Origin of the sequence: Nocardiopsis sp. EMB25 (assembly GCF_026797795.1) — a bacterium.
Lineage (GTDB): Bacteria > Actinomycetota > Actinomycetes > Streptosporangiales > Streptosporangiaceae > Nocardiopsis > Nocardiopsis lucentensis.
In genome coordinates, this window is sequence record NZ_JAMTDN010000001.1 from 2185691 (window position 1) to 2242814 (window position 57124).

Here is a 57124-nt window from a genome sequence, read left to right on the forward strand (position 1 = left end):
AGCAGAGCATCGCGCTGGTGCTGCCCCTCCACCCCGTACAGGTCCATCAGGGCGACCAGTTCAGGCTGGGGAATCGGCTGAATCCCCGCCTCGATGCGGCTCAGCGTGCTGAAATCACGTCGTATGTGCTCGCCGACCTCCTTGAGCGTCATCTCGTTCTCCTGACGAAGCTCCTTCAGGAGCTTGCCAAGCCACTGAGCCCGCAGGGTCACCTTGCGCTTGCGTGGCATCCAGACCCCTTATGCCAAATTTGGGAGATTACTTGACTCCATCTTAGGCATCAGTCAGCATTGCAGCAAGTGAGCAGATCTCACCCAGAGCAACCGGGGCGCGGTGGTGCCTCGTGCTCGCTCCCGAAGACCACTGCCCGGAGCGGTCAGCTGAGATTAGGGCCTCTCTGGCGCTCCGGGCAGTGCCTCACAGGAAGAGGGGACTCCCATGACCGAAGTCCGCGCACTCCCGACCCCCATTCTCCCGAAGGCGGCGGACGGCGTCGACACCTCCATCGACGCCGAAACCCCCGAACTGCTCTCCGACGACCGGTTCGACCGCCGTGTCGAGACCGTGTCCGCTCTCCTGGCCGCCGCAGGCCTGGAGGTCAGCCGCTCCGACTCCGACCCCGGCCACCTGAACGTGGACCACCCCGGCACCGGCTTCACCGTCGAACTCGACCTGCGTGAGGATCGCGGCTTCGAATGGGCTCTGCGCGGCGACGACGAGATCGAGCCCGGCACGACCGCCCTCCGGACGGCCTCGTTCGTCGCCCGGCTCCTCTCCCCCGAAGCGCGCTCCTAGCCGGACCCGCCCGCCCGGGGCCGAAAGCCGCATCGGCCCCGGGACCACCGTGCCGTCAAGGTGTGGGTGCGGCCCCTGAGAGATCACGGTCTGGCTATGCTCACCCACCAGAGGTGACGAACCCCGTGTTCCGCGTCGCCTCGTGCCCCCCTTTCCCCGACCACACGGAGAACCGTTGAGCTACGACGTCGTGGCGTTGGTGGCCCAGGAGCCCGACGCCCCCGCTCTCACCCGGGTCCTGACCGACCTCGCCCCCGCCCTGCTCCTCGGCCGCTACCAGGAGACCGGCGTCCTCCAGGTCCGTGACACGGACGGACGCCTCCTGGTGACGGTCGAACCGGGGCAGCGTGTGGAGGCGCGCGACGAGGTTCGGCGACTGCTCGGAGACGAGGTGACGACGGGGCTCCCCGACCCGTGCTGGTGGGTGGAGCTGCGCGCACGTCCCGACGCATCCGGCCGCGAGACCGCGCACCGGATCGCCGACGCCCTCGCGCTGCGCCTCGGCGGGATCGTGTGGACCTCGCCGGAGACGGGAACGGCCAGCGTCGCCGACCTGTGGGAGGAGACCGCGCACCCGACCGTCGAGCGCACCGCTCGGCACGCGGTGGTCGTCGCCCAGGACCGCGAGATGGTGGGGTTCTCGTCGTGGCTCAACGACGCGGTGGGGGTCCACGGCGCACAGCGCGCGATCCAGGTCCTCACCCCGGCGACCTCCCGGCTCACCTACGCGCTGCGCACCTTCCTGGCCGGACCGCTCGGCCGCTGGGTGGTGCGCGGGGAGGACGGCACCCGCTTCGACGGCCTGACCGGTCTCGCGCTGCGCTGGGACGACGCGTACGGTTTCGTTCCGGAACGGGCGGACCTGGACGGCCTGGAGGAGGACCTGCGCGACGCCCGGGAACGCGGGGAACACGCGTCGGCGCCCCGGCCCGCCACGGGGTCGACCGAGGAGTCCGCTGAGCCCGAGGCCGTCCCGGGGTTCCTTTCCACCGATCCGATGCAGACACAGCTCATCATCGAACTGTCGGTGCTGCACCGCGACGCCTCGGCGGCTCGCGTGGGTCGGGCGGTCGAGATCCTCACCGAGCGCCTGACCGGTGCGGTGCCCTCCGGATGGGGTCCGCACGAACCGGCCCTCGCCGCCTGGGACCGGGAGCGGATCGCGGGGTTCGTGCGCGACCGGTCGCGCCGAAGCACCCTCGTGCACCTCAGCGGACCGTACGGCGTCGGCCACCCGTTCACGGGATCGCTGCGCGTGGAGAGACGAGGCGATCGGGTCGGGGAACAGGTGTCGCTGGCGATCGGTTTCGCGCAGGAGGGTGAGGTGCCGTTCGGCGCCCTGCCGGACCTGGTCGAGTCGCTGGCCGCCGAAAGGCTGCTGGAGGGGCTCCAGGTGCGACGCGTGCGCGGACGCAGCGACCTGACCTATGAGCCGCGTTGGGCGGGCCTGGCGGTACCGATCGGTCTGGCGATCGGCCCGGAGCGGGTGGAGGGGATCGGGCTGCGCCGTGCCCGTTCCGGACCCATCAGGGGCACGGTCCTCGGCGCGGACAGCCGGAAGTCGCTGTGGTTCCCGGTGCTGGGCACGGCAGAGTCACCCGCACGGGCGGTGAACCTGGTCCGCGCGCAACTGCGGCACCTGGCAGCGGTCGGTCAGGCGTGACCCGTCGTCGTTGGGCGCGGTGGGACTGCCCGCGCCCAACAAAACTCCAGTCGCCCTACGGGACAGGAGACTACGAATTCATGCCAGCGGGAGGCCACCCGGACTTGCGAGCGGCCTCTTTCAACTCCTCGGCACCATTTTCCTATTGACATCAATAATTCAGAATCGACCTCGCGTCAAGCAGGAAAACCCGCCGGACCATAAACTCTCGGAATCAGGAATCTGTCAACCGCCTCAGTTCACTGAGACCGCTGATTCGCTCAAGCGAAACACCTTTCGGAATATGCCCCGCGCGTTCGTCCTCAGTCGAACCAACCCACGCCTCAAGAGCCTGAACTGACGTCAATCCACGCCCCTTGGATTCAAGAAGTCGCCGCACCCAAGCACCTTTGGCATTTCTTCCTTCAGCACCCACAGAATCACGGTTCAGGAAGTTTGCAGCCGTTCCATCTTCAGACGCCCAGAGATAACCGAGCAAAATCTCCTTCTTGTATACTGGGGCATAAATCAGGACACCATCCGACCACCGATCGAACCTGGGTCCGGAATCAAGCCTTTCCAACTGAAGGTCGTCCCAGGCATCCCCTCGAGACATAGCATGAGCAGGGTCCGGTTCGCGATCGCTCATTTCACACCCATCTCCTGTACATCCATCCTAGATTTACGCACTTTCCACCCTGACAGTGATGTCCCAGACTCCCGTAGTCGGGTTCTCAACGGCATCTGTGAACACGAGTCGCGTACCCCTGGATAGAATGATCTCCCTCTGATTGGGATACAGGCTGTTTCTACCCATCCAAAGAGCATCATATCCCCGCGGGACATCAATGTGCAGCTGATACCGATGGCTTGGAGGGCCGAACGCGGCTTCCACCCCAAGTGATCCCGACATGTACCCCCGCTCTATAAAATCCTCCCCAATCAGGTCAGACGGGTCATGGATCCCTCGAACTGGATCTAGCATAAAATCTATGTCGCGAAGACCCCGATGAATCTGAACCGCTTCGGGAAGAGGGTTTCTCGTAGCAGCATCAAAAGCATCCAGGTTCTCTTCGAGCACCCTCCTGACTTCGGCGGCGTTTGCAGGCGTGGGATCTGGTCCGCCAAACCATTCATGAAGCCAGTCCCGAAAATACGGAGGAGGCAATCCTATCAGATAATCCACTGCAGCATCCTTGTCACTCATTCGCGAGAAGGTATTGTAGTAGTATGACTTTTGCGTGTAGCTCCTAGAGGCAAGCTGCTGCTCGGAGGTTAGATTGTCGAACTGGTAACCAAGGACCCTGTCTCCGTAGTCTTGACCTTCGCCATTCGAAGAGAATCGACGAATACCGTCGGAATCGACATGACCAGGATAGGTGGCTGTCGGGTCCGGCAGAAGTGAAGGGACGGAATCCACTGTCGTAGTTCCATCGACGCCCTGGATTCCATCGCCACCTTTTCCGGTCGCATCGGGGGAACCGGAACCTTGCCCATTATCGTTCCCCTGACCCTGGTCATCAGGTGCAACAGGACCTCCGTCATCTCTGCCATCGCCGCCATCACCGCTGCCATCGGAAGATGGTTCCGTGTCCGCCGACTCCTCACGCGGTCGGACGGGCTCGGATTCCCTCTTGTTCTCATCGCGGCGCCCGAGGCCGTCATCGACCTGATCGTCAAAGGTGTCGTCATCGTCACGAGCTTGGGACTGCTGCTCCGAGGTCCGCTCGGTACGAGGCTGACCCGTGTCGCCGCCCTGTGGGTCCCTGTCCGGGGTCGCGGGTGTGTCAGGGTCTCCGGATTCGCGTACCGGCGCGTTCGGCTCGTCGGCATCGTGCTGTGGTTGCGATTCGCGGTCCGGGCGGGTGCCGTCCTGGCGGGGTTCGTCCACGGACGGACGGGGGTTCGGGCTCGGTGTCGGGTCCGGGATGGGGTCAGGATCAGGGTTTGGGGTCGGAAGCCGTGGCGTCGGACCTCCAACGGAACCCGTGTCCAGATCGGGCATGAGGTCCTCGACCCGGCCGTCCGGGATCGGATCCTCGTCCAGGTTCTCCAGCAGCTCGTCCACGGACTCGAACTGACCATCGGGCCCGCCCTCCGGGTCCAGCGACGCGAACCCGTCGGCGTCGCTGTCCACGTCCTCACGGCCCCCGTCGGGCCCGTCGGCTCCGCCGCGCCGCCCACCGCCGAGCAGCGTGCGCACCGCACGGAGCGTGCCCGAGACCGGCAGCAGCGCGATGTTGGTGGTCGTGACCCCCGCCGCGTACTCGTTGTTCTCGCCCCACTCCGACCAGGCGAAGAACGCCTCGCGCTGCTCCGACCACGCGGCCCCGGCGTTGTCGCGCTGCGCGTCCCAGTCATAGCCCCAGTACGGCTCACCGCCGAACGGGTTGATCAGCCACCCGTCCTCACCGTGCAGACCGACCAGCGCGGCGGTGCCCTCGACCGCGCCCTGTCCGAACTCGACCTTGTTCTGCATGATCTCGTTCGGCTTGAGCGTCCACCCGGTGTTGGGCCCCCAGAGCCCGGACAGGGAGACGACGGTGACGCCCGTCTCCCACCCCACGTCGACGACGACGGTTTCGAGTGCGCCCAGCTGGAACCCCAGATACCAGTCCACAGGCCAGGGCGCGTCGTCGCCCTCGCGCATCCACTCGTAGGAGTCGCCGAAGTACCGGCCCGCGAAGTCGGTGAAGCCTCTGTCCTGTTCCCCGGCGTCGGTGGCCAGCCCGTAGGGGATCTCCTCCGGCGCCCCGGTGTACTCGTCGGGCGCGACGTAGGTGGGCCCGTCGGACAGGCCCGAGATCGTGTTGGCGCACTCGATCTCGGCGTCGTTGTAGGTCTGCCAGGCGCGGTTGACCGCGTCCTTGAGGTCCATGTTCTCGGTGATCGCGCTGGGTTTCTTCAGCCACCAGATCGCCGAGTCCGCGTCGACCTCCGAGCGCAGCTCCTCGGCCTGGGCCCGCAGCGAGTTCAGGGAGTTCTTCGCGGTGCGGATCGCCGCGGCGAAGTCGTCGAGCGCGTCGGCGACCGTGGTCAGGTCGGACTCGACGCCCTCGGCCTTCTCCACGGTCGGGTCCATCGCCGCCAGGAGCTCCCCCGACTCCGGCGCCTCGTAGTGCGCGTCGAGCCCCGACCACGTCGACCCCGCGCCCTCGGCGAGCTCCAGGATCTCCTCACCGCCCGACCGCAGATCCGCCGCGGCCTGCTCGAGGGACTCGGCGTCACCGCCGGGGGTCGGGATCTCCGCGGGGTCGATGAGGCGGAGGATGTTTCCGTCGACGCCGGTCTGGGCCTCGGTCAGCTGGAAGTCGCTCACCGCGGGCCTCCCGGCTCGTCCCCGCCGAGATCGAGGTTCTCCATGGTCCCCGCGTTGTTCTGCGCCTCCAGGGCCATCTCCTCGTTGCCGTCCATGTAGGCGCGGGTCGCCTCTCCGGCGCCGATCACGCACGACAGCCCGCGCAGCAGCATCTCCCCGGTCGCGCCGTTGTAGGCACCGGTGAAGCGCAACAACTCCGATTCGACGGGGCCGCTCCCGGCCGCCTCCAACGCGCTTTCGATCTTCTGCGACGTCCGGTCGACGCATTCGGAAAGGCCGCCGCCCGCCTCGTCGACGCCCAACTCAGCGCTGACATTGGTCAGGACCGTCGACACACCGGGGACGTAGAGGTTCCACTGGCTCATCAGGCGTTCTCCCCGGATCCGGAGGCGGTGGCGCCACCCTTCTCCGATTCCGCCCGCCCGGTTCTCCTCTCCTCGCGGGCACGAAAGAGAAGCGGCCGGAAATCGTCGGCGGGTTCGACCGCGTCCGCGTGGTCCGTCCGAACCTCAGCCATACTCTGCGCGGCGGCGCGCGCACGCAGGTCCTCAACCACGGCACGCACCTGTTCGACCGCCCGGTTCAGGCGCGCACGGCCCAGATCACCCTGGATCGGGCCGACGTGCGGGACGGCGCCGCCTCCGGCGGGGCTCCGGCGACCGGCGAGAGGCCGGACGACCTCCGACTCGGGAGCACCGGGCGCCGCGTCCTCGGGGGGATCCACCAGCTCGAACTTCATCCATCGACTCCCGTCGGGCAGCAGGGGGTGAGAACTGTCGTTTCGGGTTTCGCATGGATTATCCACAGCGGGCCGACATCGAATGACGCGCGAGAGGACGGACGGATTCGTGATCCGCGCAGCTCAGAGCGCACACATGACGGAGATGGAAAGGCATTCCGCCCATATGTGACATGGAACACAGGAAGATCGGGCCCTGCTCCAGGAGAATCGAGAACAACCGCCGTGATCAGGCGTTACGGCATGTGTTCCCGATCGGCCGCGTCCGGAAGCGGCCACTGTCCCCAGCCACCCGCACGGAGGGCGCCGGACCCGGTACGGCCGCCCGCCAAGGCGTCGGACCCCTCACGATCGAAGGCGGCGGACGGCTCCTGGCGGCGCCGTTGGAATACACCCGACGCGACAGACGTGTCGCAGGCGCGGGGCCCGCCTGGCCGCACCGAGCCCAGAGATCACTCCGCTGATCCGGGTGCTCTTCGCTGTTTGGCGTTGAAGCGCGCCTTCTTCTGACGGTTCCCGCACGTGTTCATGTCGCACCATCTGCGGGTGCGGCTCTGGCTGGTGTCGAAGAAGGCGGCCCGGCAGGTCGGTGACGCGCACAAGGCCAGCTTTCCGTCTCGTTCCCCCGCGATGACGCCGATCGCGTCGGCGGCGATCACGCCGAGGGCGTCTTCCACGCGGGAGGCCGAACTGAGCCGCCACCGCCGCCTGCCCTCGGGGGTCAGGATCGCCGCGGCCCGCCCCTGGGAGCTGCGGTCATTGATGACTCGGACAGCGGATGCGGGGAGGGCGTCCTGGATCGCGGCCGCCGTCGCGGCGGCGTGGATCGCCTCCCTCAGTTCCCGGGCGAGGTCGAGCTGGGCAGTGGTGCAGGAGTCCACGGCCAGGCCGTTCACCGCCAGCCAGTCGACGAGTCGCTGCGGCGTGGGAATGCGCTCCACAGCGTTGCCCTGACGCTCGGTCAGAGTCGCCGTGAAGCTGGTCGCCAGCACGTTGCCGAGGCGGAAGTCAGGGAAGCCAGCACGCATGGAACCACCTTAGCCGGTTGCACGCGGACATGGACACATGTTAGAACCGCCTTAGCCGGTTCCGCGATGGCCAGGAGGTCTCATGACCCGTCCAACCAGCGACGTGCAAGCGTTCGAAACCCACGCGACCGACGCCGACCTCGACGATCTGCGAGCGCGACTGGCCGCGGCGCGGCTGCCGGAGGCCGAGACGGTCGATCGCGCCGCGCCCGGCCCCCGCCGATGGGGGCAGGGCGTTCCCCTCGCCGACCTCGTCGAGGTCGTGAACTACTGGCGTACCGGGTACGACTGGCGGTCGTTCGAAGCGCGCCTCAACCGGCTCGGCCAGTTCCGCACGACCATCGATGACCTGGGAATCCACTTCCTGCACCGCCGATCCGCGCGCGCGGACGCCACTCCTTTGGTCCTGACGCACGGCTGGCCGGGCAGCGTCGCCGAGTTCATCGATGTGGTGGACGAGCTGGCGGATCCGAAGGACGCGGACGCGCCGGCGTTCCACGTCGTGGTCCCGTCGCTACCGGGCTTCGGCTACAGCGACAGGCCGACCGCCACCGGGTGGGGAACCGAAAGGATCGCGGCCGCGTGGGTGGAACTGATGGGAAGGCTCGGCTACAGCGGGTTCCTGGCCCACGGCGGCGACTGGGGAGGCAATATCACCACGGTTCTCGGCGGCAGGTTCCCGGCGCACGTTCTCGGCATCCACACGACGTTCGCCGAGGCGCCGCCCGGGTTGACGACGGACGGGCTGACGGCGGTCGAGCGCGGGTGGACCGAGGAAACCCGCGATTTCTGGCGCCGCCGCGCGGCGTACGCGAAGCAGCAGGCGACCCGACCGCAGACCATCGGCTACTCGCTCGTCGACTCACCGGTCGGGCTCCTCGCCTGGATCCTCGACAAGTTCGCCGAGTGGTCGGACACCGAGGACAGCCCGTTCGAGACGATCTCCAGAGACAGAATCCTCGACGATGTCACCCTGTACTGGCTGACGCGGACCGGCGCATCGGCGGCCCGCATCTACTACGAAAGCCACAACTCGCTCGACCCCGAACTCCGGGTCGACGTCCCGTCAGCGATCACCATGTACCCCCGCGACATCGAGAAGTCTCCGCGCCCCTGGGCCCAGGAGCGGTACCGGAACATCGTCCGGTGGAGGTCGCCCGGGAGCGGGGGGCATTTCCCGTCGCTGGAGGTCCCCAAGTACTTCGTCGAAGATCTGCGGGAGGGCCTGGCGGCGGTGCTGGCCGCCCACCGGTGAACGCTGCTCGGCGACACGGCACACGATGACCGGCGGCCGGGGTCAAGAACGTCGCGTCAAGGCAGCTCTCGGGAGAGGCGGCGGTCTCTCCGCGGTGTCCTGGCAGGGGTGGGGTCGCCGCTCCGGAGCGGTGACGGGGGTCGGCCCGCGCGGGCCGACCCCCGTCACCGGAGCCGCGGACGGTCAGGCGGGCACCGTCCACCGCTGGTTCTGGGCCCCGTTGCAGGTCCAGATCTGCAACCGCGTGCCGTCGGCCAGGCTCCCGCCGCGTCCGTCCAGACACATCCCGGACTGCGGATTACGCAGCGCTCGTGTGGCCGAGGAGTACGTCCACGTCTGCGCGCCGGTGCCGTTGCAGTCCCACAACTGCACGTCCGTCCCCGCGGTGGTGCCGCCGCCCGCGACGTCCATGCACTTGCCGAAGGCGCGAACCGTGCCGTCAGCCGCCATGGTCCACTGCTGGGCCTGGTTGCCGTTGCAGTGCGCGACCTGGATCGGCGTCCCGTTGGCGGTGTCGGCTCCCGCCACGTCCACGCAGATGCCGGTGGGCGCGGTGATGGTGCCGGTCGGTTCCCCGGATCCGGTGCCGTTGTCGTAGACGCGGACGTAGTCCACGAGCATCTGCTGGGGGAACCGGGTGGTGCCGTCGGGGTAGCCGGGCCAGGTGCCGCCGACCGCGACGTTGAGGATCATGAAGAACGGGTGGTCGAAGACCCAGGGGTCGCCGCCCAGGTCGGCGGGGGTGAGGGTCTGGAAGGCGACGCCGTCCACCGACCAGGTGATGGCGTCGGGGGTCCAGTCCACCGCGAAGACGTGGAAGTCGTCGGCGAACGCCCAGCCCTGGGGGTGGGCGTAGGGCGCCCCGATGCCCTCCGCACCCGAGTAGCCCGGTCCGTGCACCGTGCCGTGCACGAGGTGGGGTTCGCGGCCGATGTTCTCCATGATGTCGATCTCACCGGAGTCGGGCCAGGGGGTGTCGGGGAAGCTGTCCCCGAGCATCCAGAAGGCGGGCCAGATGCCCTGCCCCTCGGGGATGCGGATACGCGCCTCGAAACGGCCGTAGGCGCGCTCGAACCGGTCCTGGGTGGTCATCCGGGCGGAGGTGTAGGAGCCGTCGCTCTCCCTCCGCGCGGTGATGACGAGGTTGCCGTTCCCGTCGAGCGCGGAGTTGGCCCGGCTGGTGGTGTAGTTCTGGAGTTCGGCGTTGCCCCACCCGTGGTCGCCGGTCTCGTGCCGCCACCTGGCGGGGTCGGGAGCGCTCCCGGCGGGTCCGTCGAACTCGTCGGCCCAGACCAGGTCGCCGGGTGCGGCCCGCGACACCGGGGAGGACGGGGACGCGTGGACGAGCTGGGCGTCCACCGGGACCGCGCCCTGCTGCGCGGCCAGCCCCACGACCGCCAGGACGGCGACCGCGGCCGCCGAGAGGACGCCCGCGCCCGGGCGGCGCGGCGGGCGGTGTCGACGGGGCCGGAGGATTCCGGGGATGCGGGGGCTTCGGGGGACGGTGGTCGGGCTCATCCGACAGCTCCAAACTGCGTGCCCGGGCCTCGCGGTCGGCGTCCACCGCGTGGGGCCGTGCGCGGATCGGCCCGGCTCGGCTGGGGGTGGGGAAGTCGCGCGGCCCATCCACCTGACACCGTGCCACCACGGCGTCACGGAGTGAATGGGGCACAAGCCTTACAGATGCCCCCAGCTCACGACAAGGGGGTTTCGCGAGTTTTTGGAAGCGCTCCCATGCGCCGTGCCGAACACGTCCGGGTCCCCCGGTCGGGCGGTGAAGCCGACCCACGCCCGACCCGGGCACCTGGCAGCGGCCAGCCGGGCCTGACCCGCCGCGGAGGGCCCCGACCCCCACAGCCGCCGGGCAGCACACCTTTTCCACCACGGAACGCACCCCCCGACGAACCGTGCGCCCCTCCGCGCGCCCCCGGGCATGGGCGCGGTCAAGGATCCTGGCGGGCCGCGCCGGCGATCACCCGAAGGATGGGTGAGACTACACGGAGTGAAACAGTCGGACCCGGATCGGTGGTCGCGTCCCATGCCCCGCACCTGGCACCCCAGAACACCAGCGGTCCTCACGCGCATACGGCGGACCGCGCGCTCGACCCCGAAGCGCCGCGACCGCTACGTGGACCTGCTGCGCGCGCTGGCCATCGTGCTCGTGGTCCTGGGCCACTGGCTGGCCGTGGTGGTGACCACCGACGACGGGATCGCCGGAAGCAACGCCCTCGGTATCCTCGCCTGGACCCGCCCGTTGACGTGGCTGTTCCAGGTCATGCCGGTGTTCTTCCTGGTCGGCGGGTACGCCAACGCGGCCTCCCTGACCTCGCACCGGGACAAGGGCGGCGACGGGCTCGGCTGGGTGCTGGGGCGCACGGACCGCCTGCTCCGCCCGACCACCGCGTTCCTGGCCGCCGTGTGGGCGGTCGCGGTCGCCGCGCTGCTGCTGGGGACCCCGCCCGAGCTCGTCGGCCTGGCGCTGTGGGCCGCCGCCATCCCGCTGTGGTTCCTGGCCGCCTACCTGGGCGTCGTCGCCCTCGCCCCGCTGACACACGGGCTGCACCGCCGGTGGGGGGCCGCGGTACCACTGGTCCTCATCGGTCTCGTCCTGGCCTCGGACACCGCACGGCTGGGCTTTGACCTCCCCCTCGTCGGCGACGCCAACTACCTGCTGGTCTGGCTGGCCATGCACCAACTCGGCTTCCTGTGGCGGGACCGCTGGTCCCGGCCGCGTCCCCTCGTCACCGCCGCGGCCGCCCTGTGCGGGTTCGCTCTGCTGTTGGCACTGACCATGCCGGGCCCCTACCCGACCAGCATGGTGACCGTGCCGGGTCAGGAGCTGGGCAACACCACACCGCCGACGTTCGCGCTCCTGGTCCTCGGCCTGACCCAGACCGCCGCCGTGCTGTGGCTCGCGCCCCCCGCACGGCGGCTGCTGCGGCGCTCCGGCCCCTGGACGGCGGTCGTGGCGGTGAACTCGGTGGTGCTGACCGTGTTCCTGTGGCACATGAGCGCCGCGGTCATCACCGGCGCCGCCCTGTACGGCACCGGCCTCCTGGCGCAGTGGCCGGTGGGCTCGGCCGCGTGGCTGCTGCAACGGGTGCCCTGGCTGGTCGCGGTCACCCTGGTGCTGTCGGTTCTCGTGGTCGTCTTCGGCGGCGTCGAGGCGCGCACCGCCCCCTCCAGCGCCGGATGGCGGATCAGCGCGCGGACCTCGTCACCGGTCGGGAACGCGGCCTGGCGCGCCCTGATCGCGTTCGCCCTGGCCGCGATGCTGGCCGGGCTCACCGGAACCGCCACAGCCGGCGCGGGGCGAAGCGGGGTGGACACCCTCTCCGTGGTCGCCCTGGGGTCCTACGTGATGGGCGCGTCGATCCTGCGCCTGGCCCGCCGCCGCTGGTCCGGAAGCTGAACGCCGCGACCGGTGGCGAGGCCCCGCCCCGCCGGTTCAGAACCGGAAGTCGAACCGCGGGAAGCGCAGGCTACCGCCCTCGTCAGCGATCTCCAGGTCCTCGAACTCGAAGGCGGGCGTGGTGAAGCACGTGGCCAGGGTCTCCTGCGCGGTGAGCGTGCGCGCGGTCTGCCACGTCCCGGCGGGCACCAGCACCTGGAGCGACTGACCGGCCTCCGCGTAGGGGCCCAGCGTGTACCGCTCCTGCGGCACCGGTTCCGGCCCGGTCCCGCCCAGCTCGATCAGCGTCGGTCCGCCCCGGCAGAACGACCACATCTGCGCCGAGCGCAACTTGTGCCATCGGCACCGCTCGCCCGGGCACAGCAGGTACTGCAACGCCGACGCCGTCTCCCGCTCGGACTCATAGCCCTCCGGCCGCACGTACACGCCGCTGCGCCACGTGGCGCGGAACCACCCGCCCTCGGGGTGCGGGAACAGGTCCAGCGCCTCGGCCGTCGACCCGCGTTGGTCGACGGCCGTGAACACCCCCGGGGGCTCGCGTCTGAGATAGCGCACGCCCACGACCGCCTCGCGCGGGATCGCGCCGTAGATGTGGGGGAAGAGGACGCCGTCGTCGAGCGAGGAGCCGAACTCCTCGTCCAGCGGCAGGTGGGCGGAGGGGTCCTCCCAGCGCACCTCGCAGGACAGTCGCGCGGTGTCGACCACCAGGACGCAGAACGGCTCGCTCGCCGCCCGGTACAGGCTGTTGGCCACCGCGAGCATCGCGTGCTCGTTCGGGGAGGCGTGGACGAACCCGTCGGTACGCAGACTGTCCGGCGCCACGTCCCCGGTTCCGCCTCGCCAACGGGCCAGTTCGGTCATGTGCAGCACGTAGTTCATCGTGATCGACCCCGCCACGTACGCCCCCCGGGGATCAGGTGTCCCGCCGGTCCCTTGTGGGCCTTCTTCCCCCACCGCAGTCGACGCAATCCTGGAATCCGTGCCGGGGGCGGGAGATCACACGAGCGGGTCGACCGCCTCGTCCACGACCGCCTGCAACCGGCGGCGCAGGGCGGCGCTGTGGGACCGGTCGGTGCACACCTCGACCACGCGCAGCCCCTCCCCCATCAGCGCCTTGGGCAGGTCGGCCGCCCACTCCAGACGCGTGTAGGGCAGGTCGGCGACGGCCGCGACCCGTTCCATCGACACCCCGTGCGGAGTGCCGAAGACCCGCTCGAAGTCCGGGTGCCCCGCCTGCTCCAGGCCGGAGAAGATCCCGCCGCCGTCGTTGTTGACCACGACGACCGCCAGGTCCGGTCTGGGTTCACCGGGGCCGATGATCAGCCCGTTCTGGTCGTGCAGCACCGCCAGGTCACCGAGCAGGGCGTAGGAGCGCTCCCCGCCCTGCCGCTCGTGGGCCAGCGCGGCCCCCACGGCGGTGGACACCGTCCCGTCGATCCCGCTCACCCCGCGGTTGCCCACCAGCCGTACCCCGCACCGCGCCCGCATCGTTGCGTCCAGGTCGCGGATGGGCATGCTGGACCCGGCGAACAGCAGGGATCCCGCGGTCAGTTGCGAGGCCAGGTCGCGGGCCAGCCGCGGCTCGCTGATCAGTTCCTCGGCGTCCAGCGCCCGGTCCAGGGCCGTGCGGGCGGCCTCCTCGGCCCGCCACCAGGAGCGCGACCAGTCGGTGCGCCGGGGCTCGTCCCACGACAGTCCCTCGGGCGGTGCGACGGCGGCGACGACGTCGGTGGCGGTGCGCGCGGGGTCGGAGAAGGCGTTGGCCAGACCCGCGGCGGGGTCGCCGACGGCGGAGGCGGTCACCACGACGTGTCGCCCGGCGCGCCGCAGGTAGGCCTGGATCTGCCGCGAGAGGTTGGGCCGCCCCACACTGACCACCAGTTCCGGGGGGTGCGCGGCCGAGAAGCGCGGCGAGGCCAGGAGCTGGCGGTAGGTGGACAGCGCTCCGGTGCGGCGCGCGTTGGAGGTGGGTTCGGCCAGCAGCGGCCACCCGGTCAGCTCCGACAGGGCCAGGAACGGCACAGGGTCGTAGTCGCCGTCACCGCACACGATCACTCCGCGCTCGACCCGGGGCAGCACGTACGGCGCGGGCTCGGTCGAGGGACCGGGGCGGTTGATCCAGGGGCGGCCCTCCTCCCGGCCGTCCAGCGGTTCGGTCCACGGGACCGGGGAGGGGCCGTCGGGGGTCAGCGGGTCGCGGAAGGCCACGTTGAGGTGGACGGGTCCGGGGCGGCGGTCGACTGACGCGCTCCAGGCGCGGCAGGCCAGCGACCGCCAGTACGGCACCATGCCGGGAACCGGGTCCGGCGTGCCGACCTCGGCGAACATGCGCACGGCGCCGCCGTACAGACCGATCTGGTCGACCGTCTGGTTGGCACCGGTCCCACGCAGCTCGGGCGGCCTGTCGGCGGTCAGCACGAGCAGCGGCACCCCGCTCTCGTCGGCCTCCATGACCGCCGGGTGGAAGTTCGCGGCCGCGGTACCCGAGGTGCACACCACCGCCGTCGGGCGCCGCGAGGCCCGCGCCAGGCCGAGTGCCAGGAAGGACGCCGAGCGTTCGTCGACGCGCACGTGGACGCGGATGTCGGGGTGGGCGACCAGGGCGAGCGCGAGCGGCGTGGAGCGCGACCCCGGTGCGACCACGGCCTCCTCCAGGCCGCACCGGACCAGTTCGTCGACGAGGACCCGGGCCAGGGCGGTAGACGGATTCATCGGGTTCTCGGGGCCAGGTCCCGGGCCTTCGCGGACCGGGAGGAACGCCCCTGCCTCCTTGCGGGTGGTGTCACGGTTGCCGTCGGCCCGCTCGCGGGTGCGGGGGTACCGGTCGTGGATGCCCTGGTCGGTGCCGTGGGCTGCGGCGCTGCCGAGGCGATCGGGGACCGGAGGGCGGGGCGCGCGACCGGACGTCACCACCTCGGTCACCCCCCGCCCGCGTCCTCGCGCGCACTCGGTCGCTCTCGCTCGTTCTGGTCACGGGGCCGCCGCGCCACGGCCCGGTTCCCTCCTCGGCGGTTTCCTCCGCCCCGGCGCCCGGGGGCGCCGGTGTGCGCTGGTCACCGCCGTCTCCATCTTCGCGCGCTCCCGGAGCGGAGTGCGCCCGACCCCCGGAACCCGGAAGGGGACCCCGTCTTTCCAGTGAACCGTGTCCACCGGGGTGCGGTGGCGGGTCACGGCTGTGATCTGCGACCCTCAGCCCCTGGCGCGTACGCGCGGCGGCGCCCGCGCACGGGGGCGGCGCTCCCCCCGGTCCGAAGGACGCGCGGGACCGCCGCCCCGGACGGTTCAGGGGCCCGACGACCTCCCAGCCTCCCGGGCGGCCTCGGCGCGGGCGCGCCAGGCCGACGGGTCGGTCTCCACCGAACGCAGCCGCTCCTCGTCGACCGACACCGCGCGCACCGGCAGGTACCCGTCCTCGGGCAGCAGCGGGTCGGCGGTGACGTCGGCGGTCAGCATCTGCATGGTCGCCAGTCCGCACGCGTGGGGCAGTTCCGGCAGCGCGGCCGCCAGAGCCACCCCCGCGGCCAGGCCCACCGACGTCTCCACGGCGCTGGAGACCACCACCGGCAGACCGCACGCCTCGGCCACGCGCAGGGACGCGCGCACCCCGCCCAGCGGCTGCACCTTGAGCACGACGATGTCGGCCGCCCCGGCGGCCCGGACGCGCAGCGGGTCCTCGGCCCGGCGGACGGACTCGTCGGCGGCGACCGGCACGTCGACGCGCCGCCGTACCAGGGCGAGCTCGTCCAGGGTCGCGCAGGGCTGCTCCACGTACTCCAGACCGAACCGGTCCAGCTCCCGGACCATCCGCACGGCGGTGTCGACGTCCCAGGCGCCGTTGGCGTCCACGCGCACCCGACCCGAGGGGCCGATCGCCTCGCGCACGGCCTCGACGCGGGCCAGGTCCTCGCTCGGGGCCTGGCCCCGCTCGGCCACCTTCACCTTGGCGGTGGCGCACCCCCCGGCGCGGACGATCGCGGCGGCCCGCTCGGGGTCCACGGCGGGCACGGTGACGTTGACCGGTACCCGGTCGCGGACCGGGGCGGGCCAGCCCTGGTGGGCGGCCTCGTGACAGGCCGCCCACCAGCGCGACGACTCGCGCGGTCCGTACTCGGCGAAGGGGGAGAACTCACCCCATCCGGCCGGCCCGCGCACGAGCATGCCCTCGCGCACGGTGATGCCGCGGAACCGGTTGCGCAGTCCGATCGCGAACGCGCGCCCCCCGGTGAGCCCGTCCTCCGGGCCGGGGTCGGGGGCGGCGGTCACGGGCGGCGCGGGAACTTGTCGAACTCCGGACGGCGCTTCTCCTTGAACGCGTCCCGGCCCTCCTGGGCCTCCTCGCTCATGTAGTAGAGCATGGTGGCGTCCCCGGCGAACTGCTGCATGCCCGCGGCGCCGTCGCTGACGGCGTTGATCGCGCCCTTGACCATGCGCAGGGCCAGCGGCGACTTGTCGAGCATCTCACGCGCCCACTGCACGGTCTCCTTCTCCAGGTCCGCCAGCGGCACGACGGTGTTGACCATGCCCATGTCCAGCGCCTCCTGCGCGCTGTACTGACGGCACAGGTACCAGATCTCGCGCGCCTTCTTCAGGCCGACGGTCTGGGCCAGCAGCCAGGAGCCGTACCCGCCGTCGAAGGAGCCGACCTTGGGGCCGGTCTGCCCGAACTTGGCGTTGTCGGCGGCGATGGTCAGGTCGCAGCAGACCTGGAGGACGTTGCCGCCGCCGATGGACCACCCGGCGACCATGCAGATCACCGGCTTGGGCAGGCGGCGGATCTGCACCTGGAGGTCGAGGACGTTGAGGCGGCCGATGCCCTGCTTGGCCACGGCGTCGTCGCCCATGTAGCCGTCCTCGCCGCGGATCTTCTGGTCACCGCCGGAGCAGAACGCCTGGTCACCGGCACCGGTGAAGATGATCACACCGACCTCGGAGTCGTCCCGGGCGACGTTGAACGCGTCCTGGAGCTCGAACAGGGTCTGGGGCCGGAAGGCGTTGTGGACCTCTGGGCGGTTGATCGTGATCTTGGCGATACCCTCCGCGGTCTCGTAGATGATGTCGGAATACTCGCCCGACCGCTGCCAGTCGATCACGCTGCTCACGGCTTCTGCTTCTCCTCACGGGGACACTGGGACAGCGTGGACACGAGCGGCCGCGTCCACGCGTCGACCCTACGCATTGTGCCAGGCGGGCCGGGCCGTGCGGGCACGCCCCCGGCACGCCGCCCCACCGGGTCACCGACAGGCTACTCAGGCGTAGTCTGTCCCGCGTGGCACAGGAGACAGCAGAAGTATTCCCGGAATCGACGACGGCCTTCGAGGACGGCCGGCCGCTGCGTGCCGTCCGAGGCCTGGACCCGGGCCGCCTGGGAGACCTGGTGGCCCGTGCCCTGGAGGGGGACGGGCCCGCCCTGCTGCCCATCCCCGACGGGACCCCCGACACCCGCGCGGCCGAACTCCTGTCCGCGATGCGTCCCTCGTCCCTGCTGACACCGGACGGTCTCATCGGCCTCGACGGCGGTCCACCGGTCGCCCCCGACACGGCCCTGGTCATCACCACCTCCGGGTCGACCGGCCGCCCCAAGGGCGTGGAGCTGTCCGGCTCCGCGCTGCGCGCCTCGTCCCGGGCATCCGTCGAGCGCGTCGGAGCGGCGCCCGGTGACGCGTGGCTGTGCGTCCTGCCCGCCGGCCACGTCTCCGGCCTCCAGGTGATCCTGCGGGCCATGGCCACCGGCACCGAGGCGGTGCACGCGCCGTTCGACGTCGACACCGTCGCCGACCTGGCGGCCCGCCTGCGCCCGCACGTGTCCCTGGTCCCGACCCAGCTGCGCCGCCTGCTGTCGGCCGGGGTGGACCTGTCGGCGTTCGGCACGATCCTGCTGGGCGGCGCGGCCGCCGAGCCCACCCTCCTGGCGGCGGCCCGCGACTCCGGAGGCCGGGTGGTCACCACCTACGGCATGACCGAGACCTGCGGCGGCTGCGTCTACGACGGGCTCGCGCTGGACGGAGCCCGGGTGCGCGTGGACGGCGACGGGCCGGGCGCGCCCGGCCGGATCCTGCTGTCGGGTCCGATGCTGTTGACGGGCTACCGACTCGCTCCCGGTGTCGCGCCCGACCCCGGCACCCTGGTCACCGGCCCGGATGGGCGTCGGTGGCTGCGCACCAACGACCTGGGGCGGGTCGACGAGCGTGGCCGCCTGCGTGTGTTGGGCAGGGCGGACGAGGTGGTCAACACCGGCGGGCACAAGGTGGTTCCCGCCCAGGTCAACGACCTGCTCCTGGCGCATCCCGCGGTGGCCGAGTCGGTGGTCGTGGGCAGGCCCGACCCCGAGTGGGGCCAGCGCGTGTGCGCGGTCGTGGTCCCCGCCGACCCGGCCGACCCGCCGACGCTGGAGGAGCTGCGGTCGTGGGTGCGCGAACGCCTGCCCTCCTACGCGGCGCCCCGTGAGCTGGAGGTGCGCGACGCGCTGCCGTTGCTGGCCTCGGGCAAGCCCGACCTGGTCGCGCTGCGCACACCCGCGCCCGGCGCCTGAGGACGGGGCCCGCCCGGTCCGGCCGCCGACCGCGGCCGGGTCTCGGATCGCTCCCGGACCGGGGTGGGACCACCGCGTCCGGACGGATGTCGGGCGGACGCGTCAGCCGTTCGGTTCCCCTCCCCCCTTCCCGCGCGCCGCCGTGCCATGGGGGCGGTCCAGGACCAGGTCTCCGGCGCGGGACAGGACCTGGAGCCGGGTCCGGCCGCCGTGGTCGGCGGCGAGGAAGTGCGCGCCGATCGCCAGGCAGAAGGCGAGCAGGCCGCGGGCCTCGACCTCGTCGGGGTCGGGGCAGAAGGTGCCGATCGTCTCGCGCAGCAGCGCCATCCGCTGGTTGTCCACCCGCCGCAGCCGTTCGGCGACGGCCTCGTCGCGCCGGGACCAGTCACGGACCGCCAGGTCGATGGGCAGCAGGCGGTCGTCGGAGAAGGTGAGCATGCCCGCGAGCTGGGCCTTGTCCCTGGGGTCGCCGCCCTCGCGCTCGACCCGGTCGAGCACCTCGTCGACGCTTTCGCGCTCCCAGGCGTCCAGCATCGCCTCCAACAATGCGTCGCGGTCCGCGAAGTGCCCGTAGAAACCGCCTTTGGTGACGCCGATCCGCTTGGCCAGCGCCTCGACGCGGACGGCGTCCGGACCGCCGTCGGCCAGAGCTCGCAGCCCTTCCTCGATCCACCTCTCACGCGGTGTGCGGACAGTACCCACGATGTGCGCCACCTCACTGTTCCAGTTCATATACGCGACCGTATACAAGGTCTAGTCTCGTTCTATACGCAAGCGTATACGCGGCGGGGGCGGTCGGCGCGGATCCGAGCCGCACCAGGTCCCCGCCCTTCCCGGAGGCAGGAAAGGCGGCAGCAGCCATGAGACTCCCCCACACCGCCCACACCGCTCGGCCGTGGCGGATCCACGAACTCACCCGCGACTTCCGGCTGGAGGACGTGTGGGCGTTTCGCACCCCCGGAGCCGGACCGGACGACTTCCCCGCGATGCTCGCCGCGCTGCGGGAGGCGGGTGGGCCCGAGCGGCAGTCCGCACCGGTCCGGTTCCTGTTCGCCCTGCGCTGGAAGCTCGGAGCCCTGTTCGGTTGGGACCGGCCGACGAGCGGGGTCGGGGCCCGTGTCCGCTCGCTGCGCGACCGCCTGCCCGCCGACCTTCGACGAGCCCCGAACACCCCGGGCTCCGGCAAAGACCCGTTCACACCGGTCTACGAACTCGGCGACGAGTGCGCCAGCGAACTGGCGAACACGACCGTCCACACCGTCATGCACCTGGGGTGGGTGCCGACCGATCGGGGCGAGTACGAGCTGCGCATGGCCGCCCTCGTCAAACCCAACGGCCTGTTCGGCAGGGTGTACATGGCCGCCATCGCTCCGTTTCGCCACCTGATCGTCTACCCGGCGTTGACCCGGCAGTGGGAGGCCGCCTGGCGCGACCGCGACCGCCCGCGCCCGGCGGGCGGCACCCCGCAAACCGTCGACGGCGCCGTGGGCACGGGTGCGGTTCCCGCCTCCGTCCTCGCCCTCAGCTCGCTGTCCAGGGTGGACTACATCGACATGTTCACCCTCTCCACCGACGTGGACGCGACACCCGAGCAGTGGGCCCGGGCGATGTTCGGCGACGTCCCCGACCCCCTGGCGCGGCTGATCTGGCAGGGTCTGCTCGGCCTGCGGCTCAGCCGGGGGCCCTCCCCGGACACCGTGGCGGGATGGCGGATCACCGGACGCGGGGACGACTGGATCCGGTTGGCGACCGCCTCCCGGTCCACGTCCGACAACCTCGTCGTACGGGTGGCCGACGGGCGGGTGTCGCTGGTGACCTGCAGGCGTTACGGTCGCCCCCTCGACCGCCTCGTGTGGACCCCGCTGTCCGCCGTCCACCGCCGCCTGGCCCCCGGGGTGCTCCGCGGCGCCGTGACGGCGGTCCGGGCCCCCCGCTAGAGCACCTCGGCGAAGCGGGCGCGACAGATCCCCACCCGATACGGCGATCTGTCGCGCGGTCGCGGGTGCGCGAACGCCCGCCCCCTACACCACACCGCGCACGCCCGCACCCGGCGCCCGGGAGAACGGGGACCGGCGGAGCGGGGAGCGCCTGCGGTCGCGGGTGCGCAGCCGGAACGCGGTCGCGGCCACGAGGACGGCGCACACGAACCACAACGGTCCCAGGAACAGGTGGGACACCGGCACCGAGTCCTGGAAACCGGCGGCCACGCCGGTCTGCATGGTGCCGTAGGTGGGCAGGAGGGTGACGATGTCGCTGTCGGAGGCCGGGTTGGACACCGGGTTCTGCAGCCCCATGTCGATGATCGACAGCATGATGATGCAGAACATCCCCTCCAGCTCACCGCGGAGCAGCGACGCCAGCATCACGCCGATCCCGCCGAAGGCCAGCGCGGCGCCGAGCAGCGACAGCCACAGCATCACCGGCTGCTCCGGCGCCCAGTAGAGGCGGATCACCGCCACCGCGTACGCGCACACCAGCGCGGCCGCGACCAGCAGCGCGGTGAGCTTGGCCGCGAGCAGGTAGGTGCGCGGGTATCCGGCCATCGCCAGACGCGCGTCGAACTCGGCGGACCTGAAGGTCACGATGAACATCATGAACCCGACGATCAGTGTGACGGCGTTGACGGCGCCGGAGATCTTGCTGACGTGGTTGCCGTGCACGACCACCGTCTCCCCGGTGGCGCGCAGCAGGAAGGGCACGTCGGCGCCGTCGATCACCAGGTAGACGAGGGTGATCCAGGTCGGGATGAAGAACACCACGAGGACCAGCGCCAGCCGGTTGCGCAGATGCTCCAGGAGCGCGTAGCGGGCGGCCGTGGAGTAGCGGATCCAAGCGCGTCGCACGGTCACCCTCCCGCCACTGCGGCGGCGCCGGGAACGCTCGCGAGCCCGCCGCGGTCGTCCTCGACCAGGACACCGCCCTTCAGGCGCCACAGGACGTCGAAGCGGCCGGTGTCGAACGCGATGTGCGAGACGACCAGGACGGACCGGCCCCGGGCGCTCAGCTCGGCGGCCAGCGCCCAGAAGCGCTCGTAGGTGTCCCAGTCGAAGCCCTGGTAGGGCTCGTCCAACAGGAGCAGCGGAGGGTCGTGCATGAGGGCGAGGGTGAGGTTGAGTTTCTGTCGGGTGCCGCCGCTGAGCGTGGACACCCGGTGGTGGAGGTACTCGGTGAAGTTGAGGACCTCCATCAGTTCGCGGGCCCGGTCCAACGTGGGCAGGTCGTGGGCGACCTGGAAGAAGCGCAGGTGCTGGGCGACGGTGAAGGCCGGGTTGAGCACCGTGTGCTGGGGGCAGTAGCCCAGCCCTCCGGGGTGGTCGACGGCACCGTGGTCGGGTGAGAGGTGGCCGGAGAGGATGCGCAGCAGCGTGGTCTTGCCGGAACCGTTCTCCCCGACCACGCCCGCCAGGCAGCCGGGCGGGAGTTGCATGCGCACTCCTCGGAGCACGTGGTGGCGGCCGTAGGACTTGTGGACGTCCGTGACCGCGAGAGTGGGTGTGGAGCCGGGCACGTCGGGAACCTCCTGGGGGTCGGGGCTGGTCGTGCGGGAACGGGTGGTCACTCGGCCTCGCGCTGGGCGCAGTAGTGCCCGAGCGCGCGTATCCGGACCGAGTGCCAACTGGGTGCGACGAGGTCCTGGAGAGGTTTCCACGCGGTGTCGACCAGCCCGCGCGCCTCGTCGACGCAGGCCTCGACGGCGCCGTGGGCCTCCAGCTCCGCCACGGTGGAGGCGACGGTCGCGCGGTCGGCGTCACCGCCCCTGACGGCGTGCCAGATCTCGCGCACCCGCGGGTCCGGGAGGCGGCCCACGGCGTGCGCCAGGGGCATGGTGACCTTGCCCGCGTGCAGGTCCTCAGCGGTGTGCTTGGTGCGCACGCGTCCGCCCGAGGCCCCATGTGCGGTGACGCCACGCAGGTCCATGACGTCGTCACTGATCTGGTAGGCCAGCCCGACGTCCTCGAAGTAGTCGCCCACGGCCGTGATCAGCTCCTGGTCCGCACCCGCGATGAGGGCGCCCATCTCGGCCACACCGCGGACCGGAGCGGCGGTCTTGAGCCGGTGCGCGGTCCGCAGGCGGCGCAGGAGCCGGGACGCGTCCCCGGTGGCCACCGCCGCGTCCATCGCGGCGGTGTGGCCGGCGATGTCGAGCGCCTGCCCCGCGTGCCCGGCGCGCAGCACCCGCAGATAGATCTGGTAGGCGCGCAGCCGCAGCCGGTCGTCGTCGGGCAGGATCTCGCGCAGCACCCGGTCGAAGACGAAGTAGGCCGCGGTTCCCGCGTTGACCGCGGTGGGGACGCCGAAGACGGTGTGGGCGGAGGGCCGCCCCCGGCGGAGCGGTGACTCGTCCTGGACGTCGTCGACGACCAGACAGCCGGTGTGCATCAGCTCGGTGGCGGCCAGGAGGGGCCGGTACCGCTCGCTGTCTCCCCCGCACAGCTCGATGGCCGCGACGGCGACGTAGGAGCGCCAGCACTTGCCCAGGCCGTCGGTGGCGTGGCGCAGCGGCTCCACGAGGTGGTGGTGCAGGTCCTCGGCCACGAGGGCGTCCAGCCGCTCGGGGCGGTCCTCGGATCCGGCGACGCCGGGCAGCGATCCGTCGGGACGCGAGGGGTAGAGCCGCTCGATCTCGCGCAGGGTCACGTCGCGGACCCGGGTGACGTACCGCTCGAAGTCCCCGATCCGGTTGGAGGGCAGCACCTCGCACACCCCGTGTCCGCGGACGGGCCGACCGGCCATGGTCCCCTCCACCGAGACGTGCGCCTCCAGCATGCCCGGGAAGAGGAACAGCGAGCGGACCTCCTGGTGGGGGAACCAGGTCCGCACCTCCAGGCGCAACTCCAGTTCGGGGACCTCCACCTCCCAGGCGGTGTCGTAGGTGTTCAGGGTCGGCAGCGACGTCCACGACCGGGTCGCGGAGAGTCGAGCCGACGCCTCGGTCCGGCGGCCGTCGGGGGCGACCGCCACGGCGGTCGGCTCGTCCTCGTGGCTTCGCCCACTGGACAGCTCGGTTCGGCCGAGACGGTAGACGGCCACCTCCCAGCCGTTCTCCAGCCGCAGCCCCGCCCACGTCCACGTCGGATCGTCGGTGGGCGGCGGGGCGTCGAAACGGTACCTGGGGGATCCTGTCGCACGCTCGTACCAGGCGTCTCCTGTGACCGACTCCGTGCGTCCGCCATCGCGGACCGAGCCCGCCACGGCGAGCCGGGGGACGAAGTAGGTGCGCATGGCGCCGCGTCCGGGCCAGGTGGCCGAGTGCCGGAAGAGCTGATCGGTGACCGGTTTGAGGGGCGTGAGACGCAGTGAGAAGCCCGACTCGGCCCCGTCGGCGTCGACCAGGTAGTCGTCGCCGTCCCTGCGCAGACGCGCGATCCCGTAGTCGAGGTCGAGCCGACTCGGTTCGATGCGCACACGACCGGGCAGGCGGCGGTCGGGCAGGAAGCCGCGCCCCTGCTCCAAGGCTTCGGTGAGGGCGCGCCGCACACGCGGGTCGATGCTCCGGTCGTTGCCCGCCAGGGACTTGACGAGTTCCGCGCAGCTCTCGTTCATCCACGACTCACCGGTGTGGGTGGTCTCGGCGGGGTCGCTGCGGAACCAGACGACGGTGTGCGCGTCGAGGGTCGTGCCGTCGGGGGTCAGGGTCCGGTGCCGGACGAAGTAGAACACCAACCCGAACTCGCCGTCGTCGCCCTCCAGGTGCGCGTTGAACCACCACCACTCCATGCCGTCGGACCGACGTGGAAGTTCGAGGGAGGCCAGGTCGGGTGCCTCGCCCCGGACCGGCCGGTCACCGTGCCGTTCGGACCCCGGTCGGTTCGTCGGCGCCGTTTCCGTCCGCGTCTGGGTCATACGTTCGCTCTCCCTCGTGCGCGGCCCGGGCCGCGCGGATTCCGGATCAGGGCACAACGCGGCGGCGTCGACGCGGTGTACGGAGATTCCACTCGTTCCTTGCGACACCGACGCATGACCGGTTCGCAATGGATTGGGCGCGATCTGTCGAATTCTAGGGAAATCGACCGACCCGCATCCGGGATTCAGCGTAGCGACGGTTGGCATCGCGTTCAATTCGACGGCCACTCCGACAGTCCGCAATATCCCAAACGAGAACGATTTCACAGTATCTTTCGCGACCCCACACGACCACCCCATTCGCCCCACTCCCGCCGTTCGCCGACGTCCGCGACCGCAGCGACCACCATCGCCCCTGGCGGCCGGGGATCCGGGGGACACGAACCCGCCCGACCACCACCGATTCACAAAATTCCACAAAAAGGACGTTCCTTCCAGCCGCCGCCACCGGAACCCCGAACCACGCCAACCAGAACCACACGGAACCCCTTCCAGGGGCGGGCAGGATTCGGACTGAAAAAGCCGTTCGTTTTGACACCCGACCGACGCTCGTGGGCGACATCGAGGATCGACATACGGAAGCACCACCGAACACGATGGTGTTTTCATCCGCCTTGGCGATTAATTGAGAAAAACCCGGAAAACACACTTTCGCCGGAACGGCACCGACAACCACGCCCCCGCCCCGGGTCGCGACCATGGTCGTTCACCCACCCGGAGCCGACCTCCGGGCAGCCCCTACGCCGAACCGGCGTTACCGGTGCACTCCGAACACATGGGACCCTGACCTCAGCGGGTACGACGGTCGACGCCGCCGACACCCGCGCCAGGTGACCTGGGTACACGGACGCCCCACCGCCGACGGACCCGCCCGCACCCCTCGTGCGCGGTGTCCGCAAAGGGCGGGGAACTTCCGGAAGTCCCCCGACGTCTACCTGTGTATCCGGTCCCACGGCCCCTCTTTCCCAAGGAGGTCCGCAGTTGGCGAGAGCCATCGGTCCACTCGTTCCCGACCCTGCGCCCTCCCCTGTGCCCGCCGGCCCATGGGGGCCCTGTCGTATCACGCCGGAAGCGAGCTCCCTTACCCGCTCCCGGCCGGCCATGGCCACTGATCACACAGTGATCCATGCCACTCCGTCCGATATCCAATCGAGACAGGGAACATTTGACTCGCCGACACGTTGGACATATTGGCGCGTCCAGTCGGCGGGAACCCTCCGCCACGTGCCACCCGTCACGGAAGGGAGGGAGGTGCCCAGATGACGAGCACTGCCTCTGCCGCTTCGGTCTCCTTCGCCGAAGTCCCCGCAGAGACCGCTCCGAACCAGGAGGCCGCCGCCCGGGCGGCCCTGTCCGACCTGCTCACCCGCGGGCGCTCTCAGGGACACCTGTCCCTCTCCGAACTGCGTACCGCTTTCTCCGCGGCCGGGATCACCGCTCCCGACGGCCGCTCCATCCTGCGTGAACTCACCGAGAACGGAGTCCGTCTCGCCAACGGGGGCGACGACTCCGCGCCGGTGGCCGATCCTGACGCCGAGGACGACGTGCTGGAAGACACTCTCATCGCGACGGTGCCCGACACCGACGAGGCACCCAAGGCCGCATCCGGCAAGGTCGCGTCCCGCAAGGGCCCCTCCACCCGGAGGAAGTCCCGTTCCACGCGACGCGCCAAGAAGACCGAGACCACCCAGGCCACCACCGATCCGGAGACCGGTGAGGCCGACCTCGACGACCAGTCACCCGCCATGGGCGACTCGGTCCACACCTACCTCAAGGCCATCGGCCGACGCCAACTGCTCACGGCTGAGCAGGAGGTCGACCTGGCCAAGCGGGTGGAGGCCGGTCTCTACGCCGAGTACCGCCTCGGCCTGCACGGCGAGGTGGACGGCTCGGTGGACATGGCCGAGGCCGAGCTGGAGGAACTGGAATGGGTGGCCGAGGACGGCCGCCAGGCCAAGTCCCACATGCTGGAGGCCAACCTGCGCCTGGTGGTCTCGGTCGCCAAGAAGTACAGCGACCGGGGGATGTCACTGCTGGACGTGGTCCAGGAGGGCAACCTCGGCCTGATCCGCGCCGTGGAGAAGTTCGACTACACCAAGGGCTTCAAGTTCTCCACCTACGCCATGTGGTGGATCCGCCAGGCGATCCAGCGCGGCTTCGCCGACTCAGCCCGCACGATCCGCCTGCCCGTGCACGTCCTGGAGCTGCTGAGCAAGGTCAGCCGCCTGGAGCGTGACATGCACCAGGCGCTGGGCCGCGAGCCCACCCCGGAGGAGCTGGCACTGGAGCTGGACAAGACCCCGGCCCAGATCGAGGAGCTGCTGCGGGTCACCCGCCAGCCGATCAGCCTGGACTCGACCATCGGCGAGGACGGGGAGACCCGTATCGGCGACCTGATCGAGGACGTGGACGCCTCGGAGGCCTCCGAGGTGGTCGACCGCCAGCTCATGGCCGACCAGCTGCGCAACGCGCTGTCGGACCTGGAGCCGCGTGAGGCGACGATCATGTCCCTGCGCTTCGGTCTCATGGACGGCCGTCCCCGCACGCTGGACGAGATCGGCAAGCACCTGGGCCTGACCCGCGAGCGCATCCGCCAGCTGGAGAAGCAGTCGCTGTCCAAGCTGCGCCACCCCAGCCGCGCGCAGCAGCTGCTGGACTTCGCCAGCTGACGACGGTTCGCGTTCCGCGACCGGCGGCCTCGGGGCCGCTCCCTCGCCAGGGGGCGGCCCCGACGCGTGTCCGGACCGCCGTCCCAGGTCAGGGAGAACCCGGATATCTCCCTGACTTCACTGGTCGACAGCGGTGGCCGGGCTCCGGAAGTGGGACGATGGACGCCATGACGGACACTCCCCCGCGACGCCACGACGAGATCTCCGCAGCCCTGCGCGCCAGCCGCGAACTCGGCCCCGAGTACGACGAAGCACTGGCCGCCTCCCTGGTGGAGCGGATCGACGACACCATCGACGAACGGGTGCGCCACCACGTCGCCGAGCGGCTGGACGAAGCGCACCACCCCCGGCGCGGAATGTCGGGCAACACCGCGCGCTTCGTGCTGGCCCTGGTGACCCTCGGGCTGAGCATCCCGCTGACCGCCATGACCGCCACCCTGGTCGCGGGCGAGGCCGTGGCGTTCCTGTGGGCGGGGCTGATCATCTTCTACATCGTCGTCGTCAGGGGCATGAGCCGCTGAGCGCCCCCGAACACCGGAGCCGGGTGAACGACCCCGCGCGGCGGTCCGGCGACCACCACGCGGGCCCGCCCGGACCTCAGCCCTCCAGGGCGGCGCGCACGATCTCGAGCGCTTCCCCGTGGTCGAGCCCCACACGCGAGATCACCTCAGCGTAGGCTCGGGCGGCCGCCAGGGCCTCCGCGCGCTGGTCGTCACCCGAGGCGGCCACGAAGGTCCCCGACCGGCCCCGTGTCTCGACCACCCCGGCCTGTTCGAGCTCCCGGTAGGCACGCGCCACCGTGTTCACCGCCACGGACAGCTGCCCGGCCAACGCCCGAACCGTGGGCAACCGGTACCCCACGGGCAGTTCGCCGTTGGCAGCCGCGATCGCGACGATCGTCCGGATCTGCTCATAGGGCGGTACCTTCGACGTCGGATCAATGCGGATGAACTCCGCCATCTCCTTCTGCGCTCCCCACCAGGCTCCTGTCCCCGCGTACGCGAGGAGACCGTGTTCGATCAGCCGCAATCCAACGTACCGTTCCCATGGCGATGGGCCGGTGTCGGCCAAACCATACGAAACCGGACCGGAGGTTCGGTGGTGCTCTCCCGGCCGGTCCTGGAGATCGCGGGACAGCACGAACTGATCACGTAGGCGTACCCGGCTCTGGCCACCCCTAAAGTGCCCACCCCGTATCTCGTGTGAGCCCGTGGTGGCCCCAGCAGGGCCCGGTCGGCGGGGCGGCGGTCAGGCGACCGGGCGGGGGATCCGCTGAACCCCGTGCAGACGGTGGTCCTCCCGGGCGGTGAGCAGGCGCTCGGCGACGCGCGTCGCCTCCCGGACCTCGGGTCGGGCCAGGCGCTTGCGGCGGTGAATGCGATCACGGTAGCCCCGGACACCGACCAGGACCCGCTCACGCGCGTAGGCGGCGCGCATGGCCTCGGTGAGCACCCCGTCCAGGACCAGCCCGAGGTGGCGCAGCTCCGTCGCCGAGGCGTGCCTGTCGTGTGCCTCCGCCAGGGCCGCCTCGGCCCCGGCGACCGCCGCCAGGAGTTCGGGCAGCCGCTCGGCCTCCTCCCGGTCACGCGCGAGGCTCTCGCGCGCCTGCGTCCTGGTCTGCTCGGTCAGTGCCATGTGTCACTCCGTACACGCGTCCAGTCGGTCAAGCTCACTCTAGAGTGACGTGGATCATCTCGCGACCGGTTCCGCGCGTCGAAGGTGGCCACCCGCACGCCGTACCGCCACGCTGTCGGTGCACATCCCCGAAAGGACCACAGTGAGCAGGAACTACGCCGGACTCAGCCGGGAGCGCATCATCGTCGAGGCGCTGCACATCATCAGTGGACGCGGCCTGGGCGGCCTGTCCATGCGCCGCCTCGGCGACGCCCTGGAGGTCGAGGCGATGGCCGTCTACCACCACTTCCCCCTCGGCAAGGAGCAGCTCTTCAACGCCATCGCCGCCTACGTGACCTCCCCCTCCCCCACCGGCACGGCGCTCGGCGCGGAAGCGGCCGAGGAGGAGGGGCGGGACACGGAGGAGGGCGGCCCGGACAGCGTGGAGGTCGTGGATCCGGGCCCCTGGGACGCCCGACTGACCGACTGGGCCCGCGTCTACCGCGCCCGGCTGCTGGAGTACTCGGGCGCCCTGTCCCTGTTGGTCCACCGCGCCCCGCGCACCGAGGCCGACACCGCCACGCGCGCCCTGGTACACGGCGCCTTCACCGAGGCGGGCCTGTCGGGGGACGACGTGGAACGCGCGGCCGACGCCCTGTACTCGTACTGCGTCGGCGCGGTCATCCACGAGGTGCGCCACCGCGACGACGAGGACGCTCCCGACGGGGCGGAACGCGAGGTCAGGTTCCGGTTCGGCCTGCGGTCACTGTTGCGGGGGCTCACCGCCGCGGACGCGTGAGAGGCGACGAAGGGCGTGGAACCATGTGGCCCGCCGGATCGTCTCTCTACCCAGGGGTGCACCGTCGTCGATCCTCGTTCCTCGTCCCGCCGCCCCAGGGCCGAGGACTACAGAAAGCTCTCCCATGGTCTTCAAGAAGATTCTCGCCGGTATCGGAGTCGGCGGGGCCTCGGTGGAAACGACACTGGACACACCCGTCGTCCAGCCCGGAGGCGTCATCCGAGGCACCGTGCACATCCAGGCGGGCGACGTCGAGCAGCAGATCGACGAACTCACCGTCGGCCTGGAGTCCCGGGTGGAGGTCGAGTCCGGGGACCACGAGTACACCCGCAACGTGGAGTTCCAGCGCGTGCGGGTGGGCGGCCAGGCGGTGATCGCCCCCGGGCAGAACTTCCGGGTGCCGTTCGAGCTCCCCGTCCCCCACGAGGCCCCGATCACCAGCGTCCGCGGCCAGCGCCTGCACCCGATGAACGTGGGCGTGAACACGCGTCTGCACCTGGCCGGGGCCGTGGACCCGGGGGATCTGGACCCGGTGGCGATCGAGCCGCTGCCGTCCCAGGCCGCCTTCCTGGACGCCCTGATCCGGCTGGGCTTCTCCTTCCGCCACGCCGACCTGGAGCAGGGCCGGATCCGGGGCACGCGCCAGACGCTGCCCTTCTACCAGGAGATCGAGTACTTCGCCGCCCGCCGGTACGAGGGGCTCAACGCCCTCGAGCTGTCGTTCGTCGCCGACCAGCACGGCATGGACGTCGTCCTGGAGCTGGACAAGAAGCGCGGGCTGCTCTTCTCCGAGGGCAGCGACACCTACCACCACGTGGCCGTCACCCACCAGGAGGGAATCGACCGCGACTGGGCGGACTACCTGCACCAGTGGATCGACGCGCTGGCCGGACGCAGGCGGATGTTCTGACCCCGGCGGACCCGGGGCCGGTCGCCGTCCCCGGGTCCGGCCCCGGCGCGCTCGCCGGGTCAGCCGCCGTTCCCGCGCAGGCGGAGGCGTTCGGCGCGGTGGCGTCTGGCCTCGTCGGCGTCCAACACCGGCGCCGCCGCCAACAACTGACGCGTGTACTCGCTCCGCGGATCCTCGTACACGCTGTCGCTGTCGCCCATCTCCACGATCTCACCCTTGCGCATCACCGCGACCCGGTCCGAGACCTGCCGCACCACCGCCAGATCATGCGCCACGAAGATGTAGGTCAAGGCGAAATCGTCCTGCAACTCCGACAACAACTTGAGCACCTGATCCTGCGTGGACACGTCCAACGCCGAGACCGGCTCATCACAGATGATCAACTTCGGCTTGAGGATCAACGCCCGCGCGATCGCGATCCGCTGCCGCTGACCCCCCGAGAACGCGTGCGGGAACCGGTTGTAGTGATCGGGCTCCAACCCCACCCGCTCCAACAAGGCCTGCACCTGACGCCGGATCTTCCTACCGTCACGCTCCCCCTGCACCCGCAACGCCGTACCGATCGCGTCCCCCACCGTCACCCGCGGGTTCAACGACGAATACGGGTTCTGGAACACCATCTGCACATCCCGACGCAACGGACGCAACGCCCGCTCCGACATGTGCGTGATGTCGCGGCCCTCGAACTCCACCCGGCCCCGGGTCGGCTCCAAAAGCCGCATCACCATCCGCGACAGGGTCGACTTACCCGACCCCGACTCACCCACGACCCCCAGCGTCTCACCCTTGTACAGGTCGAAGGAGACCCCCTTGACCGCCCAGAAGTCCGAGGACCGGCCCCACAGCCCACCACGGACCTTGAAGCACTGCGCCACATCCTCCACCCGGGCGAGGAGTGGGGGCTGCGCCTCGGCCGGCTCGCGCTCCCTCTCCGCGGCCTGAGCCGCGGATTCGGCGGTCCGGTCGCCCTTGTCCCTGGCGGCGCGGTCGGCGCGGTCGGCCGCCCGCCGCTGGGCCCGGGAGACCTCCACCCGCGGCACCGCCGCCAACAACCCCCGCGTGTAGGGATGCTCAGGATCGGCCAGCACCGTACGCACGTCCCCGCGCTCGACCGCCACACCATGACGCATCACCACGACCTGGTCCACCGACCCGGCCACCACCGCCAGATCATGCGAGACCAGGATCAACCCCATGTCCAGATCGGTGCGCAACTCGTCCAACAGATCCAACACCTGGGCCTGGACCGTCACATCCAACGCGGTGGTCGGCTCATCGGCCAACAACACCTTGGGATCGCACATCAACCCCATCGCGATCACCACACGCTGACGCATCCCCCCGGAGAACTCATGGGGGTAGGAGTTGATCCGCCTGGCCGGATCCGGGATCCCCACCCGCTCCAACGACTCGATCGCCCGCCGGCGCGCCTGCGCCTTGCCCGCCTTGGGATGGTGGATCCGGTACGCCTCGATCAGCTGGTTGCCGATCGTGTACTGCGGGTGCAACGACTGCATCGGGTCCTGGAACACCATCGCGATGTCGTTGCCGCGCATCCGCCGCAGCCGCTGGTCCGAAGCGGCCACCACGTCCTGGCCCGCCACCTCGATCGACCCGGTGATCCTCGCCCGGCTGCCCCGGTGCAACCCCATCAACGCCAGCGACGTCACGCTCTTACCCGAGCCCGACTCCCCCACGATGCCCAGGGCGCCCCCACGGGGCACCTCAAAGGACAACCCTTTCACCGCGTGGACGTCACCGTCCATCGTCGGGAACGTCACCCGCAGGTCGTCCACCCGGACGACGGGCTCGGTGGGTTCGGGCGGAGTCTCGCTCATCGGATGGCCTCTTCGTCGCTCGGGGTCTAGTCGTGGATGCGGACACGGGGGTCGATGAGCGGGTACACCAGGTCCACGACCAGGTTGGCGACCACGATGAAGAACGCCCCGACCAGGGTCACCCCCAGGATCACCGGCAGGTCGCTCTGGGTGATCGCCTGGACCGCGTACCGGCCGATGCCGTTGAGGGAGAACACCTGCTCGGTCAGGACCGCGCCGCCGAGCACCAGGCCCAGGTCGAGGCCGAAGATCGTGACGATCGGGGTCAGCGTGGGCCGCAGCGCGTGCTTGAGCACCACCCTGCGTTCACTGAGCCCCTTGGCCCGGGCGGTGCGGATGTAGTCCTCGCCGAGGCTCTCCAGCATGCCCGCACGGGTCTGGCGCGCGTACATGGCGGCGTGCAGGAACGCCAGGGTCAGCCACGGGAGGAACAGGCCCACCGCCCACGCCGCCGGGTCCTGGACCAGGGGCACGTAGCGCGGTGTGGGGAACCAGTCCCACGCGTGCACGGGGAAGGCCAACGCCAGCAGGCCGGTGAAGAAGATCGGCAGGGACACCCCGGCGAGCGCCACGCCCATGGCGATCCGGTCGAAGACGCTGCCCTTCCACACGGCCGAGACCACCCCGACGGCGATCCCGCCGACCAACCAGATGACGCCCGCGCCGATCGCCAGGGAGACGGTCACCGGAAGGCGGTGGACGATCTCGGTGAAGACCGGCTGGTAGGTCTGGAAGGAGTAGCCCAGGCACGGCGCCGGGCACTCGACGACGTCCCTGCCGAACTGGTACTCGGCACCGACGAAGATCCCTTTGACGAACTCCCAGAACTGGACGGCGATCGGCCGGTCCAGCCCCAGCCGTTCGATGGTCGCCTGGATCGCCTCCGGGGTGGGTGCGCGGCCGACGTACATGGTGGCCAGCTGCTCGGTGGTGCGGCCCGCCCAGCGGGGCACCACGTAGAAGATGGCGAACGTGACCATCGTGACCACGGCGAGCAACAGGAGACCGGCGCCCAGGCGGCGCAGGATGTAGGTCAGCAAGGCGCGCTCTCTCGACGGGGACTCCGGCGGCGGGGGCGACCACGGCGTGTGCGGCCGGGGCCGTGGTGAACCCTCTGGTCGAGGGCGTGTCCACGGGATCACGCTAGCGGAACGTGTTCATGTGATCACGTATGCGCACCGTGGTCGCGTCGGTCGGGACCCGAGGTGTGACCGGGTGCCAGGAGGGCATGCGAGGAACTAGGGGGTTCCCGTCACGCGGCTGACGGGGGATGAGGAGGTGACGGACGTGGAGTGCTACGACTGCGCCCGCAAGGGACAGGCCGTCTCCGCCGTCGCGGTGTGCATGAGGTGCGGAGCCGGGGTGTGCCTTGAGCACGCGCACGAGACTCCGGTGGAGGTCCGCCGGGCCGCGAGCCCGGGACAGAGCGAGATGCCCGATCCGGCCCGCCACATCACCTGCCCGGTCTGCTTCCACGCCGAGGGGCTCGACCACGAGCCCTGACCCGGCGCACCAGAGGATTCTCACGACCGAGGGAACCTCGACCGTCGATACAGGGTGTCCACATGCGGTCACCTTGCGCTCTTGACGTATTCACTTGCCTCCTGGATATTCAGAGATAGCCGAATCTCCAGGAGGAAAACTGGTGAAGGTCACCCGAGTGCGCGGTGCGTGCGACCCCGAGCCAGATTGCCCCACGCTCTACCGAACCAACCATGACACGTACCTCGTCCAGGGCTACGTCGTCACAGACCCCCAGGTCCTCGCCGAGCTCAACGTCCCTGCCGGAGAGAGCGTGGTCGAGGTCCCCGCGAAGCTGGTCGAAGGTGCCCCCTGATGCGACGTCTGTCCCGCGAAGAGTTCGTCAAGATGTTCGACGAGTTCGAGCACTCGGCGTTCCGACTGGAGACGCTCCCCCAGTACCTCGTCGACTCCGAGAAGGAGCGACTGCGCCGCTACAAGGCCGGAGAGCCGCTGCACATCGAGGATTCCACCCGTGAGTGGCTGGAGTTCATGCGCCGCGAGATCAACGGCGGCAAGCGCTGGCACAAGGTCCACGTCGTGACGAGTCCCCTGACCGAGTACCTGCGCTTCGAGTGCGAGTGGGGATACGTGGTCTCCACCCAGTACGGGCAGGAGGTGGGCATCCTGGACACCGCTGAGGTCGAAAAGCCGCCTGAGGTGCTCGACCACGACTTCTGGATCTTCGACGACAAGCAGGTGATCCTCCTCCGGTACGACGACGAGGGGCGTTATCTCCACGCTGACGAGGCTCCCGCCGCAGACCTGCCCAAGTACCAGGCGGCCCGTGACGCGGCCCTGTCCGTCGCGGTGCCGTTCGCCGAGTACTGGGCCGCGCATCCGGAGTTCCGCAGCGATCGGTCGTAAGCTGATGCGCTAATGAGCGCTCATGAGAACGACAGCAAACGCCTCGGCCAGGCGCTGAAACGAGCGCGCCTGACCGCAGGCTTCACCGGTGTGGAAGCGGCCCGCCGCGCCGGTATGAGCCAACCGAAGATCAGCCGGTTGGAGAACGCGGTCCAGACCCCTGGCCTGGACGACCTTGACACGCTCTGCTCGATCTACGGGCTGTCCCCTGGCGAGCGCGATGAGCTTCAGGCCCTCACCGAGTCACTGCATCGGACCGTCGAGTCAAGTCGATCGATCAGAAAGGGCGGCGGCTCACACCTCAAGCAGCTCCAGATCGGCAGGGTGGAGGCCGACACGTCGGTACTGCGCTACTTCCAACCCTCGACCGTCCCGGGGCTGCTGCAAACGGCGGAGTTCACACGACGGATCTACGGCTTCACCCTGGAGGGCGAGAAACTCGTCGCCGCGATGCGCGCTCTGCAACAACGCCAGAACGTCCTCTACGACCAGGACAAGTCGTTCACCTTCATCCTGACGGAACAGGCTCTTCGCTGGCGGTTGGCACCGAACCCCGTCATGGCCGCGCAGCTCCACCACATCGCTTCGCTGTCGACTCTCTCGAACGTGACGGTCGGAATCATCCCGTGGTCCGCCGAAGTCGAGGAAGCCCCGCTGCACGGATTCGAGATCTTCGACGACCGCCTCGTCACCGTCGGCCTCAAGACCGCAACGATCTCGTTCACCGAACCCACCGACATCAAGCGCTACGTGGACCTCTTCGACTCCTGGAAGCAGAGCGCCGCACTGAACGACGACGCACGGGAACACCTGTCCCGCATCGCTCGGGACTACGACTCCTAGGACAAACCAAGCCGAATCAGAACACCCTTACCTGCGATTATTCATTTATTCACGCATTCTCTTGACTAATCACTGAATCATATGGATAGTCGAAGGTGGCAACGGTCATCCGTCTCCGAGGAAGGCCCCCGGAGACGGATGAGGAAGGGAGCAACGCCCGTGGCCATGCTCGAAACCTCCTCCCCCACCGACCACGTCACCCCCGAGGCCGCCCGAACGGAGCTGGCGAGGTTCTTCACCATCGCCGAAACCGCGGAGCGAGCCCCCGAGATGTTCTCCGCCTATATCGACGCCGAGTGGCACCGCCTGCTCGGCACCCCCGAGTACGAGACGCTCTGCCGTCAGGCGGTCGGCCACGGCGTCGGCCACCGGCCGGACGCGGGCAGCGGCACGCCGTCCTGGATCGCCGCGTACCACGAGCGGTTCGGCAGGCTCCCCGCCGTCTGGTTCGCCGCCGCTGACGGCTCCGTCGACACCGCGCTCCGCCGCGACTACCTGAACGGCGTCCCGTTCGTCACCGCGTGGGACTGCACCCCGACCACCAACGACGAGGACGACTGATCCAATCGCCGCCCGTACGCGGCGTCGGACCGGGCGGGGTGGCGGTCCTTCGCCGCCCCGCCTCCGTGAGACGAACAGCGAGGGACACCTTGATCCGTCACCTCTCCACCGGGACCACGAACCCCGGCGACATCCACCCGGGCCTGGCCGAACACCAGCGCGACATGATCCGCCGCTGCCCCTACCTCGGCCCCTCCGTCGACAAGGGCCTGACGACCTGGACGGCCGTGGAGGCGCAGCCGGGCGACGAGGCCGACCTGTTCGCGACGCTGGTCGACACCGCCGAACTCCTTCGTCGGGAGCGTCGGGGCTCGGGGCCGCTGGCCTGCCGCAACGTCGCGGTCCTCGGCCCCGACGACGAGGGCTCCGCACGACGGCTGATGCAGTGGCCCGCGTGGGTGGCACGCAACCTGTACGCGCCGGTTCAGCTCATGATCGGCCGCTTCTGGATCGGCGTTCGGCTCACCGACAGCAAGGGGGAGCCGATGACGCCGCCCCCGGTGTCGTTCTTCTCCCTGCGCAACGCGATTCCGAGCAAGGAGGGGACGTTCCTCGCCGCGAAGGTTCCGGAGATCCTGGACGTGCTTGCCACAGGACCGGGGGACGACGGACGCGACGTGTTCGCGGAGCACTTCGGTCGCCCTGTTCCCGCGACCGAGGCCGCCTCGGTCTACGCCGATCTCGTCCGCGTCTTCCCGGTCACGCGCACCGCGTGAGCGGATGGAGGGGAATCCGTGTTCTCGTACTGGCTGGATGACGAGGCCGAACTCCGCCCGTTGGAGCCGTGGAACGCCGGTGAGCTGCTGAGCTGTGTGGATTCCGCGCGCGAACGACTGGCGGCGTGGACCCACCTCGCACATCGGGTCGTCGACCTGCCCAGTGCACGCCGCCTCCTCCAAGACTACGCCGACCGGCAGGCGCACGACACCGGCCGCTACCTCGGGATCTGGGAGGGTGGTGAACTGGTCGGCGGGGCGCTGTTCCGGAGTTTCGACGCGCGGCTCGGCGTGTGCGAGGTCGGGGTGTGGGTGGTTCCGCGCGCACGGGGCAGGGGGCTGGCCACGCGCGCGTTGTGGACGATGACCGACTGGGCGCTACGGACGCGCGGCCTGTACCGAGTCGAGATGCGCACGAGCCCGGCCAACGCGGAGACGCGGGCGATCGCCGAGCGGCTCGGGATGCGTCGGGAGGGGACGCTGCGGCAGGCGTTCGCGGTCGAGGGTGTGCGCCATGACAGCGAGGTGTGGGCGGTTCTGCGTGATGAGTGGATCGGCGAACGTCCCGCCCCGGGCGGGACGTTCGCGGCACGAAGGGGATAGGCTCGAATTCAGACCGGTTCGGCCCTACTTCGTTTAGGGCCGAACCGGTTCCGCTTGTTTGGGGGCGTTTCACGCGTGGCTACCCGATCGTGTCCCGGCGGGGGATGCCGTCCGACATGGGGCGACCGTCCATCGACACGAGCTTGTACGTCCGGTTCTCCAGCCTCGGCCCGTACACCGCCATGAAGTCCGCGCGGGTCTCGTAGCTGTTCACGTTGCGGAAGCCGCACCGCTGCACGACGATCCGCTCGTCCCAGACCAGCAGCCAGGCGATGATCTCGGCATCCTCGACCTCGTAGTCCATCCTGGCCAGGGCGAAGAGGCGGGGCCTGGACTCCAGGCACATCGCGGTCACCGCGTCGTCGAGGGCGTTCTCCGCCAGGACGGCCGAGATCGACTTGTGTTCCATCGTTCCTCCGCAGAGCGATCGAGGGGGCACGTGGCCAACCTGCACACCAATGCCCGATATGGGCATTTTGTGATTCACGCCACATGCTTTACAGTAAAGATTAGACGTTACTGAAAAGAAGTCAAGTGATCTGTGGATAACTTTCTGTGAGCAGACTGGTCTCTGGCATCCTCAGTCAAGGAAGGAGGTTCGCGTGCCCAAGAAGGCGACCGTGCGTGCCCGAGGACTCGGAGCGGAGCTCAAGGAGCTGCGAAAGCAGGCCAAACTCCCACTCACCAAGGTCGGTGAGCGGATGGGGTGGTCCGTGGCCACCGTCAGCCGGATCGAGACCGGCCACCGGGGTGTGACGTCCGAGGAGGTCGCCGCCCTACTGATGATCTACGAGGCGCCCCGCGACGTCCGTGAACGCCTCGTCAGCCTGGCCCGAGAAGCGGACAAGCCCGGCTGGTGGGAGACCGGAGACCCAGGGCTCCCCAGACTTCTCAGTTCGCTGATCACCTTCGAAACCCAGGCAACGACGATCACGAACTTCACACTCCGAAACGTGCCGGGACTTCTCCAGACGCCTGACTACATCCGGGCCATCATGACTGCTGCTGAGATTCCCCCTCAGCAAGCTGAAACCCGAATCGTGACACGCATCGGACGCCAAGCCCTGCTCTCCAGGCCAAACCCTCCCACATTCGAAGCGATCATCGACGAGGCCGCACTCCGTCGCTGTGTCGGAGGACGTTCGGTCATGGCCGATCAACTGGGCAAGCTAATCACTGAGGCCAAGCGTCCCAACATCACCATCCGAGTCGTCCCCTTCACCCAGGGAAGCTACGTGGGCCTCGACGGGTCGTTCCTGATGTTGGAGTTCCCCAAGGCACGCCGCATCGTCCACCTGGAGCACAAGACGTCGGCCATGTTCCTTGACGAACCAGCGGACACAGACGTCTACCTTCGAGATCTCGTCAAGCTGAGAGACAGCGCTCTCAGCCCGAGTGATTCAATTGAGTTCATCGCGACCATCGCCGACGAGTACAAGGACCTGTGACCTGATGAAGGCCCCCTCAACCGCCGTGTGGTTCAAAAGCAGCTACAGCGGATCACACACGGACTGCGTCGAAATTGCAGTGTCGGATCCGAGCTGGTTCAAGAGCAGCTACAGCGGCTCAGAAACGCACTGCGTCGAGGCGGCGCACCTCCCCCGCCACGTCGCGATGCGCGATTCCAAGTACCCCGACGCCCTCCACATCCTCTTCGAGGCCCGCGAGTGGCGCGCGTTCGTCGCGGGCGTCGAGACCCACTGACAGAGACCGCCGTCCCGGCCGCTGCTGGCCGGGACGGCGGTCCACTCACCCGGTCACCGCGGGGTCACTCCCTCGTCGTGCCCAGGGACATGTAGTCGTACATCGAGTAGCCCGCGTGGTAGTACACGTTGGTCAGGTTCGGCGGCCGGTACAGCACCGTCCGCTCGAACACCACCGGCAGGATCGCGGCCTGCTCCATCGCCCGCTCGTCGATCCGGCGGTAGATCTCGGCGCGCTCCTGCGGGTCCTCGATCGTGACGACCTCGTCGAACCACTCGTTGATCTGTGGGTCGTCGAGCTCGGAGATGTTGGCGTTGCCCGCCTCCCGGATGGCGTCCCCGTCCAGGATCTTGCTCATGAACCCGTAGCCGCTGGCCCAGTCCGGAGCCCAGCCGTAGACGGTCAGCCCCAGGTCGTTGGCGTGCACGAAGTCCGGCGACCCCGCCTGGGTGTTGGTGTAGGTGTCCGACGGGTACTGCTTGATCTCCGCGTCGATCCCCACCCGTGACAGGGACTGCTGGAGCGCCTCGGCGGTGGCCACGTCCGAGGGCCGGTCGGCGCGGGCGCCGATGGCGGTCGAGAAGCCGTCGGGCTGACCGCACTCCTCCAGCTTCTGCCGTGCCATGTCCAGGTCGCCCTTGTCGTCCTCGGACGGGTAGAGGTCCATCTCGGGGTCGGCCCCCGGCAGGGCGGCGGGCATGATCTGGGTGGCGATGTCGCCTCCGGTGTTCCCGCCCCAGGCGCGCTGCAGGGAGTCGCGGTCGGCGGCGTAGAGCACCGCCTGGCGGCAGGCCAGGTCGTCGAGGGGCTCGACGACGGTGTTGACGTTGACGTAGCGCAGGGTGTTGGTCTGCGGGTTGTCGAGGTTGGGGCGTTCGGCGTCGTCCGTGATGAGCGTGCCCTTCATCGCGGGCCCGACCCCGCTCCCGGCCAGGTCCACGTCGAGCTCCCCGTTGACGAGGCGCTGGTCGATCTCGTTCTGGTCGACGCCGATGCGCACCTCGATCCGGTCGGGCAGGGCCCGGCGGGTCGGGTCGGTGGCGGCGTCCCACTCCTCGTTGCGGACCAGGTTGAGGGACACGCCCGGACGGTAGTCCCCGTCGAACTTGTAGGGCCCCGAGGAGACGACGTGGCTCTGGTACTGCTCGCCGCGGTCGGCGTCCGGCGGGACGGGCGCCGTCTGCGGCTGGATGAGCACGTACGGGAACTCCGAGAAGCTCTTGTTGAGACGGAAGACGAGGGTGTGGTCGTCGGGGGTCTCGATGCCGTCGAAGCCCTCCAGCGGGTCGCCGTCACCCGCGTAGGGACCCTCGTAGTCCTCGCTGTCGGCCAGCAGACCCTGGAAGTACTTGGGGCCGTTGGGCAGGGCCTGGGGACCGAAGTTGCTGCGCGCGATCGCGTACTTGATGTCGCGGGCGGTGATCTCCGTGCCGTCCTCGTACCTGAGGCCCGGTTTGATGCGCACGGTCCACTCGGTGGCGTCCTCGTTGGGCTCGGGCATCGCCTCGGCCAGGTCGGGCTGGAGCTCGGTGCCCTCCTCCCCCGGCGCCTCGGTGTAGGTGAGCAGCGTGCGCGCGTAGTAGCGGGAGAAGTTCCAGCTGAACGCGTAGTAGGTGTTGCCCGGGTCGGGTGAGTCGAAGTCGGAGGAGATGGCGTAGCGCAGGGTGCCGCCGGTGGCGTCCGAGGGGTTGACGATGCTCGTCTCACCGGCGTTGAACTCGGCGCCGGACACCTCGCTCACGCCGCCTCCGTCGCCGCCGCACGCGGCCAGCATCAGCGCCGCCGTCGTCGCGACGGCCATGGGCGCGAGCGCCCGTCGACGACGCCTCCGGTGCGGTGTCGCGGTCCTTGTGTGGTGGGTGGTCACCTTGCCTCCTGGTCGGTTGCCTGTCGGGCTCGTCGGGAGCACGGCCCGGGGTCGGGAACGTGGGGGCGCCGGGTTCGGGGACCCGTCAGTCGGAGGAGCGGGGGTCGAAGGCGTCTCGTAGGCCGTCGCCGAAGAGGTTGAAGGCCAGAACGGTGATGAAGATGGCCAGGCCCGGCACGATGACGAAGTGCGGTGATGTGGTGTAGAAGCGCAGGGCGTTGTCGAGCATGCCGCCCCAGGTGGCCATGGGCGGGTTGATGCCGACACCGAGGAAGCTCAGGGCGGCCTCGAAGAGGATGTTGGTGGGGATGAGCAGGGTGGAGTAGACGAGGATGGGGGTGACGAGGTTGGGCAGGATCTCGCGGAAGACGATGTGGGCGCTGCCCGCCCCCAGGCTCCGGGAGGCCTCCACGAACTCCCGTTCCTTCAGGGTGAGGGTCTGGCCGCGGACGATGCGGCCGATGTAGGGCCAGTTGAAGAACCCGATGATGAACACCAGGACGCCGATGCGCAGGTTGTTCCCGGTCAGTCCGAAGGCGCCGTCGGGGATGACGCCGACCAGGGCGATGGCGAAGAGCAGCAGGGGGAAGGCCAGGAAGATGTCCATGGCCCGGCTGATGACGGTGTCGATCCAGCCGCCGAAGTACCCCGCGGTGATACCGAGGACGGTGCCGATGACGACGCACAGCGCGGTCGCGACCGTGGCGACGAGCAGTGAGGTCCGCGCCCCGTAGACGATGCGGCTGAACAGGTCGCGGCCGTTGACGGGCTCGACGCCGAGCAGGTGGTCGAGACTGATGCCGCCCCACGGGTCGAGGCCGAGTTCGGGCTGTGCGGGGTCCAGCAGGACGCCGCCGGTGAGGGGGTCGACCAGGCTCTGGTTGAACTGGTTGGGCGGGTACCCGAACCAGGCGGTGAGCAGGGGGGCGAACAGGGCGACGAGGATGAGCACGACGACGGTGATCCCACCCGCCATCCCGGCCTTGTCCTTGCGGAAGCGCCGCCAGGCGATCTGGCGCAGCGACCTGCTCGCGGTGTCGGTCCCCCGGGCGACGACTTCCTCGGGTTCGGCGTGCTGGGACGACTCCGGCGCGTCCAACGGCGCGGCCATGCCCACCTTGCTCTCTGTCTGTGGTCGAACGACTACGGACAGACTGCCCGAGGCGTGCGCGGGTTTTCCAGCGGCCGCGCCGTCGGGGGTGTCGCGGTGCGCGGCGGTCTGCTGGGGGCGGCGGTGGAGGCGGCACCCGTCAGCCACCTTTACGACGTAGATTCATTCAGCTCGGCCGAATGACCGCACGGAACGGGTCGGGCTCCGCGAACCGCGGGGCCCGACCCGTGGAAGGGCGGCCGGTCACGCGGCGGAGTCCACCCCGCCGTCGGCCAACCGCAGGACCGCCCCCTCCCAACGGCGGCGCAGCCACCGGTCGTGTGAGGCCACGACCACGGCTCCGGGGGCCGACCCCAGCGCCTCCTCCAACTCCTCGGCCAGCGCCAGCGACAGGTGGTTGGTCGGCTCGTCCAACAACAGGACGTCCGGGGCACGGCCCACCAACAGGGCGAGCGCCAGGCGTCGCCGCTGGCCCACGCTCAACTCCCCCACCGGCCGGTCCTGGTCACGCGGGGCGACCAGTCCCAGTTCGCCCAGACGCGGCGCGTCGGATCCGGCCCCGTGCCGCTCCTCGTACAGCGATCGCGGCGTGCGCGTCGGATCGGGGAAGACCACGTCCTGTTCGAGCAGGGCCCGCGTGGTGCCCCGTCGCGGGTCCACCCGCCCCGAGGCCGGCCGCAGCCGGCCCGCCAGCGCGTACAGCAGCGTGGACTTGCCCGCTCCGTTGGGGCCGGTGACCAGGAGCCGCCCGTCACCGGGCAGGTCGAGCCGGTCCAGCCGCAGCCGGCCCGGGACCACCAGGTCACGGACGGACAGAGCGGCGCCGCCCTCCGTGCCGGGGTCCCTGGTCAGGGATCCGGCGAAGCGCAGCGGGCGCGGCGGTCTGCGCACCTGGTCGCGCTCCAGCGTCTCCAGGCGGTCGCGGGCGTCGCGGACGCGGCGCGAGACCTGCCTGTCCACCCGGCCGCCCTTGTAGTCGTAGGCCATCTTCGCGTTGTCCCTGGGGCCGCGCCCGTGGGCGACCTGGCGCGCCGTGGTGCGCACCGCCTCCCGCAGTTGCTTGAGCTCGCCCTGCTCCCACTGGTGGCGCTGTTCCCAGCGCTCGCGCTCCAGGCGCTTCTCCCGTAGGTAGTGGGAGTAGGCGCCGCCGTAGAGGACGGGGCCCTCCACCGCCGGGTCCAGGTCCATCAGGCCGGTGCACACGGCGTCCAGGAACACGCGGTCGTGGCTGGCCAGCACGACCAGGCCGGGGAGTCCGCACAGGTACTCCTCCAGGAACTCCAGCGCCCGGTCGTCCAGGTGGTTGGTCGGCTCGTCCAGCAGTAGGGCGCCGGGGCGGCGGATCAGCAGGGCGGCCAGCCCCAGACGGCAGCGCTGGCCGCCGGACATCCGGCCGACGGGACGGTCCGGGCCGATCCCGGACAGGCCCAGGCCCGCCACGACCACCTCCGCCCGCCGGTCGGCGTCCCACACATCCAGGCGTTCCGCCTCGGTGAGGACCTCGCCGTACTCGCGCAGAACCCGGTCGTCGAGGGGGTCGGCGTCCAGTGCGGCGGTGCTGGCGGCCAGGCGGCGCTCGACCGCGCGCACGGGTTCGAGGGCCCCGGCGACCACCTCGGCCAGGGTCGTGTCGGGCCCGTACGGCAGTTCCTGGTGCAGGAAACCGGTGTCGGCCGGGCGCGAGACGGTTCCGGCGTCGGGTTCCTCCACCCCGCAGAGCAGGCGGAGCAGGGTCGACTTGCCCGCGCCGTTCTCCCCCACCAGACCGAGCCTCTGGCCGGGGGCCGCGTCGAGGCTCACCCCGTCCAGGACGACACGCGCCCCGTAGGACTTGGCCAGATCGCGTGCGGTGAGCACGGCCGAGCCGCGCGGAAGCGTCGGGGCTTCGGCTTCGAAGGTCACAGGGAACCACCCTTCGTCAAAGGGGTGGGTCTCGATGCGCGCGGCGGCGCCCGGGGCGGCCGCGAGGGACGACGGAGGTCGTCGACATCGAGACCGCACCACGGCTGCTGGGAACGTGGCCACGCCGGGCGGGGTCCGGCTCCAGCCCCTGGAGGGGCGAGCCCCGCGCGCCCGGCGGTCGGTCTCGATGTCAGTTACGCATGTCGATCGCAGATTAACCGGGGAGGGTGGGGGTGGGCAAGGGAGTTTCCCGCCCGCCCCGCGGACACCGGCACCGGCGATCCCTCACCTCACGCGTGGCACCGGCCACGCGGCGCCCGGGGGAACGACCGGCGGCGTGTTGGTCCGCTCACCGCTCCCGGAGGGTGCCGTCCTCCACCACCACACCCGCCTGCGGGCCGCCCTCTGCGCAGCCCGGACCGTTGGCCTCCAGCATCTGGGGGGTGACGGTGGTCGTGCCGGTGAACAGCTCCGTCCCGCCGTCTCCCAGAAGCACGACGCCCACCTCCACGGGGTCGGTCGGAAGGGCGTCGACGAACGCGAAACCGTGCCGCCCTCCGGTGGGAACGGACCGCGCGGTGCACGCCCCGTCCTCGCAGCCCTCGTCGACGCTCTCGGTCGACTCCGACAGCTCGACCTCGGAGCCGCGGCACCGCCCGTCCCAGCACACCTCCACCTCGGCGGACCGCGCCCCCGCCGCGTCCGAGGGCGCCACATCCAGGGACACGCCCACCGGGACGCCGATCTCCGTGCAGACCCCTCCCCCGCCGAACGTCGACGCGCAGCCCGCGACCGCGCCGACCAGGATCAGCGCCCCGAACCCATGAACTCCAGCGCGCACGTTCGCCCCTCCCCGGAGGCCGCGTCGTCGGATCTCCTGCGCGGCCCCGCCCAGTAGGCCCCGAGCGTACCGGGACCGCCCCGGCGGACGGCGCGCCGGAGCGGTCGCCGACCCGCTAGCGGCCGCGCAGCGCCCGGTACCGCCGCACCAGGGCGGCCGTGGAGGCGTCCAGACCGGGGACGTCGGCGCCCTCGGTCAGGGCGGGCTCGACCCGCCTGGCCAGGACCTTGCCGAGCTCCACCCCCCACTGGTCGAAGGAGTTGACGTTCCACACCGCGCCCTGCACGAACACCTTGTGCTCGTAGAGGGCGACCAGCTGGCCGAGTACCGACGGGCTCAGCCGGTCGGCCAGGATCGTGGTCGTGGGGTGGTTGCCCGCGAACGTGCGGTGCGGGACCAGGTCGGCGGACACGCCCTCCGCCTCGACCTCCCGCGCGGTCCGTCCGAAGGCGAGCGCCTGCCCCTGGGCGAACAGGTTGGCCATGAGCAGGTCGTGCTGGGGAACCAGGGCCGGGGGCAGGTCGGGGGCGGGGTTGGCGAAGCCGATGAGGTCGGCGGGCACGAACCGGGTGCCCTGGTGCAGGAGCTGGAAGTAGGCGTGCTGGCCGTTGGTGCCGGGGGTGCCCCACACGATCGGTCCGGTCTGCCAGGCGACGGGCCGGCCGTCGCGCTGGACCGACTTGCCGTTGGACTCCATGTCCAGCTGTTGGAGGTAGGCGGCGAACTTCGACATGTGGTGGCTGTAGGGCAGCACCGCGTGGCTGTGACCGTCGAAGAAGGACCCGTACCACACGCCCAGCAGGCCGAGCAGGAAGGGCAGGTTGCGGGCGGGCGGCGCGGTCGCGAAGTGCTCGTCCATGAGATGGAACCCGGCGAGCATCTCACGGAAGGCGTCCGGGCCCAGCGCCACCATCAGGGACAGGCCGATCGCCGAGTCGTAGGAGTAGCGGCCGCCGACCCAGTCCCAGAACTCGAACATGTTGGCGGTGTCGATGCCGAACCCGGCCACCGCCTCGGCGTTGGTGGAGACCGCGACGAAGTGCTTGGCGACGGCGTCGCTGCCGGTGTCCACGCCGAGCCCGTCGGCCAGCCACGCGCGCGCGGCGGTGGCGTTGGTGATCGTCTCGACGGTGGTGAAGGTCTTGGAGGCGACGACGAACAGCGTGCGGGCGGGGTCGGCGTCGATGAGCGCCTCGTGCAGGTCGGTGCCGTCCACGTTGGAGACGAAGCGGAACTCCAGACCGCGGTCGGTGTAGGGGCGCAGGGCCTCGTAGGCCATGGCGGGGCCCAGGTCGGAGCCGCCGATGCCGATGTTGACCACGCGCTGGACGCTCTGACCGGTGTGGCCGAGCCATTCCCGGGAGCGCACGCGCTCGGCGAAGGCCGCCATCCGGTCCAGGACACGGTGGACGTCGGGGACGACGTCGCGCCCGTCGGTCTCGACGACCGCCCCTCGGGGCGCGCGCAGGGCGGTGTGCAGGACGGCGCGGTCCTCGGTGAGGTTGACGTGGTCTCCGCGCAGCATGGCGTCACGCAGGTCGGCCACACCGGTGGCGTCGGCCAGGGCGGTGAGCAGGCGCAGGGTCTCGTCGGTCACGAGGTTGCGGGAGTAGTCGACGTGCAGGTCGCCGACGTCCAGCGCGAACCGCCGCGCGCGTTCGGGGTCGTCGGCGAAAAGGTCGCGTAGGTGGGTGTCACCGAACCGGGTACGGTGCTCGCCCAGGGCGGCCCACTCCCCCCGCCGGTCCAGCGGGGTGGCGGGTCGGGCCCGTTCCCCGGTGTCCGCCGCGCCGTGGGAGGTCGTACTGCCAGGCATCCGGTCGCTCCTCGTCGTCCGTGTGATCCGTGGACCGGCCGCGCCGTGTTCGGTCGGCGTGCCGGGGCCGCGCGTGCGGCGTCTCTAGCGTCCCACGGCCGCGTCCGCGCTCCGACGTCCGCCGCCACTACGGATCTCCGGCGGCCATGACTGGAATCCCCCGCTCCGACCAGGCATGATCGAGGTAGAGGGAGCGAACGCGAGGGGGCCGCCGGTGACGGAGCAACCCGAAGACTTCACGGTGGACGGCTCAGCCGACATCGACGACGTGGATGCCGTGATGGACGTGGGCGCGGCCGACCAGGACAGTGCCGTGGCCGAGTTCCTTCTCGATCACCCCTACGGGCACCGCATCGAGGAGATCGAGGACCACGACGTCCTGGGCATCGACGCCGAGGTCCGGCAGGAGATCCCCGACCCCGCGCTGGCGGCCGACGACGACCGCTCGTCCGTGCCCCGGCGGGAGGAGCTGTCCCGGCTGCTCAAGGCCGAGGAGTTCGCCGACAGGATACGTCGGCGCCAGGAGTGAGCCGGGCCGCGAGCCGATCCGCGCCGCGGTGGACCCGACTACCGTGAGCCCGCGCGCGGGCGCCCGGGGAGCCCCGTCCGAATCACCCCGTTCGTCACCCGCGTCGACGGCACCCCCAGAGCCGCTCGTCGGCGAACCCCGTGGTGTGAGAGCACTGGTCGTCAGGGGTGTGGTGGTGCTGGCCCCACCCCGCGGCTCGGGGAGACGCCCGGAAGGCCCCGGGGACTCCCCCATGGTGGGGTGGTGGTCGCCGTTCCTAGTGTGTTCGGGACACGATCGCGACCATGACGGGACGGTCCCTTGCACCCCTCCACCGAATCCGGCGCCGCCGTGCGTCAGGCGACCGCACGCGTGATCCGCGCCGGAGCCGCGCTCACCCTGGCCGCCGCCCTGACCCTGGTCTCCTCCGCCTCGGCCGGTGCCGTGGCGGCCGACTCCGACCACGACCACCCGGCCACGGCGCCGCCGGCCTTCCTGCCCGAACCCACCGGGGACCGTCCCGTGGGCACCACCGTCCTGCACCTGGTGGACGAGGAGCGGGAGGACGTGTGGGCGGGCGGACCCCGCGAGCTGATGGTGACCCTGTGGTACCCGGCCCGCGCCGACGTGGGGCGGCCGGCGCCCTACATGACCGAGGCGGAGTCGGCGGCCACGGTCGAGGGGCTGGGTCTGGACCTGCCCGCCGACACCCTGCACCGGATCCGGACGAACGCGCGGTCGGGCGTCCCGCCCGCGTTCCTCCGCGACGGCGGGTTCCCCCTGGTCGTGCTCTCGCCCGGGGCGGGATTGAGCCGGACCCAGATGTCGGCGCTGGCGGAGGAGCTGGCCAGCCACGGGTTCGTCGCGGCCGGTGTGGACCACGCCCACGAGGCGGCGCCCGTGGAGTTCCCCGACCGCCTGGTCACCGAGTGCACGGGGTGCCGGTCCGGGGAGTGGGCGCTGGGCGCGGTCAACCGGGCCGAGGACGTGTCGTTCCTCCTCGACCGGCTCACCGGTTCCGATCCGGCCTGGCGGTGGTCACGGGTGATCGACGCCGACCGGGTCGGGATGGTCGGACACTCGTGGGGCGGCACCGCCACCGCCGAGACCCTGCGGGCGGAGGAGCGCGTGGACGCCGGGATCAACCTCGACGGACCGTACTACGCGCCCGCCGTGGACGAGGGAGTGGACAAGCCGCTGGCCCTGATCGAGAACGACCAGGGGAACCGGTGGCATGGAGTGGACCAGATGTGGCCCCGGCTGTCGGGCTGGCGGCAGTGGATCCGGCTGGAGGGTTCGGGTCACTCCAGCGGCACCGACCGGGGAGTGCTCATGGAACAGCTCGGGCTGACCGGCGCCCTCACCCCCGAGCAGTGGGCCGCCCAGTTCGGCGACATCCCCGTCGGGCGCGGGCTGGACCTGGTGCGCGCCTACGGTGTGGCCTTCTTCGACCACCACCTGCGCGGCGGGGAGCAGCCCCTGCTGGACGACCCCGAGGGGGTCCACCCCGAACTGGTGGTCATCGGCCCCTGACGGGCCCGGCTCCCGTGCCGACGCGCCGGGCCTCCTTCCGTCCGACGGACGGCGCTATCCGCGCGGGCGCCAGGTGGCCAGAAGCCGCTCGAGGGGGTCGGGTGCGTCGGCCTCCGGTTGGGCGAACGGCGCCTGGTAGCGCGCTCCGACGGCGCGCGGTGCGGTGGAGCGGGGTTTGGACGCCGGCGCGGAGCGCACGGCGGGTTCGGGCTCCCCCTCCTCGTCCTTGGGGGCCAGGGGCGCCTGGTAGCGGGCACCCTGGGGCGCCGGTCGGCGCCTGCGGCGGATCCAGCGGGTACGGGTGGGCGGCCCGGGCCGCTCCTCGGGGGCGGGCTCGGCGCGCTCCCCGGTGGGGGTGAACCGCACGGGCAGGGCCTCCAGTCCGTGCACGGCCAGGGAGCCGCGCCAGGCCAGCTCGGCGGGGTCGACGGTCAGCGCCAGACCGCGCAGGCGGTCCACGACCGTGTCGATGGCCGTGCGCGCGAACTCCCGGGCGAAGCCGGTGGCCGGGCACCGGTGCGCCCCCGCGCCCCAGGACAGGTGGGAGCGGTTGCCCGCCATCGCCATGGCATCGTCCCCGCCTCGGACCACCGAGGGGTCGCCGTGCGCGGAGGTGAACCCGAACAGCAGCGGCTCCCCCCGCCGGATACGGGCTCCGGCGAAGCGGATGTCCATGGTGGAGTAGCGCCCGGCGAGCACGCTGATCGGTGAGTCGGTCCACATGACGTAGTCGATGAAGTCCTCCGGGGTGAGGGTGCCGCCCAGGTAGGCGGTCCACACGGTGGGGTCCTCCAAGAGTTTGAGCAGAGCGTTGCCGATGAGGTGGGTGGTGGGTTCGTGCCCGGTCTCCCACAGCAGGGAGAGCGCCTCGACCGCCTCGTCGTCGGTGAGGCGGTGGGGGTGTTCCAGGAGGTGGGAGGTGAGGTCGTCGCCCGGCTCGGCGCGCTTACGGGCGACCAGGCCCGTGAAGTAGTCGCGGATGGCCAGCGACGCGGGTTCGGCGCGGTCGGGGTCACCGCTCCACAGACGGGTGGTGAGGTCGGCGAGCAGACCCCCGTAGGCGTCCGGAAGGCCGAGGAGTTCGTTGAGCACGAGCGCGGGCAGCGGCGCCGCGAACCGGCCGATGAGGTCGGTGCGGCCGTCGGCTGCGACCGCGCCCAACAGGCGTACGGCGGCGCGCTCCACGACCGGGACGAGTTGGGGCGTGCCCACCCGGGCGAGCGCTTCGACGATGGGGGTGCGCAGCCGCTGGTGCTCCGCTCCGTCGTGGGTGAGCGCGCCGGTGCGCGCGGGCGCGGTGCCGGAGGCGCTCCAGGGTCGGGGGTCGGCGGAGAAGTAGGTCTGGTCGCGTAGGACCTGGAGGTTCTCCTTGTAGCCGAGGAGGAGCCAGCCGGGCACGCCGGGGCTGATCTCGACCGGCACGAGGCCTCCGTAGTGGTCCCGGAGCCGGTCCCAGGGCAGGTCCGCGGCGGCGGGGTCGTGCAGGGCCAGTGCCCCCGACCCGCCGAGGGGGCAGCGGGCCCCCTCCGCCCGGCCGCCCGGGGCGGCGTCGCGGCCAGCGGATCCGGTTCCCTGGTGCATGGAGACTCCTCGGTGGCTGTGGATGCCACGCGACGCTACGCCGTGATTGTTTCCGGCGTGCTTCCAGGACGAAAGCTCCGGCTTTCCGTGCGGAACATCGGACCCCAAGTCGGACCTGGGCGGATGGAGTCCACGTGTGCGGCGCGGGCCTCTTTCGGGCGTGTTTCGCGCGTGTCACGGGCCGGTGGGGGAGGCAGGGCCGAAGCGAAGCGGCGGGCCCAAGGCGAACACGACTAGGATGGCGGGTCGGCCACCACCACCTCGACCTGGGAGAACCACCGTGGGCAAGAAGAACCGCGGACGGCGACGCGCCTCGGCCCCGCGGACCGACGCCTGGGCGGGTCCCGCGCCCGCGGACTCCCCCGCCGACGTCGTGACCGGGGCCGTCGACGCCCTGGTCCTGGGCGACGACGGCGGGGGTGTGGACCTGGCCTCAGCACGTCTGGCCGACGTCGAGGACCCGGAGTGGGCGAAGGCCGCCGGGTCGGCGGTGACGGACGCCCTGACCCGGGGTCTGGCCGGGGTGTGGGCCCGTGGCTGGCAGCCCGCCGAGACGGTGCGCCAGGTCGGGCGGGAGCTCGGCCGCGTGGCCGCGGCCCTGTGCGCCGACGCGATCGTGGCCGAGCACCGCCGGTACTCCCCGGCCGCGGTGGACCCCCGGTGGAGCGCGCAGGTGCGGGATCTGGGGACGGCGCCGGAGTGGGGCGAGGGGTACCTCGCCTACGCGGGGGCCGAGCACGGCCTGCTGAGGTTCGAGGTCGTCGAGCTGGTACTGCGGGTGCTGGCCGCCCTGCGGGTCCTGGCGCCCGTGCAGGCGCTGGGACCGCCGCCGGGCGCCTTTCGGCCCGGCCGCCAGGCCCCGGTTCGGACGGCGTCGTCGGTGGATCGCACCCGGTTGGAGAGGGTGCGGGCCCTGCTGGCCAAGGCCGAGTCGACGGAGTTCCCGCACGAGGCGGAGGCGTTGAGCGCCCGCGCCCAGGAGTTGATGGCCCGGCACAGCATCGACCGGGCGCTGCTGGAGGAGGAGTCCGGGGGACCGGCCTCCGCGACGGCGGCCCGGCGGCTGCCGGTGGACTCCCCCTACGACGAGCACAAGGCCGTCCTGCTGCACGAGGTCGCCGAGGCCAACCACTGCCGGGCGATCTGGCACGGGGAGCTGGGTCTGTGCACGGTGATGGGGTTCGACGCCGACCTGGACGCGGTCGAGTTGATGTTCACGTCGCTGCTGGTGCAGGCGGAGAGCGCGATGCGGGTCAGCGGCTCGGCGCGTGACCGGTCGGGGCGGGCCGCGGGCCGGGACTTTCGGGCGTCGTTCGTCTCCGCGTTCGCGGTGCGCGTGGGTGAGCGGCTCGCGGAGTCGGCCCGGGCCGCCGAGGCGGCCGCGGCGGCCGAGACGGGCACCGACCTGGTGCCGCTGTTCGCCGCCCGGGAGCGCGAGGTGGAGACCGCCGTCGAGGAGGCGTTCGGGGAGTTGACCTATTCGCGCGTGCGCGGCCCCCACAGCGAGGACGGCTGGGTCGAGGGGCGTGCGGCGGCGGATTCGGCGTCCCTCGACGGGCACCGCCCGGTCCGCGGCTAGGAGACCCGGTTGTCGGTGACGACCAGATCCCACCGGTCCTCGGGGTCCTCACCCTGGGCGTGGATGACCCCGGAGACCGTGTGGTCGAACGTGAAGTGGTCGAACTCGGCGGGCCGGTGCGGCCCCTCGTAGGCGGCGGCGCGGGCGCCCAGCCTGAGGAAGTGGTCGATGAGGTAGGCCATCCACGCGTCCGCCTCGTGGAACTTCTCCACACCGTCCCAGTGGACGCGGGTGCCGTCCTCGGAGGGGGTCCACCCGCACCACAGGGACGGCTGGCCCTCGGGGGGACCGCTGTACCGGCGGATGTCGGGGTCCTCGCCCTGGCCCATGAAGCCGCTGCCCTCGACGTGGTAGGGGCCGCGCTCGCGGTCCATGCGCCTGGTCCGGTTGAACTTCCTGAGGTAGGCGACCTCGTGGGGGTTGAGCGGCGGAGTGACGGTGACGTGTCCGGTGAAGTCGGTGGTGTAGCCCATGGGCTCCTGCCTACCAACCGACACCGACATCGCCGACCGCTTCGGCGGGAAAACCGGTGGCCCGCGGAGACAACCGCCCGGTACAAAGGGGCGCATGCTGCACAAGTATCCGCGAACCCGCCACATCCGGGGGTCGCGCCTGCAACCGGGCGACGACGACCTGTCCGCCACGCCCTTCCGTGACCTTGCGGGGCGGCACCTGGTCGTCGAGGAGAAGCTCGACGGCGCCAACACGGGGATCAGCTTCGACGCCGAGGGGCGGCTGCGGTTGCAGAGCCGGGGCCATTTCCTGACCGGCGGGCCGCGCGAGCGGCAGTTCGCTCCGCTCAAGGCCTGGGCGGCGACCGTCGCCCCCCTGTTGCGGCCGCGGTTGGGCGATCGGTACGTGCTCTACGGCGAGTGGCTGTACGCCAAGCACACCGTGTTCTACGACGCGCTGCCGCATTTCTTCTGCGAGTTCGACGTCCTGGACACCCGGGAGGGCGTCTTCCTGTCCACGCCGCGCCGCCGCGAGCTGTTGGAGGGCACCCCGGTGGTGTCGGTCCCGGTCCTGTACTCGGGTCCGCTGTCCGACCTGGCGGGCTTGACCCGCCTCGTGGGGCCCTCCACCTGCCGGACGCCGGACTGGCGCCGTGCCCTGGCGGAGGCCGCGCGCGCCGGGGGCGCCGACCCTGAGCGCGCCCTGGCCGAGAGCGACGACTCCGACCTGATGGAGGGGCTCTACGTCAAGGTCGAGGAGGATGACCGCACCGTCGACCGGTACAAGTGGGTGCGCGCGGAGTTCACCACCGCCGTGCTGGACTCGGGGACGCACTGGCTCGACCGGCCGGTGATAGCCAACGGCCTCGCCGACCCGGAGGTGCTCCATGCGGCTGTTCGATGAGCTGTGCCCGGCTCCCCCGACCTGGTCGCTGGACTGGTCGGCGGTCCGAGAGGCCCTGCCGTGGGTGCGGAAGATGGCGGGTGTGGAGCAGGATCCGGTCCACCACGCCGAGGGCGACGTGGACACGCACACGCGGATGGCGTGCGAGGCCCTGGCGGAGCTGCCCGGGTGGCGGGCGCGCCCGGCGCCCGAGCGGGTCCGGCTCTTCGCGGCCGTGCTCCTGCACGACGTCGGCAAGGCGGCGTGTACCCGGCGGGAGGCGGACGGCCGGATCACCGCCCACGGGCACTCCCGCCGGGGTGGGCTCATGGCGCGCCGCCTGCTCTGGGAGGGCGGGGCCGAGGTGGGGTGGCGCGAGCACGTCGCCGCTCTGGTCCGCCACCACCAGGTGCCGTTCTGGGCCCTGGAACGCCCCGACCTGCGCGCGATCGCGTTCCGGGTGAGCCTGGTCGCACGCAACGACGACCTGGCGCTGCTGGCCACCGCCGACATCCTGGGGCGCCGCTGCGGTGACACCGCCGAGGTTCTGGACAACATCGCCCTGTACCGCGAGTACTGCGCCGAGCAGCGGTGCCTGGAGCGTCCCCGCGACTTCCCGTCCGACCACGCGCGGTTCTGGTTCTTCCGCAAGCCGGACCGCGACCCGGACTACGCGGCCCACGACGACACCCGGTCGACGGTGACCGTGATGTCCGGGCTGCCCGGCGCGGGCAAGGACACGTGGATCGGCTCCCACCGTGCGGACCTTCCGGTGGTGAGTCTGGACGCGCTGCGCGCCGAGATGGGAGTGCGGCCCACCGACCCGCAGCGGCGGGTGGCGGCCGCCGCGCACGAGCTGGCCCGGGAGCACCTGCGGGCGGGGCGGTCGTTCGTGTGGAACGCGACCAACCTGTCGCGCGACGTCCGCGACCGGTGCGTCGGTCTGGCCTCGGCGTACCGGGCCAGGATCGAGATCGTGTCCCTGGAGGCGCCGCCGCAGGTGCTGCGCGCCCGGTTGGACCGCCGCCCCGCGCCGGTCCCCGCCGCTGCGGTGGAGCGCCTGGTCCGAAGGTGGGAGTACCCCGACGCCACCGAGGCGCACCGGGTCACCGGGATCGCCTGGCCGGAGGCTTAGGCGGTGTTTTCTGGGTCCTCCGCCGCGCTTCGGACCGTGTTCAGGCGCCCACACGGCCAGGGATGCTCCATCCTCCTCCTCGCCCGCCCGTCACCCTCCACCACCCTCAACGGACGCCTCCGGCGCGGCACCCCCCACTTCGTCACCCTCCACCACCCTCAACGGACACCTCCGGCGCGGCACCCCCCACTTCGTCACCCTCCACCACCCTCAACGGACACCTCCGGCGCGGCACCCCCATCGGCACCCCGCTGACGCCCGAACGACACTCCCCCGGTGACCGCTCCGGGGCCGGTCAGGTCGGCCCCGGAGCGGTTCCGGCCATCAGCCAGCGGCGAACCCCGATCTCCAGCAGGACGTGGGGGCGGCCGCTGTCCTCGACGACTTCCTCGACGTCCCAGTCGTAGCGGTCGCGGAAGGCGGCCACGACGTCGGCGGGGAAGGCGTCGGTGTGCACCGTGGCGGTGCCCTCGGCGACGACGGGCGCGTCGCCGTCCTCCAGCGCCAGCGACACCCGGGGGTCGGCGGCGATGTTGCGCGCCTTGACCGTGCCCGGGCCGGTGCTGACCCACCAGCGGTCCCGGACGTGGGCGAACCAGACGGGGGTCAGGTGCGGTGAGCCGTTCGGTCGCGAGGTGCACATCCAGGCGTTGCGGGCCGAGCACAAGCGGTCGGTGAGGTGGTCGGGGGCGGGTGCGGACGGGTGGGCGGTCACGGGACTCCCTCGGTCGTGGTCGGGCAGAACGAAAGTCTGTGACCTCAACCGCGGTTGAGGTCAAATCCGGTACGGCGGCCCCGTGCGGGACGCTGCCCCCACCGGATCGGGATCACGCACCGCACCCGGCGATCCGCCACCGTCGTTTTCCGCTGATGCCCACGTGGGGGCACCCCTTTCCCGCTACGATGAGCGCAGCCCACCCGCACCGTCAGTCACCCACCGAACACGGCGCAGGGGCGACGGGACCACCGACGACCCCAGGGGTGCCCGCGCCGACCACCACGGCCGCCCCTACGGGCTCCGACGTCCAGGTTCCCGACGGTTGCGAGAACGATGTCCGACACGTGTGCACGCACGGCTCCGGCCCCCCGCACCCGGTCATCGCCGAACACACGGGACGACCGCCGCTGGCGGCGCCGCTTCGGTCTGCTGTGGACGGGCGGCGCGCTGTCCACCCTGGGCTCGATGACCCTCACCCTGTCCGTTCCCCTGATCGCCCTGCACCAGAGCGGTTCCCCGGCCCTGGCCGGGTGGATCGCCGCCGCCGGGATGGTGCCGCGCACCCTGCTGTACGTGCCGCTCGGGGTCGTGGTCGACCGCCACGACCCCCGCTCCGTCATGGTCGCCAGTCAGTGCGCGCGCCTAGCGTGCGTGGCGCTCCTGGTCGGCCCGGTCCTGCTCCTGGGCGCGCCCGTGGCCCTGCTGGCCGCCGCGGCCACCGTCCACGGCGTGTGCGCCGCCCTGCACGCGACCGCCGCGTCCGCCGCCGTGCCGCTCCTGGTCCCCCGCGACCACCTGCCGATGGCCGCGGCCCGCAACGAGGCCCGTACCCACGCCACGCAGATGACCGGACGGCCGCTCGGCGGAGCGCTGTTCGGTCTGGGCCACGGCCTGCCCGCCGTGTTCGACGCGGCGGCCTCGGCGGTGGGGCTGTGCCTGGTGGCGCGTCTACCTCGACTGCGCGCCGCTGTCCGGGCTCCCACCGTCCGGGGGGAGGGGGAGGCCACGCGAACGGGCCCCGCGGCGGGACCGCCCGAGGCTCCGGGACGGCGGGCGTCCGCCCTGTTCCGGGAGACGGCGGCGGGTTTCGCCCACCTGCGCCGCGACCGCTTCCTCCTCCTGGCCACAGCGGTGTGCGCGGCGACGAACGCTCTGTTCCAGACGGTGTGGCTGGTCATCGTCGTCCTGGCCACCGAACACGGGCTCTCCGCCTTCCTGCTCGGGGCGGTGCTCGCCGCGACCGGCGCCGGAGGGCTGCTCGGTTCCCTCACCGCCACGGCCCTCGTCCGGCGCCTGCACCACACCACCATGGTCGTCCTGTGCCTGTGGGCGTGGGTGGCGGTCACCGTGCCCCTGGCCCTGGCCGGGCGGCCGGACACCGGATGGCTGGCGGCCGTTCTCCCGCTGGCCTGGGGCGGAATCGGGTTCGTCGGCGCGCACATGAACGTCACCGTGACCACCTACCACACCACGCGCGTGCCGCCCGAGCTCCTGGGCCGGGTCACCGGAACCGTCCGTCTGGCCACCAGCGCGGCGCTCCCCCTCGGTGTGCTGTGCGGGGGCCACCTGCTGGAGGCGGTGGGTGTGCGGACCACCGCCGTGTCGGTCACCGCGCTGCTCTGCCTGTGCGCCCTGGTCCTCACCCTGGTTCGGGCCGCCGGGTCGGATCCGCCCGCGCCGCGCCCCTCTCCCCCACCGGGAACAGCGACTCCCCGACCGTCCGCAGGCCCGCGTCCAGCGCCTTTTGGATCCGAAGGGCGTCACCGACCTGGCCCGTCCTCGCCTGGACGTGGTTGAAGGCCCGGTCGGTGGCGTCGCGCAGCTCGTCGACCGGGCCGCGCCGCCCCTCAGGGAGGACGCCCCGCAGGCGCTCGACCGCCACGACCGCGTCCAGGCTGTCCGCGCGGGCCTGCCGCAGCAGGTCGCCCAGTTCCTCGTCGCCGGGCCGGGGCGGGCCCTCGGCGCGGATGTGCGTGACCACCCGGACCGA

At 71.0% G+C, this 57124-nt stretch carries 53 protein-coding genes and 1 pseudogene (1 of these 54 only partly in view); 26 read left to right on the forward strand and 28 right to left on the reverse strand.

What is annotated here, in order from left to right; all coding sequences use genetic code 11:
• Nucleotides 1-230, reverse strand: the 5' portion of a protein-coding gene (locus tag KIK06_RS09430) for a helix-turn-helix domain-containing protein (RefSeq protein ID WP_268642839.1). The gene continues 625 nt to the left of window position 1, outside the view; 230 of the gene's 855 nt are visible here — the first part of the coding sequence; its start codon is at nt 228-230; its stop codon lies off the left edge, out of view.
• 208 nt (nt 231-438) lie between these two features.
• Between KIK06_RS09430 and KIK06_RS09435 the strand changes: the two genes are divergently transcribed.
• Both KIK06_RS09435 and KIK06_RS09440 read left to right on the forward strand, forming a co-directional pair.
• The gene (locus KIK06_RS09435; RefSeq protein WP_268642840.1) at nt 439-795 is read left to right on the forward strand and encodes a hypothetical protein; all 357 of its coding nucleotides are present in this window, start codon (nt 439-441) and stop codon (nt 793-795) included.
• A gap of 175 nt (nt 796-970) precedes the next feature.
• Nucleotides 971-2458: a DUF6177 family protein gene (locus KIK06_RS09440; RefSeq protein WP_268642841.1), complete on the forward strand. Its 1488-nt coding sequence runs from the start codon at nt 971-973 to the stop codon at nt 2456-2458.
• A gap of 214 nt (nt 2459-2672) precedes the next feature.
• Here the strand turns inward: KIK06_RS09440 and KIK06_RS09445 are convergent, their stop codons facing one another.
• From KIK06_RS09445 to KIK06_RS09465, 5 genes are all read right to left on the reverse strand, one after another.
• Nucleotides 2673-3086 carry a hypothetical protein gene (locus KIK06_RS09445; RefSeq protein ID WP_268642843.1) on the reverse strand — a complete coding sequence of 138 codons (414 nt, stop codon included), beginning with the start codon at nt 3084-3086 and terminating at the stop codon, nt 2673-2675.
• A 33-nt stretch (nt 3087-3119) separates the two neighbouring features.
• Nucleotides 3120-5756: an ADP-ribosyltransferase gene (locus KIK06_RS09450; RefSeq protein WP_268642844.1), complete on the reverse strand. Its 2637-nt coding sequence runs from the start codon at nt 5754-5756 to the stop codon at nt 3120-3122.
• Nucleotides 5753-6121, reverse strand: coding sequence for a DUF6507 family protein (locus KIK06_RS09455; RefSeq protein WP_268642845.1), 369 nt, complete (start codon nt 6119-6121; stop codon nt 5753-5755). The genes KIK06_RS09450 and KIK06_RS09455 overlap by 4 nt, the downstream gene beginning before the upstream one ends.
• A complete protein-coding gene (locus tag KIK06_RS09460; RefSeq protein WP_268642846.1) occupies nt 6121-6495 on the reverse strand; it encodes a hypothetical protein in 375 nt (124 codons plus the stop codon). The genes KIK06_RS09455 and KIK06_RS09460 overlap by 1 nt, the downstream gene beginning before the upstream one ends.
• A gap of 452 nt (nt 6496-6947) precedes the next feature.
• Nucleotides 6948-7523, reverse strand: coding sequence for a CGNR zinc finger domain-containing protein (locus tag KIK06_RS09465; protein WP_017601361.1), 576 nt, complete (start codon nt 7521-7523; stop codon nt 6948-6950).
• Between the two features lie 82 nt (nt 7524-7605).
• Between KIK06_RS09465 and KIK06_RS09470 the strand changes: the two genes are divergently transcribed.
• Nucleotides 7606-8778, forward strand: coding sequence for an epoxide hydrolase family protein (locus KIK06_RS09470; protein WP_268642848.1), 1173 nt, complete (start codon nt 7606-7608; stop codon nt 8776-8778).
• Nucleotides 8779-8961: 183 nt separating this feature from the next.
• On the opposite strand, the gene KIK06_RS09475 is transcribed toward KIK06_RS09470, so the two are convergent.
• Entirely contained in the window at nt 8962-10296 is a 1335-nt protein-coding gene (locus KIK06_RS09475; RefSeq protein ID WP_268642849.1) for an RICIN domain-containing protein, read from the reverse strand.
• A gap of 520 nt (nt 10297-10816) precedes the next feature.
• Here KIK06_RS09475 and KIK06_RS09480 point away from each other — a divergent pair.
• A complete protein-coding gene (locus KIK06_RS09480) occupies nt 10817-12190 on the forward strand; it encodes an acyltransferase family protein (protein ID WP_268642850.1) in 1374 nt (457 codons plus the stop codon).
• A gap of 36 nt (nt 12191-12226) precedes the next feature.
• On the opposite strand, the gene KIK06_RS09485 is transcribed toward KIK06_RS09480, so the two are convergent.
• The 4 genes from KIK06_RS09485 to menB all read right to left on the reverse strand — a co-directional run bounded on the left by KIK06_RS09485 (nt 12227) and on the right by menB (nt 17289).
• Entirely contained in the window at nt 12227-13069 is an 843-nt protein-coding gene (locus KIK06_RS09485) for a cupin domain-containing protein (RefSeq protein WP_268645920.1), read from the reverse strand.
• A gap of 117 nt (nt 13070-13186) precedes the next feature.
• Nucleotides 13187-14902 carry a 2-succinyl-5-enolpyruvyl-6-hydroxy-3-cyclohexene-1-carboxylic-acid synthase gene (menD, locus tag KIK06_RS09490; RefSeq protein ID WP_026128091.1) on the reverse strand — a complete coding sequence of 572 codons (1716 nt, stop codon included), beginning with the start codon at nt 14900-14902 and terminating at the stop codon, nt 13187-13189.
• A gap of 570 nt (nt 14903-15472) precedes the next feature.
• Nucleotides 15473-16453 carry an o-succinylbenzoate synthase gene (locus KIK06_RS09495; protein WP_268642851.1) on the reverse strand — a complete coding sequence of 327 codons (981 nt, stop codon included), beginning with the start codon at nt 16451-16453 and terminating at the stop codon, nt 15473-15475.
• Complete coding sequence (gene menB, locus KIK06_RS09500; RefSeq protein WP_017601368.1) at nt 16450-17289, reverse strand: 1,4-dihydroxy-2-naphthoyl-CoA synthase; 840 nt, start codon at nt 17287-17289, stop codon at nt 16450-16452. Before menB ends, KIK06_RS09495 begins: the two co-directional genes overlap by 4 nt.
• 230 nt (nt 17290-17519) lie before the next feature.
• On the opposite strand from menB, the gene KIK06_RS09505 reads away from it, so the two are divergent.
• Nucleotides 17520-18719, forward strand: coding sequence for an AMP-binding protein (locus tag KIK06_RS09505; RefSeq protein ID WP_268645922.1), 1200 nt, complete (start codon nt 17520-17522; stop codon nt 18717-18719).
• A 102-nt stretch (nt 18720-18821) separates the two neighbouring features.
• Here KIK06_RS09505 and KIK06_RS09510 read toward each other — a convergent pair whose 3' ends face one another.
• On the reverse strand, nt 18822-19451 hold the full coding sequence (locus KIK06_RS09510; protein WP_017601370.1) for a TetR/AcrR family transcriptional regulator: 630 nt from the start codon (nt 19449-19451) through the stop codon (nt 18822-18824).
• 128 nt (nt 19452-19579) lie between these two features.
• On the opposite strand from KIK06_RS09510, the gene KIK06_RS09515 reads away from it, so the two are divergent.
• The gene (locus KIK06_RS09515) at nt 19580-20656 is read left to right on the forward strand and encodes a DUF2867 domain-containing protein (RefSeq protein ID WP_268642853.1); all 1077 of its coding nucleotides are present in this window, start codon (nt 19580-19582) and stop codon (nt 20654-20656) included.
• An 84-nt stretch (nt 20657-20740) separates the two neighbouring features.
• On the opposite strand, the gene KIK06_RS09520 is transcribed toward KIK06_RS09515, so the two are convergent.
• Genes KIK06_RS09520 through KIK06_RS09530 form a run of 3 tightly spaced genes read right to left on the reverse strand, consistent with a single transcriptional unit; the run spans nt 20741 to nt 24563 of the window.
• Nucleotides 20741-21562, reverse strand: a complete 822-nt coding sequence (locus KIK06_RS09520) for an ABC transporter permease (protein WP_268642854.1) — start codon at nt 21560-21562, stop codon at nt 20741-20743.
• A gap of 2 nt (nt 21563-21564) precedes the next feature.
• A complete protein-coding gene (locus KIK06_RS09525) occupies nt 21565-22278 on the reverse strand; it encodes an ATP-binding cassette domain-containing protein (RefSeq protein WP_442789756.1) in 714 nt (237 codons plus the stop codon).
• Nucleotides 22275-24563, reverse strand: a complete 2289-nt coding sequence (locus tag KIK06_RS09530) for a polyprenyl synthetase family protein (protein WP_268642855.1) — start codon at nt 24561-24563, stop codon at nt 22275-22277. Before KIK06_RS09530 ends, KIK06_RS09525 begins: the two co-directional genes overlap by 4 nt.
• A gap of 1259 nt (nt 24564-25822) precedes the next feature.
• Between KIK06_RS09530 and KIK06_RS09535 the strand changes: the two genes are divergently transcribed.
• Nucleotides 25823-27232: an RNA polymerase sigma factor gene (locus tag KIK06_RS09535; protein WP_017601376.1), complete on the forward strand. Its 1410-nt coding sequence runs from the start codon at nt 25823-25825 to the stop codon at nt 27230-27232.
• Nucleotides 27233-27390: 158 nt separating this feature from the next.
• Nucleotides 27391-27753, forward strand: a complete 363-nt coding sequence (locus KIK06_RS09540; RefSeq protein WP_017601377.1) for a hypothetical protein — start codon at nt 27391-27393, stop codon at nt 27751-27753.
• Nucleotides 27754-27829: 76 nt separating this feature from the next.
• On the opposite strand, the gene KIK06_RS09545 is transcribed toward KIK06_RS09540, so the two are convergent.
• A complete protein-coding gene (locus KIK06_RS09545) occupies nt 27830-28192 on the reverse strand; it encodes a GntR family transcriptional regulator (RefSeq protein ID WP_268642856.1) in 363 nt (120 codons plus the stop codon).
• Between the two features lie 288 nt (nt 28193-28480).
• On the reverse strand, nt 28481-28867 hold the full coding sequence (locus KIK06_RS09550; protein ID WP_017601379.1) for a hypothetical protein: 387 nt from the start codon (nt 28865-28867) through the stop codon (nt 28481-28483).
• A 142-nt stretch (nt 28868-29009) separates the two neighbouring features.
• On the opposite strand from KIK06_RS09550, the gene KIK06_RS09555 reads away from it, so the two are divergent.
• Both KIK06_RS09555 and KIK06_RS09560 read left to right on the forward strand, forming a co-directional pair.
• Nucleotides 29010-29645: a TetR/AcrR family transcriptional regulator gene (locus tag KIK06_RS09555; RefSeq protein WP_017601380.1), complete on the forward strand. Its 636-nt coding sequence runs from the start codon at nt 29010-29012 to the stop codon at nt 29643-29645.
• A 124-nt stretch (nt 29646-29769) separates the two neighbouring features.
• A complete protein-coding gene (locus KIK06_RS09560; protein WP_017601381.1) occupies nt 29770-30555 on the forward strand; it encodes a sporulation protein in 786 nt (261 codons plus the stop codon).
• A gap of 59 nt (nt 30556-30614) precedes the next feature.
• Here the strand turns inward: KIK06_RS09560 and KIK06_RS09565 are convergent, their stop codons facing one another.
• Nucleotides 30615-32393 carry an ABC transporter ATP-binding protein gene (locus KIK06_RS09565; protein ID WP_268642858.1) on the reverse strand — a complete coding sequence of 593 codons (1779 nt, stop codon included), beginning with the start codon at nt 32391-32393 and terminating at the stop codon, nt 30615-30617.
• A gap of 26 nt (nt 32394-32419) precedes the next feature.
• Nucleotides 32420-33433: an ABC transporter permease gene (locus tag KIK06_RS09570; protein ID WP_017599931.1), complete on the reverse strand. Its 1014-nt coding sequence runs from the start codon at nt 33431-33433 to the stop codon at nt 32420-32422.
• A 238-nt stretch (nt 33434-33671) separates the two neighbouring features.
• Between KIK06_RS09570 and KIK06_RS09575 the strand changes: the two genes are divergently transcribed.
• The 7 genes from KIK06_RS09575 to KIK06_RS09605 all read left to right on the forward strand — a co-directional run bounded on the left by KIK06_RS09575 (nt 33672) and on the right by KIK06_RS09605 (nt 37504).
• A complete protein-coding gene (locus KIK06_RS09575; RefSeq protein WP_268642860.1) occupies nt 33672-33896 on the forward strand; it encodes a DUF2180 family protein in 225 nt (74 codons plus the stop codon).
• Nucleotides 33897-34038: 142 nt separating this feature from the next.
• Nucleotides 34039-34230, forward strand: coding sequence for a hypothetical protein (locus KIK06_RS09580; RefSeq protein WP_268642861.1), 192 nt, complete (start codon nt 34039-34041; stop codon nt 34228-34230).
• Nucleotides 34230-34781: a DUF6879 family protein gene (locus KIK06_RS09585; protein ID WP_268642862.1), complete on the forward strand. Its 552-nt coding sequence runs from the start codon at nt 34230-34232 to the stop codon at nt 34779-34781. Before KIK06_RS09580 ends, KIK06_RS09585 begins: the two co-directional genes overlap by 1 nt.
• Nucleotides 34782-34793: 12 nt before the next feature.
• Nucleotides 34794-35624 (forward strand): helix-turn-helix domain-containing protein, encoded by an 831-nt coding sequence (locus tag KIK06_RS09590; RefSeq protein ID WP_268642863.1) that lies wholly within the window; start codon nt 34794-34796, stop codon nt 35622-35624.
• Nucleotides 35625-35783: 159 nt separating this feature from the next.
• Entirely contained in the window at nt 35784-36185 is a 402-nt protein-coding gene (locus KIK06_RS09595; RefSeq protein ID WP_268642864.1) for a hypothetical protein, read from the forward strand.
• An 89-nt stretch (nt 36186-36274) separates the two neighbouring features.
• A complete protein-coding gene (locus KIK06_RS09600; protein WP_268642865.1) occupies nt 36275-36901 on the forward strand; it encodes a hypothetical protein in 627 nt (208 codons plus the stop codon).
• A gap of 18 nt (nt 36902-36919) precedes the next feature.
• On the forward strand, nt 36920-37504 hold the full coding sequence (locus tag KIK06_RS09605; RefSeq protein WP_268642866.1) for a GNAT family N-acetyltransferase: 585 nt from the start codon (nt 36920-36922) through the stop codon (nt 37502-37504).
• Nucleotides 37505-37583: 79 nt separating this feature from the next.
• Here KIK06_RS09605 and KIK06_RS09610 read toward each other — a convergent pair whose 3' ends face one another.
• The gene (locus tag KIK06_RS09610; protein WP_017599923.1) at nt 37584-37913 is read right to left on the reverse strand and encodes a hypothetical protein; all 330 of its coding nucleotides are present in this window, start codon (nt 37911-37913) and stop codon (nt 37584-37586) included.
• A 193-nt stretch (nt 37914-38106) separates the two neighbouring features.
• Here KIK06_RS09610 and KIK06_RS09615 point away from each other — a divergent pair, with 193 nt between their 5' ends.
• From KIK06_RS09615 to KIK06_RS09620, 3 genes and pseudogenes are all read left to right on the forward strand, one after another.
• Nucleotides 38107-38952: a helix-turn-helix domain-containing protein gene (locus tag KIK06_RS09615; RefSeq protein WP_268642867.1), complete on the forward strand. Its 846-nt coding sequence runs from the start codon at nt 38107-38109 to the stop codon at nt 38950-38952.
• Nucleotides 38953-38956: 4 nt separating this feature from the next.
• Nucleotides 38957-39031 (forward strand): annotated as a pseudogene (locus KIK06_RS29260) (DUF397 domain-containing protein); the annotation flags it as partial.
• Nucleotides 39032-39208: a DUF397 domain-containing protein gene (locus KIK06_RS09620; protein ID WP_327084681.1), complete on the forward strand. Its 177-nt coding sequence runs from the start codon at nt 39032-39034 to the stop codon at nt 39206-39208.
• Between the two features lie 64 nt (nt 39209-39272).
• Here the strand turns inward: KIK06_RS09620 and KIK06_RS09625 are convergent, their stop codons facing one another.
• The 5 genes from KIK06_RS09625 to pgi all read right to left on the reverse strand — a co-directional run bounded on the left by KIK06_RS09625 (nt 39273) and on the right by pgi (nt 46745).
• Nucleotides 39273-41009: an ABC transporter substrate-binding protein gene (locus KIK06_RS09625; RefSeq protein WP_268642870.1), complete on the reverse strand. Its 1737-nt coding sequence runs from the start codon at nt 41007-41009 to the stop codon at nt 39273-39275.
• Between the two features lie 151 nt (nt 41010-41160).
• A complete protein-coding gene (locus KIK06_RS09630) occupies nt 41161-42186 on the reverse strand; it encodes an ABC transporter permease (protein WP_017599919.1) in 1026 nt (341 codons plus the stop codon).
• Between the two features lie 243 nt (nt 42187-42429).
• Nucleotides 42430-44088, reverse strand: coding sequence for an ABC-F family ATP-binding cassette domain-containing protein (locus tag KIK06_RS09635; protein ID WP_268642871.1), 1659 nt, complete (start codon nt 44086-44088; stop codon nt 42430-42432).
• Between the two features lie 349 nt (nt 44089-44437).
• Nucleotides 44438-44929 carry a hypothetical protein gene (locus tag KIK06_RS09640; protein ID WP_268642872.1) on the reverse strand — a complete coding sequence of 164 codons (492 nt, stop codon included), beginning with the start codon at nt 44927-44929 and terminating at the stop codon, nt 44438-44440.
• Nucleotides 44930-45044: 115 nt separating this feature from the next.
• Nucleotides 45045-46745, reverse strand: coding sequence for a glucose-6-phosphate isomerase (gene pgi / locus KIK06_RS09645; RefSeq protein ID WP_268642874.1), 1701 nt, complete (start codon nt 46743-46745; stop codon nt 45045-45047).
• A gap of 214 nt (nt 46746-46959) precedes the next feature.
• On the opposite strand from pgi, the gene KIK06_RS09650 reads away from it, so the two are divergent.
• Both KIK06_RS09650 and KIK06_RS09655 read left to right on the forward strand, forming a co-directional pair.
• Complete coding sequence (locus KIK06_RS09650) at nt 46960-47274, forward strand: hypothetical protein (RefSeq protein WP_017599915.1); 315 nt, start codon at nt 46960-46962, stop codon at nt 47272-47274.
• A 300-nt stretch (nt 47275-47574) separates the two neighbouring features.
• Nucleotides 47575-48786, forward strand: a complete 1212-nt coding sequence (locus KIK06_RS09655; RefSeq protein ID WP_268642875.1) for an alpha/beta hydrolase family protein — start codon at nt 47575-47577, stop codon at nt 48784-48786.
• 54 nt (nt 48787-48840) lie between these two features.
• Here the strand turns inward: KIK06_RS09655 and KIK06_RS09660 are convergent, their stop codons facing one another.
• Complete coding sequence (locus KIK06_RS09660) at nt 48841-50367, reverse strand: cytochrome P450 (RefSeq protein WP_268642876.1); 1527 nt, start codon at nt 50365-50367, stop codon at nt 48841-48843.
• Between the two features lie 280 nt (nt 50368-50647).
• On the opposite strand from KIK06_RS09660, the gene KIK06_RS09665 reads away from it, so the two are divergent.
• Nucleotides 50648-51946 carry a DUF2786 domain-containing protein gene (locus KIK06_RS09665; protein ID WP_268642877.1) on the forward strand — a complete coding sequence of 433 codons (1299 nt, stop codon included), beginning with the start codon at nt 50648-50650 and terminating at the stop codon, nt 51944-51946.
• Here the strand turns inward: KIK06_RS09665 and KIK06_RS09670 are convergent.
• A complete protein-coding gene (locus KIK06_RS09670) occupies nt 51943-52419 on the reverse strand; it encodes a hypothetical protein (protein WP_268642878.1) in 477 nt (158 codons plus the stop codon). The two genes, KIK06_RS09665 and KIK06_RS09670, sit on opposite strands and share 4 nt — an antisense overlap.
• Before the next feature lie 94 nt (nt 52420-52513).
• Here KIK06_RS09670 and KIK06_RS09675 point away from each other — a divergent pair, with 94 nt between their 5' ends.
• Complete coding sequence (locus KIK06_RS09675; RefSeq protein ID WP_268642879.1) at nt 52514-53302, forward strand: RNA ligase family protein; 789 nt, start codon at nt 52514-52516, stop codon at nt 53300-53302.
• On the forward strand, nt 53286-54416 hold the full coding sequence (locus tag KIK06_RS09680) for an AAA family ATPase (RefSeq protein WP_268642880.1): 1131 nt from the start codon (nt 53286-53288) through the stop codon (nt 54414-54416). The genes KIK06_RS09675 and KIK06_RS09680 overlap by 17 nt, the downstream gene beginning before the upstream one ends.
• A 295-nt stretch (nt 54417-54711) precedes the next feature.
• On the opposite strand, the gene KIK06_RS09685 is transcribed toward KIK06_RS09680, so the two are convergent.
• The gene (locus KIK06_RS09685; RefSeq protein ID WP_268642881.1) at nt 54712-55131 is read right to left on the reverse strand and encodes a pyridoxamine 5'-phosphate oxidase family protein; all 420 of its coding nucleotides are present in this window, start codon (nt 55129-55131) and stop codon (nt 54712-54714) included.
• A 336-nt stretch (nt 55132-55467) separates the two neighbouring features.
• On the opposite strand from KIK06_RS09685, the gene KIK06_RS09690 reads away from it, so the two are divergent.
• A complete protein-coding gene (locus KIK06_RS09690) occupies nt 55468-56931 on the forward strand; it encodes an MFS transporter (protein WP_268642882.1) in 1464 nt (487 codons plus the stop codon).
• The last annotated feature ends 193 nt before the right edge of the window (nt 56932-57124 follow it).

Excerpts from the sequence above, each read along its gene's own strand:
- KIK06_RS09435 (WP_268642840.1), top strand. The coding sequence starts at position 439 with ATGACCGAAGTCCGCGCACTCCCGACCCCCATTCTCCCGAAGGCGGCG.
- KIK06_RS09445 (WP_268642843.1), bottom strand. The coding sequence starts at position 3,086 with ATGAGCGATCGCGAACCGGACCCTGCTCATGCTATGTCTCGAGGGGAT.
- KIK06_RS09455 (WP_268642845.1), bottom strand. The coding sequence starts at position 6,121 with ATGAGCCAGTGGAACCTCTACGTCCCCGGTGTGTCGACGGTCCTGACC.
- KIK06_RS09460 (WP_268642846.1), bottom strand. The coding sequence starts at position 6,495 with ATGAAGTTCGAGCTGGTGGATCCCCCCGAGGACGCGGCGCCCGGTGCT.
- KIK06_RS09465 (WP_017601361.1), bottom strand. The coding sequence starts at position 7,523 with ATGCGTGCTGGCTTCCCTGACTTCCGCCTCGGCAACGTGCTGGCGACC.
- KIK06_RS09470 (WP_268642848.1), top strand. The coding sequence starts at position 7,606 with ATGACCCGTCCAACCAGCGACGTGCAAGCGTTCGAAACCCACGCGACC.
- KIK06_RS09475 (WP_268642849.1), bottom strand. The coding sequence starts at position 10,296 with ATGAGCCCGACCACCGTCCCCCGAAGCCCCCGCATCCCCGGAATCCTC.
- KIK06_RS09480 (WP_268642850.1), top strand. The coding sequence starts at position 10,817 with ATGCCCCGCACCTGGCACCCCAGAACACCAGCGGTCCTCACGCGCATA.
- KIK06_RS09485 (WP_268645920.1), bottom strand. The coding sequence starts at position 13,069 with ATGAACTACGTGCTGCACATGACCGAACTGGCCCGTTGGCGAGGCGGA.
- menD (WP_026128091.1), bottom strand. The coding sequence starts at position 14,902 with ATGAATCCGTCTACCGCCCTGGCCCGGGTCCTCGTCGACGAACTGGTC.
- KIK06_RS09510 (WP_017601370.1), bottom strand. The coding sequence starts at position 19,451 with ATGAACTGGAACAGTGAGGTGGCGCACATCGTGGGTACTGTCCGCACA.
- KIK06_RS09515 (WP_268642853.1), top strand. The coding sequence starts at position 19,580 with ATGAGACTCCCCCACACCGCCCACACCGCTCGGCCGTGGCGGATCCAC.
- KIK06_RS09530 (WP_268642855.1), bottom strand. The coding sequence starts at position 24,563 with ATGACCCAGACGCGGACGGAAACGGCGCCGACGAACCGACCGGGGTCC.
- KIK06_RS09535 (WP_017601376.1), top strand. The coding sequence starts at position 25,823 with ATGACGAGCACTGCCTCTGCCGCTTCGGTCTCCTTCGCCGAAGTCCCC.
- KIK06_RS09540 (WP_017601377.1), top strand. The coding sequence starts at position 27,391 with ATGGACGCCATGACGGACACTCCCCCGCGACGCCACGACGAGATCTCC.
- KIK06_RS09545 (WP_268642856.1), bottom strand. The coding sequence starts at position 28,192 with ATGGCGGAGTTCATCCGCATTGATCCGACGTCGAAGGTACCGCCCTAT.
- KIK06_RS09550 (WP_017601379.1), bottom strand. The coding sequence starts at position 28,867 with ATGGCACTGACCGAGCAGACCAGGACGCAGGCGCGCGAGAGCCTCGCG.
- KIK06_RS09560 (WP_017601381.1), top strand. The coding sequence starts at position 29,770 with ATGGTCTTCAAGAAGATTCTCGCCGGTATCGGAGTCGGCGGGGCCTCG.
- KIK06_RS09565 (WP_268642858.1), bottom strand. The coding sequence starts at position 32,393 with ATGAGCGAGACTCCGCCCGAACCCACCGAGCCCGTCGTCCGGGTGGAC.
- KIK06_RS09585 (WP_268642862.1), top strand. The coding sequence starts at position 34,230 with ATGCGACGTCTGTCCCGCGAAGAGTTCGTCAAGATGTTCGACGAGTTC.
- KIK06_RS09590 (WP_268642863.1), top strand. The coding sequence starts at position 34,794 with ATGAGCGCTCATGAGAACGACAGCAAACGCCTCGGCCAGGCGCTGAAA.
- KIK06_RS09610 (WP_017599923.1), bottom strand. The coding sequence starts at position 37,913 with ATGGAACACAAGTCGATCTCGGCCGTCCTGGCGGAGAACGCCCTCGAC.
- KIK06_RS09625 (WP_268642870.1), bottom strand. The coding sequence starts at position 41,009 with ATGGCCGTCGCGACGACGGCGGCGCTGATGCTGGCCGCGTGCGGCGGC.
- KIK06_RS09630 (WP_017599919.1), bottom strand. The coding sequence starts at position 42,186 with ATGGCCGCGCCGTTGGACGCGCCGGAGTCGTCCCAGCACGCCGAACCC.
- pgi (WP_268642874.1), bottom strand. The coding sequence starts at position 46,745 with ATGCCTGGCAGTACGACCTCCCACGGCGCGGCGGACACCGGGGAACGG.
- KIK06_RS09660 (WP_268642876.1), bottom strand. The coding sequence starts at position 50,367 with ATGCACCAGGGAACCGGATCCGCTGGCCGCGACGCCGCCCCGGGCGGC.
- KIK06_RS09670 (WP_268642878.1), bottom strand. The coding sequence starts at position 52,419 with ATGGGCTACACCACCGACTTCACCGGACACGTCACCGTCACTCCGCCG.
- KIK06_RS09675 (WP_268642879.1), top strand. The coding sequence starts at position 52,514 with ATGCTGCACAAGTATCCGCGAACCCGCCACATCCGGGGGTCGCGCCTG.
- KIK06_RS09680 (WP_268642880.1), top strand. The coding sequence starts at position 53,286 with ATGCGGCTGTTCGATGAGCTGTGCCCGGCTCCCCCGACCTGGTCGCTG.
- KIK06_RS09690 (WP_268642882.1), top strand. The coding sequence starts at position 55,468 with ATGTCCGACACGTGTGCACGCACGGCTCCGGCCCCCCGCACCCGGTCA.